Annotated in this window: 36 protein-coding genes and 1 pseudogene (1 of these 37 running past the window's edge); 20 read left to right on the forward strand and 17 right to left on the reverse strand. The window is 38.6% G+C overall.

Features of this window, described 5'->3' with window-relative positions:
- The 7 genes from ACFIM6_RS01815 to nth all read right to left on the reverse strand — a co-directional run.
- On the reverse strand, positions 1-136 hold the 5' end (the start) of the coding sequence (locus tag ACFIM6_RS01815; RefSeq protein ID WP_375611407.1) for a manganese/iron ABC transporter ATP-binding protein. It extends 695 nt beyond the left edge of the window; the window shows 136 of its 831 coding nt (coding positions 1-136); the start codon lies at positions 134-136; the stop codon falls past the left edge of the window.
- The gene (locus ACFIM6_RS01820; RefSeq protein WP_375611408.1) at positions 133-1041 is read right to left on the reverse strand and encodes a metal ABC transporter substrate-binding protein; all 909 of its coding nucleotides are present in this window, start codon (positions 1039-1041) and stop codon (positions 133-135) included. The genes ACFIM6_RS01815 and ACFIM6_RS01820 overlap by 4 nt, the downstream gene beginning before the upstream one ends.
- Before the next feature lie 290 nt (positions 1042-1331).
- Positions 1332-3746: a phenylalanine--tRNA ligase subunit beta gene (gene pheT, locus ACFIM6_RS01825; protein WP_375611409.1), complete on the reverse strand. Its 2415-nt coding sequence runs from the start codon at positions 3744-3746 to the stop codon at positions 1332-1334.
- 32 nt (positions 3747-3778) lie between these two features.
- The gene (gene pheS, locus ACFIM6_RS01830) at positions 3779-4861 is read right to left on the reverse strand and encodes a phenylalanine--tRNA ligase subunit alpha (protein WP_375611410.1); all 1083 of its coding nucleotides are present in this window, start codon (positions 4859-4861) and stop codon (positions 3779-3781) included.
- Positions 4862-4955: 94 nt separating this feature from the next.
- Positions 4956-5357, reverse strand: coding sequence for a 50S ribosomal protein L20 (gene rplT, locus ACFIM6_RS01835; RefSeq protein WP_012754515.1), 402 nt, complete (start codon positions 5355-5357; stop codon positions 4956-4958).
- Between the two features lie 33 nt (positions 5358-5390).
- Positions 5391-5594, reverse strand: a complete 204-nt coding sequence (gene rpmI, locus ACFIM6_RS01840) for a 50S ribosomal protein L35 (RefSeq protein WP_183193590.1) — start codon at positions 5592-5594, stop codon at positions 5391-5393.
- Positions 5595-5749: 155 nt separating this feature from the next.
- Positions 5750-6490 carry an endonuclease III gene (gene nth, locus ACFIM6_RS01845; RefSeq protein WP_375611411.1) on the reverse strand — a complete coding sequence of 247 codons (741 nt, stop codon included), beginning with the start codon at positions 6488-6490 and terminating at the stop codon, positions 5750-5752.
- A gap of 120 nt (positions 6491-6610) precedes the next feature.
- Here nth and ACFIM6_RS01850 point away from each other — a divergent pair, with 120 nt between their 5' ends.
- The 4 genes from ACFIM6_RS01850 to ilvD all read left to right on the forward strand — a co-directional run bounded on the left by ACFIM6_RS01850 (position 6611) and on the right by ilvD (position 10110).
- Positions 6611-7042 (forward strand): Hsp20 family protein, encoded by a 432-nt coding sequence (locus ACFIM6_RS01850; protein ID WP_375611412.1) that lies wholly within the window; start codon positions 6611-6613, stop codon positions 7040-7042.
- A gap of 26 nt (positions 7043-7068) precedes the next feature.
- On the forward strand, positions 7069-7320 hold the full coding sequence (locus ACFIM6_RS01855) for a DUF1150 domain-containing protein (RefSeq protein WP_012754519.1): 252 nt from the start codon (positions 7069-7071) through the stop codon (positions 7318-7320).
- A 600-nt stretch (positions 7321-7920) separates the two neighbouring features.
- Complete coding sequence (locus ACFIM6_RS01860) at positions 7921-8100, forward strand: hypothetical protein (protein ID WP_375611413.1); 180 nt, start codon at positions 7921-7923, stop codon at positions 8098-8100.
- A gap of 171 nt (positions 8101-8271) precedes the next feature.
- Complete coding sequence (ilvD, locus tag ACFIM6_RS01865) at positions 8272-10110, forward strand: dihydroxy-acid dehydratase (protein WP_375611414.1); 1839 nt, start codon at positions 8272-8274, stop codon at positions 10108-10110.
- A gap of 1031 nt (positions 10111-11141) precedes the next feature.
- On the opposite strand, the gene mutS is transcribed toward ilvD, so the two are convergent.
- Entirely contained in the window at positions 11142-13886 is a 2745-nt protein-coding gene (mutS, locus tag ACFIM6_RS01870; RefSeq protein ID WP_375611415.1) for a DNA mismatch repair protein MutS, read from the reverse strand.
- Positions 13887-14081: 195 nt separating this feature from the next.
- Between mutS and ACFIM6_RS01875 the strand changes: the two genes are divergently transcribed.
- The gene (locus tag ACFIM6_RS01875) at positions 14082-16382 is read left to right on the forward strand and encodes an NADP-dependent malic enzyme (RefSeq protein ID WP_375611416.1); all 2301 of its coding nucleotides are present in this window, start codon (positions 14082-14084) and stop codon (positions 16380-16382) included.
- A 67-nt stretch (positions 16383-16449) separates the two neighbouring features.
- Here ACFIM6_RS01875 and secB read toward each other — a convergent pair whose 3' ends face one another.
- Together secB and ACFIM6_RS01885 are read right to left on the reverse strand one after the other, a co-directional pair.
- Positions 16450-16926: a protein-export chaperone SecB gene (secB, locus tag ACFIM6_RS01880; protein WP_375611417.1), complete on the reverse strand. Its 477-nt coding sequence runs from the start codon at positions 16924-16926 to the stop codon at positions 16450-16452.
- A gap of 142 nt (positions 16927-17068) precedes the next feature.
- Positions 17069-17563, reverse strand: a complete 495-nt coding sequence (locus ACFIM6_RS01885; RefSeq protein WP_375611418.1) for an FxsA family protein — start codon at positions 17561-17563, stop codon at positions 17069-17071.
- Positions 17564-17737: 174 nt separating this feature from the next.
- Between ACFIM6_RS01885 and ACFIM6_RS01890 the strand changes: the two genes are divergently transcribed.
- Both ACFIM6_RS01890 and ACFIM6_RS01895 read left to right on the forward strand, forming a co-directional pair.
- Positions 17738-18430, forward strand: a complete 693-nt coding sequence (locus ACFIM6_RS01890; protein WP_375611419.1) for a Tim44/TimA family putative adaptor protein — start codon at positions 17738-17740, stop codon at positions 18428-18430.
- A 52-nt stretch (positions 18431-18482) separates the two neighbouring features.
- On the forward strand, positions 18483-19073 hold the full coding sequence (locus ACFIM6_RS01895) for a Smr/MutS family protein (RefSeq protein ID WP_375611420.1): 591 nt from the start codon (positions 18483-18485) through the stop codon (positions 19071-19073).
- A 135-nt stretch (positions 19074-19208) separates the two neighbouring features.
- On the opposite strand, the pseudogene ACFIM6_RS01900 reads toward ACFIM6_RS01895, so the two are convergent.
- Both ACFIM6_RS01900 and ACFIM6_RS01905 read right to left on the reverse strand, forming a co-directional pair.
- Positions 19209-19457 (reverse strand): annotated as a pseudogene (locus ACFIM6_RS01900) (Arm DNA-binding domain-containing protein); the annotation flags it as partial.
- Positions 19458-19985: 528 nt separating this feature from the next.
- Positions 19986-20525, reverse strand: coding sequence for a GcrA family cell cycle regulator (locus tag ACFIM6_RS01905; protein ID WP_375611421.1), 540 nt, complete (start codon positions 20523-20525; stop codon positions 19986-19988).
- Between the two features lie 490 nt (positions 20526-21015).
- Between ACFIM6_RS01905 and ACFIM6_RS01910 the strand changes: the two genes are divergently transcribed.
- Genes ACFIM6_RS01910 through ACFIM6_RS01920 form a run of 3 tightly spaced genes read left to right on the forward strand, consistent with a single transcriptional unit; the run spans position 21016 to position 24200 of the window.
- Entirely contained in the window at positions 21016-22230 is a 1215-nt protein-coding gene (locus ACFIM6_RS01910) for an aspartate aminotransferase family protein (RefSeq protein WP_375611468.1), read from the forward strand.
- Positions 22227-23162 (forward strand): ornithine carbamoyltransferase, encoded by a 936-nt coding sequence (argF, locus tag ACFIM6_RS01915; RefSeq protein WP_375611422.1) that lies wholly within the window; start codon positions 22227-22229, stop codon positions 23160-23162. The genes ACFIM6_RS01910 and argF overlap by 4 nt, the downstream gene beginning before the upstream one ends.
- A 36-nt stretch (positions 23163-23198) precedes the next feature.
- The gene (locus ACFIM6_RS01920; protein WP_375611423.1) at positions 23199-24200 is read left to right on the forward strand and encodes an Hsp33 family molecular chaperone; all 1002 of its coding nucleotides are present in this window, start codon (positions 23199-23201) and stop codon (positions 24198-24200) included.
- 841 nt (positions 24201-25041) lie between these two features.
- On the opposite strand, the gene ACFIM6_RS01925 is transcribed toward ACFIM6_RS01920, so the two are convergent.
- From ACFIM6_RS01925 to ccmA, 5 genes are read right to left on the reverse strand one after another with little or no spacing between them, the layout of a single operon-like run.
- The gene (locus tag ACFIM6_RS01925; protein WP_375611424.1) at positions 25042-25635 is read right to left on the reverse strand and encodes a DsbE family thiol:disulfide interchange protein; all 594 of its coding nucleotides are present in this window, start codon (positions 25633-25635) and stop codon (positions 25042-25044) included.
- A complete protein-coding gene (locus ACFIM6_RS01930; protein ID WP_375611425.1) occupies positions 25610-25861 on the reverse strand; it encodes a hypothetical protein in 252 nt (83 codons plus the stop codon). The genes ACFIM6_RS01925 and ACFIM6_RS01930 overlap by 26 nt, the downstream gene beginning before the upstream one ends.
- Positions 25849-26628, reverse strand: coding sequence for a heme ABC transporter permease (locus ACFIM6_RS01935; RefSeq protein ID WP_375611426.1), 780 nt, complete (start codon positions 26626-26628; stop codon positions 25849-25851). Before ACFIM6_RS01935 ends, ACFIM6_RS01930 begins: the two co-directional genes overlap by 13 nt.
- A 46-nt stretch (positions 26629-26674) precedes the next feature.
- Positions 26675-27340: a heme exporter protein CcmB gene (ccmB, locus tag ACFIM6_RS01940; protein ID WP_375611427.1), complete on the reverse strand. Its 666-nt coding sequence runs from the start codon at positions 27338-27340 to the stop codon at positions 26675-26677.
- Positions 27341-27351: 11 nt separating this feature from the next.
- A complete protein-coding gene (gene ccmA, locus ACFIM6_RS01945) occupies positions 27352-27963 on the reverse strand; it encodes a heme ABC exporter ATP-binding protein CcmA (RefSeq protein ID WP_375611428.1) in 612 nt (203 codons plus the stop codon).
- Positions 27964-28258: 295 nt separating this feature from the next.
- Between ccmA and acnA the strand changes: the two genes are divergently transcribed.
- From acnA to cyoD, 10 genes are all read left to right on the forward strand, one after another.
- Positions 28259-30946, forward strand: a complete 2688-nt coding sequence (acnA, locus tag ACFIM6_RS01950; RefSeq protein ID WP_375611429.1) for an aconitate hydratase AcnA — start codon at positions 28259-28261, stop codon at positions 30944-30946.
- 237 nt (positions 30947-31183) lie between these two features.
- Complete coding sequence (gene rpsT, locus ACFIM6_RS01955) at positions 31184-31450, forward strand: 30S ribosomal protein S20 (protein WP_273790272.1); 267 nt, start codon at positions 31184-31186, stop codon at positions 31448-31450.
- Positions 31451-32151: 701 nt separating this feature from the next.
- Positions 32152-33723 carry a chromosomal replication initiator protein DnaA gene (gene dnaA, locus ACFIM6_RS01960; RefSeq protein WP_375611430.1) on the forward strand — a complete coding sequence of 524 codons (1572 nt, stop codon included), beginning with the start codon at positions 32152-32154 and terminating at the stop codon, positions 33721-33723.
- 186 nt (positions 33724-33909) lie between these two features.
- Entirely contained in the window at positions 33910-35031 is a 1122-nt protein-coding gene (gene dnaN, locus ACFIM6_RS01965) for a DNA polymerase III subunit beta (protein ID WP_375606188.1), read from the forward strand.
- 20 nt (positions 35032-35051) lie between these two features.
- Positions 35052-36185: a DNA replication/repair protein RecF gene (recF, locus tag ACFIM6_RS01970; RefSeq protein WP_375611469.1), complete on the forward strand. Its 1134-nt coding sequence runs from the start codon at positions 35052-35054 to the stop codon at positions 36183-36185.
- A gap of 54 nt (positions 36186-36239) precedes the next feature.
- A complete protein-coding gene (gene aroQ, locus ACFIM6_RS01975) occupies positions 36240-36692 on the forward strand; it encodes a type II 3-dehydroquinate dehydratase (protein WP_375611431.1) in 453 nt (150 codons plus the stop codon).
- A 130-nt stretch (positions 36693-36822) separates the two neighbouring features.
- Positions 36823-37794, forward strand: a complete 972-nt coding sequence (gene cyoA, locus ACFIM6_RS01980) for a ubiquinol oxidase subunit II (protein ID WP_375611432.1) — start codon at positions 36823-36825, stop codon at positions 37792-37794.
- 76 nt (positions 37795-37870) lie between these two features.
- Positions 37871-39889 carry a cytochrome o ubiquinol oxidase subunit I gene (cyoB, locus tag ACFIM6_RS01985; protein WP_375611433.1) on the forward strand — a complete coding sequence of 673 codons (2019 nt, stop codon included), beginning with the start codon at positions 37871-37873 and terminating at the stop codon, positions 39887-39889.
- On the forward strand, positions 39886-40554 hold the full coding sequence (locus ACFIM6_RS01990; RefSeq protein ID WP_375611434.1) for a cytochrome (ubi)quinol oxidase subunit III: 669 nt from the start codon (positions 39886-39888) through the stop codon (positions 40552-40554). The genes cyoB and ACFIM6_RS01990 overlap by 4 nt, the downstream gene beginning before the upstream one ends.
- A partial coding sequence (gene cyoD, locus ACFIM6_RS01995) for a cytochrome o ubiquinol oxidase subunit IV (protein WP_375611435.1) occupies positions 40554-41334 on the forward strand: 781 nt, incomplete at its 3' end. The genes ACFIM6_RS01990 and cyoD, both read left to right, overlap by 1 nt.

Raw genomic sequence — 41334 nt, forward strand, 5'->3', positions numbered from 1 at the left:
ACTTACCGGATCCATTAACACCAACCAATGCCGTAATAGAACCCTTTGGACTTTCAAAATTCACTTCGCGTAAAGCTGTATGTCCATTACGATATGTTACCGTTACTCCTTGGGCAAAAATTCCACATTCCGTCATTGGTTTTTTACTCCCTCTACTAAAGCATTGCTAATACGCCCACTCGTGACACGTAATAAATCAATATAAGTGGGTACCTCACCATTTTTCTCACTTAAAGAATCAACATAAAGAACACCACCGTATTTAGCTCCTGTTTCTCTGGCAACCTGCTTAGCAGGCGCAGGGGAAATAGTGCTTTCAGAAAAAACTGCATGAATATTGTATTTGCGAACCATATCAATAACATGCTTGACCTGCTGTGGTGTTCCTTGTTGGTCAGCATTGATGGGCCATAAATAAAGTTCTTTTAGATCAAAATCACGCGCCAAATAGCTAAAAGCCCCCTCACTAGTCACAAGCCAACGTTTATCTTGCGGTACAGCTTCTAATTCAGCCCTAATTGGATCAATCGTTGCACGAATTTTCTGTTTATAAATTTCAGCATTCTGTTTATAAATTTCAGCATGTTCAGGATCATATTTTACAAAAGCATCGCGAATATTATCAACGTAAATCAAAGCAGAGGTCGGTGACATCCACGCATGAGGATTGGGTTTACCGCTAAAGGGGCCCTCACCAATTTTAATGGGTACAATACCTTTTGAAACAACAACACTTGGAACATCCTTGATATTTTGAAAAAACTTTTCAAACCAAAGCTCTAACTCTAAACCATTCCACAATACAAGGTTAGCTCCCTGAGCACGCATAAGATCGCGTGGGGTGGGTTGGTATTCATGAATTTCCGCACCTGGTTTTGTAATGGATTCAACATCAGCGGCATCACCTGCTACATTGCGTGCCATATCAGCAATGATAGTGAATGTCGTAACAGCTTTAAATTTACCAGCACACAAAGCAAAATTGGGTGTAAAAAAAATAACACTTCCAAAAACTATGGTGAAAAACGTTCTTACGTTCATTGATTCTCTCTTTCCTTTATATGCCTTCTTTTTATTGCAAATAATTTGCATTATCATTTAGCAATAGCAGTTATCTTTTACATTTGCAATGAAGGATTAAGAGAAAAAATAACTTTTCAAGATGTTTAAAAACAGTTTTTTCATATTGAAAAAACTGATGATTTAAGCAGCTTGTTTTGGTAATAAGATCCCCTTTCAAGAAGCTCTATAGCTCTTGAGTGCTAAACAAAAAGGGAGTACTCAAACAAGCTCCCACTTCATGTAAAATATCTCATAAAAAATGAGAATACTCAGTAGCGCAAATATGCACCTGTCATTTTGGTAACATTATCCACGATTTTTGAGGCAAGCTTTTCTAAATCTTCATCTGTTAGAGTCCGTTCTATGGGCTGAATAGTTACTTCAATTGCGACAGATTTTTTATCTTCACCAAAGCTTAAATCTTCAAAAATATCAAAAACCTGCACTGAATGAATAAGTTTTTTATCAGCTCCACCTGCCGCACGAATAATAAGAGAAGAGGCAACAGTTTTATCCGCTATAAAGGCAAAATCACGCCGCACCATTTGAAAAGGTGAGAGTTTCAAAGGAGGACGGCTTTTGGTCGTTTTTTTCTTTGATTCTGGAATTCGATCTAGAAAAATTTCAAAGCCGCATAAAGGGCCACTGACATCTAACTTTTCTAATGTAGCAGGATGAAAAACACCAAAAAAACCAAGAATAATCTTTGATCCAAGTTTTATGACACCTGAACGACCAGGATGATACCAATCCGGTGCTCCAACTTCAATCTGCACTTTCCCAACATCCATATCGCATGCTTCTAAAATAGCTAAAGCATCTGCTTTGGCATCAAAAACATCAACGACGGTTGCATTTCCATTCCAAAAACGCCCAGCCCCTTTAAATTGCTCTGTTCCGCGACGAATTCCACTAACAACACGGTGTTGTTTATCAGGGGTGTCGCCCTCATAAATACTTGAAACTTCAAACAAAGCAAGATCGGAAAAACCACGATCAGCATTTCTTTGTGCCGCCATAATCAAGCCAGGTAAAAGGGAAGGACGCATCATTGACATATCAGCAGCAATAGGATTAACTAATTTAAGCTCTTCTTGACCTCCTCCAAAAGCAAGAGCTTGATTTTCAGAAATAAAAGACCATGTCACCGCTTCTTTCATACCACGTTGCACTAGAGCCAAACGTGTAGCACGTGAACGAATTTGTGCGCATGTTAAAATTTGATCTTTTCCTTCTGCAAAGTTTTCCAAAGGAATAGGTTTAATTTTATCTAACCCATAAATTCTCATAACCTCTTCCACCAAATCGGCTTTACCCATAATATCAGGGCGCCATGATGGTACTTTTACCGTAACGACTTCTCCTTTTCCTTCAACAAAAAATCCAAGTTTTGTTAAAATAGAGATGACTTTTTCAGGTTCTATTTCCAAATTTGTTAAACGTTTAATTTCAGAAAAAGGAAAAGCGATCTGTTTGATTTCTTGTTGCTGATAGCCAACGATCTTCTTTTTAGATACTTCACCACCACAAAGACGTAAGACCAATTCTGTTGCAATCTCAAGTCCTGTTTCTATAAAAGCCGGGTCAACACCTCGTTCAAATCGATAACGTGCATCACTAATAAGACCTAATGCTCTTCCTGTTTGTGCAATGCTTCGCGCATCCCAAAGCGCCGATTCAATAATAATGCGATGTGTTGTTTCATCACAACTCGTTCTTTCACCGCCCATGATACCGGCAATCGAAACAACCCCCTCGTCATCTGCAATGACACAATTCTTAGGGCCCAGATGATAGATTTTTCCGTTCAGTGCTTGAAGCTGCTCTCCTTCACGCGCGCAACGTACACACAAATTACCTTTAATTTTATCTGCATCAAAAACATGGAGCGGACGACCAAGGTCAAAACTGATGTAATTGGTCATATCAACAAGCGCATTAATCGGTCTCAGACCAATTGCATTCAAACGCTGTTGCATCCACTGTGGTGATGCACCATTTTGAACATTGCGCACTTCACGCCAAGCAAAACCTAAACATAATGATGAATCTTGCGAAAAATCTAATGAAACATCGAGAGGTGTTTCAAAGGAAGGATCAAATTTTGACAAGGATAATTCTTTTAATTTTCCCATTCCAGCGGCAGCAAGATCACGTGCAATACCACGAACACCTGTGCAATCGGAACGATTAGGGGTCAAACCAATATCAATAACCGGATCATCTAAACCAGCATAAGCTGCAAATGAACCTCCAATAGGTGCATCTTCTGGAAGTTCAATAATCCCATCATGCTCATTTGATAATTCAAGCTCCGCTTGTGAACACATCATCCCAAAACTTTCAACACCTCGGATTTTTCCTACAGATAATGTTACATCAAGTCCTAGAATATAAGTGCCTGGTAGTGCCAGCACACCAACAAGACCTGCGCGTGCATTTGGTGCTCCACAGACAACTTGAACAGGTGTGGAAGTCCCTGTATCGACTGATAAAATTTGAAGTTTATCTGCATCAGGATGCTTTATTGCTGTTAAAACTTTTGCAATCACAAAACCTTTTAAAGAAGACCGATCATCAACGTAATCAACCTCAAGACCTATAGCGGTTAATTTTTCACAAATTTCATTCAAAGATGCATTTGTTTCTAAGTGATCTTTTAACCAGGACAATGTAAACTTCATTTTAAAACCTCACATGAAAGCGATGACTAAGATCACACATTTCTATTAGGAAAAAAAGCAGGCATATCAAAGCAACGAAAGCCATAATGGTCTAACCAACGCAGGTCAGCATCAAAAAAAGCCCGCAAATCAGGCATACCGTATTTCAACATGGCAATACGATCAATGCCCATGCCCCATGCAAAACCTTGATATTCATCTGGATCTAAACCAACATTTTTCAACACCTGGGGATGCACCATTCCGCATCCTAAAATTTCCAACCAATCCTGCCCTTCTCCGAACTTTACTTCTGAACCAGAACGATCACATTGAATATCTACCTCCATAGATGGTTCGGTAAAAGGGAAAAAAGAGGGACGAAAACGCATTTTTACAGAGGGAACTTCAAAAAATGCTTTACAAAAAGTTTCATGCAGCCACATCATATGTGCAATGGTGGAGGTTTTATCAATGACAAGACCCTCGACCTGATGGAACATGGGAGAATGTGTTGCATCCGAATCCATGCGGTAAGTTTTTCCAGGAATAATGATTCGTATCGGTGCTTTTTGTTTTTCTAGTGTGCGAATTTGTACGGGTGATGTATGGGTTCGCAATAATTTTCGTTCTCCCATTTTATCAACATCAAAAAAGAAGGTATCATGCATTTCACGCGCTGGATGCCCTTCAGGAAAATTCAATGCTGTAAAATTATAATAATCTGTTTCAATATCAGGTCCCTCTGCAAGAGAAAAACCCAACTTTGTATAAATGGCAATAATTTCCTCAATCACTTGTGAAATAGGATGAATGCGTCCCCGTTCTATAGGTGAAGAGCGAACAGGCAAGGTAACATCAACTGTTTCACGAGAAAGACGGACATCCATTGCCTGTCTTTTCAGAAGATCACGCTTTTGTGCCCATAATTCTAAAATGCGATTTTTTAATCCATTAAGAACTGGTCCAACTTTATGGCGCTCGCCAGCATCCATTTTTCCTAATTCTTTTAATTTTTCAGAGATACTACCTTTTTTACCCAATGCTGCAATACGCACTTCTTCAAGTGCTTGTTCATCACCTGCTGCCTCTAAGGCTAAACAAATTTCTTGTTCCAGACGCTCAATATCATTCATATTTTTGCCTATTTTTTAATAAAGAAAAACCCGCACTCGCAATAGCCAGCACGGGACCTCGAATAAATGAATGCTTTAAGAGAACACGACTGGCTTATTTGACAGCGCCTTCGAAAGCATTAGGTGTCGTATCTTTTAAATATTCTAAAGCTTTTTTTGCCGAAGCAACTAAAGCAGAAAATGCTTCTGCCTCATGGATTGCTATATCTGAAAGAACCTTACGATCAACCTCAATACCGGCTTTTGATAAGCCATCAATAAAACGTCCATAAGTTAAACCTTCTGCGCGAACAGCCGCATTAATTCTCTGAATCCACAAAGCACGGAAAGTACGTTTCCTATTTTTGCGGTCACGATAAGCGTATTGCTTTGAACGATCAACCGCTGCTTTAGCTGCACGAATGGTATTTTTACGACGACCGTAAAAACCTTCAGCCTGTTTAAGAACTTTTTTGTGCTTAGCGTGTGCTGTCACACCTCTTTTCACACGAGCCATATTATAATCTCCTCAAAATCAAAAGCGTAAGGTTTAAATACCATTCGGCAAATAATGCTGAATGACTTTTTTAGCATCTTGTTCACACAAAACCATTGTTCCACGTGCATCGCGAATAAATTTATTCGAACGCTTAATCATGCCGTGGCGCTTACCGGCAGCTGCTACTTTAATTTTGCCTGACGCAGTGATTTTAAACCGCTTTTTAGCGGATGATTTGGTCTTCATCTTGGGCATTTTGCTACTCCGTACATTAATTTATTCAATCAAACATTTTATTCACTCAAGCGGACCAACGCTTGAACAAGCATTCAAACAGCCACGGCATGCCCTGCCGGGCGGCTCTTAAAGACGTTTTCATAAGCTAGTATACACAAAATAGCAAGACCGTATTACAAAAAAATCGGCGCTCCATTGCCGTGAAGCTCAACCAAAGGTGCTGGAATTGCATTTGTTTTGATGGCTGCTTTACATAAATCGGCAATAATGCATTGCGTACATTGTGGTTTACGTGCTTGACAAATATAGCGACCATGTAAAATCAGCCAATGATGCGCATGGCGAATATAATGAACCGGTATAATCTTTAATAATTTTTTCTCAACAATTTCTGGTGTTTTTCCAGGCGCCAAACCAAGACGATTGCTTAAGCGAAAAATATGTGTATCTACTGCCAATGTAGGCTGACCAAAAGCAACATTCAAGACCACATTAGCCGTTTTGCGCCCCACTCCAGGAAGGGCCATGAGTGCTTCACGCGTATCGGGTACTTGACCGCCATAATAATCAATTAAACAGTTGCAAAGCGCATAAACATTACGTGCTTTTGCACGCCAAAGGCCAATTGAACGGATATGATTTGCTATTTCTTCTTCCCCTAATGCAACCATTTTTTCCGGTTGATCAGCAAGGCAAAATAATTCTTTTGTCGCTTTATTAACGCTTACATCTGTCGCTTGAGCCGAAAGCACAACGGCAACTAAAAGTGTAAAAGTATTTATGTAGTTAAGATCACTCTTAGGTGTTGGGCGTTGCACAGAAAAACGGCGAAATATTTCCGCAATTTCATCTTTATTATACAATATACTAGATAAATTTCGCACCTTTGATAATTTTATGTTACTTTGAGGCATTGAACTCTCTTAAATCTTCTCTCTTGAAGTTATCATTCACGCTCGCCATATGAGAGGAGTGCAGCGAACACTTTTATAGAGTTTGGTCCAGTAAAGCCGTTTTAAAGAGGATACTCATGAATGACACATGTGACGCCTTTCTCCAATCCTTTTCTTTTAGGGTTTGAAACCGTAGAAAAAATATTGCAACGTATCGGTAAAGCTGATGAGGCTTACCCAGCCTATAATATTGAACGTTTGCATAAAAGTGATGATGCAAATCATATCCGGATAACTTTGGCTGTTGCTGGATTTAAGATTAACCATCTTAATATTTTACTCGATGATAATCAATTGGTTATTCATGGTAAACAAACAGACAACCAAAATCATCAATATTTATATCGCGGTATAGCTGCGCGACAATTCCAGCGAACCTTTATTCTCGCGGAAGGGATGCATGTTACAAATGCAGAGTTGAAAAATGGTCTTTTATCGATTAATCTACATCAACCGAAATTAAAAAAAGAAATAAAACAGATTCCAATTGAAGTCAGTAGTAGTGAGTCATAAAAGTTAAGGCGTAAAGGAACAGTGAAATGGGAGAACACAAACAAAACTTGTCGTTTCAGAACACATCCTACTCTGATGCGGGACAGATTGCCTATTTAAAAAAGGTTTGTACAGATGATCTGGCTAAAAACTTTCCAGATCTTCCCCCTATGACTCCAGGCATTACCATATGGGCTCTCTTTGGTGAAACAGGTTATCCTATCATTTTATCCGATGAGCGTTCTATCGCCCTTGCTGGAGCCAATGAGCATGAACTACAAATTGTAACTCTGCACTAGATTACCTTACGAGAAAAAGCTGTACTCTTTATAAATTCTATCTGTTTTTTCGTAAAGGGTGTAATGTGAGTTATAATGAGATTAAGTATTGATTTATATTCATAATTAATTTTTTACAACTGGAATGAGAGTCCCAAATATCATAAGGTTCTCTCATTTGAGATCTTCTTATATTGAAACAATTAAAGTCACTTGCTTGATGTCATAAGCAGGGAGAGCCATGTGGATAAAAACACTTGAAGAAAGGAATAAAAATATCTCTTTTTAATTGTCTCAATTACCAAGGACGTTCACGATATGGGGATAAAAAAATGTATGATGGTGTCAGTTTTCTTCTTCATAAGTGTGAAGATGTCCCTTATAGATTTATATTATTCACGGGGGCTGTTATACCATTCATAGGCGCTATCGTGAAATGGGCTCGAGTGCAATGAGTATAAAGGCTATACAAGTGTATTTTGTTTGGTGTGTTTTGTTCTTCCTGAGGGGAGTAGCTCTATTGAAGAGTGTAAAAACAAAAGCATGAGATAATGCGTCATTATTATTTAAAAGATATTTTTATGAATGCGTTTGAAAGGTGTAAAGCTGAATTATAAGGAGATGATAGATTTTTATCACGATTTCTTTATATTTTTTCCAATTCCAGAAATTACGCAAACAGATAGATGCAATATACTAACCAAATCTGGCATACAAAAATCTGGAACAGTTCGTGTCATACTGAAGCGTTTTGATATTTGTCTCAAACGTGGACTCGCACAGGGATTAGATGTTGATTAACAGGTAATAAAAAACAAAGGCTTTATGAAAAAGTTTATGCAGAGCTTTTAATTTTGTGCTTCAAATGCCGCAGTACAAGGTATTTTTCTCTTTTGAATATTAAAGCTCTTGTTTTTATAATGAAGTTACAGCACAACAAGCAAAATGGAATTATTTGAGGGGAAAAAAATAATGCCTTCTTACCGTTCAAGGATATCGACCCACGGGCGTAATATGGCAGGAGCCCGCGGACTTTGGCGTGCAACAGGGATGAAAGATACTGATTTTGGTAAACCCATTATTGCGATTGCGAATTCTTTTACACAATTTGTACCAGGGCATGTCCATTTAAAAGATCTTGGGCAATTAGTCGCACAACAGATAGCAGTTGCCGGTGGTGTTGCGAAAGAATTTAATACCATTGCTGTAGATGATGGAATTGCGATGGGGCACGATGGAATGCTCTATTCGTTGCCCTCACGTGAAATCATTGCTGATTCTGTAGAGTATATGGTTAATGCACATTGTGCAGATGCACTTGTTTGTATTTCTAATTGTGACAAAATTACGCCTGGTATGTTAATGGCTGCTTTACGGTTGAATATTCCGACAATCTTTGTTTCAGGTGGTCCTATGGAAGCAGGTAAGATTAAATGGAAGGATCAAGATCTAACGGTTGATTTGGTCGATGCCATGGTTGCAGCAGCTTCAGAACAAAATTCAGAAGAAGAAGTTGCTGAAATGGAGCGTGCTGCTTGTCCTACATGTGGTTCTTGTTCAGGAATGTTTACGGCCAATTCTATGAATTGCTTAACGGAAGCATTGGGGCTTTCTCTTCCCGGAAATGGATCAATGTTAGCAACACATGCAGATCGACGAATGCTTTTTGAAGAAGCTGGAAAACAGATTGTTGCATTGGTTAAACGTTATTATGAAGAAGATGATGAAACAGTTTTGCCGCGCTCTATTGCTTCACGCAAGGCTTTTGAAAATGCAATGACCGTTGATATTGCCATGGGGGGATCAACCAATACAGTACTGCATCTTTTAGCTGCAGCGCAAGAAGGTGAGGTGGATTTTACCATGACGGATATTGATCATCTTTCACGTTGTGTTCCTGTTTTATGTAAGGTTGCTCCTGCTGTTGCAAATGTACATATGGAAGATGTTCATCGCGCTGGTGGTATTATGGGGCTTTTAGGTGAACTGGATGCGGCAGGACTCATTGATACATCAACTTATACGGTTCACGCAAAAACAATGAAAGAAGCTCTTTACCGCTGGGATGTAAAGCAAACTAATGAGCCAACAGTTCATGCATTTTATCGTGCCGCTCCAGGTGGTATTCCAACACAGACAGCTTTTAGTCAATCTTGTCGCTATGAGACCCTTGACCTTGATCGTGAAAAAGGTGTGATTCGCGATAGGGAACACGCATATTCACAAGATGGGGGATTGGCAGTTCTTTATGGAAATCTTGCAAAAGATGGCTGCATTGTAAAAACAGCAGGCGTTGATCAATCAATTTTAACTTTTAAAGGTCCGGCAAGAATTTTTGAAAGCCAAGATTCAGCTGTTTCAGCTATATTAACTGATAAGATTAAAACAGGTGAAATTGTTTTAATCCGTTATGAAGGCCCACGTGGTGGACCTGGAATGCAAGAAATGCTTTATCCAACGAGTTATCTCAAATCTAAAGGATTAGGCAAGGTTTGTGCACTTGTTACAGATGGACGTTTTTCAGGGGGAAGTTCAGGGCTCTCAATAGGACATATTTCACCAGAAGCTGCTGAAGGAGGAGAAATTGCGTTGGTGGAAGAGGGGGATATCATAGAAATTGATATTCCAAATCGTAGAATTCATATGTTGGTGGATGACGTTGAGATGAAGCAGCGCCGTTCTAAGATGGAAGCAAAAGGAAAAGGCGCTTGGCAACCGATTGAGAAGCGTCAGCGTAAAGTTTCAAAGGCTCTCAAAGCCTATGCAGCGATGACCACATCTGCTGCAAAGGGTGCAGTACGTAATATTTGATGAGTTGAATAGAGATAGTGCTCTGATTTTTTGCATCTTTTGCACGATATTCTAAGCTAATTATTTTATGAGTTTATGAACTTATCAGAATATTTCGAGTCATGATGAGTATGATTAAAAAGCTATCAATACAACTAAAAACTGCGGTAGATTGCTTATTTTAGCAGCTATGTAAGACAGATACAGTATAATTACTTTTCATATCATATTCCAATCTTATATGAGATTATGATTTCTTATTACTCATAATTTATGAAAGATATTTATTGTACTGGTGGCATTATCTTGTTGTACCGTAAAAACACTGTCATTTAGAGCTGTGATATACGGCATCTTCCTTAAATATTAAGTGTGTTTTTAGTGTGTGGTGAATATTCTTAGACTTGTTTGTAAAGCTTTGAGTTTAAGAGAAGCACATGATTAGGAAGTCAAGGAAAATCCGTTAGAAGCTGGACTATTTGCAGACTTGATTCGAATGAAAATTCTTATCCATTAAGGTGTGGGAAGGAGTTGAAGGATGTTTATGAAAATAAAGTACAGCTGTGATATATCTGATTATATGTTTCATATGAAAACAGTAAAAGAGCTCTTTATAACTTAAAATGTGAAGAAAATACGAGACCCATTATCCATGAATTTATTATACAAAATGGGATGGTATTCCAACACTGACAGTTTTAAACTAAAAATATTGCTATGATAACAATAATATTGATCGTGAAAAAGCACAATTCATTAAATATGGCGTATTTGCAAGGTGGAGGAGATTTCATGACAATCTTTACAAAAAACGACTATCTTGTAAAAATAGCCGATCTTGACCAATTTTTTGTATAAGAGCCAATATTAATCTAAGGGAATATGAAATATAATGCATAGGGTTTTGCCTATAGGCAATTACACTTATCAAAATATATTATGTAGAAAAGCGATGGGAATACGATAAATAACTGTTTATGCTGTGGTATATCAAAAATGGTTACGTTATCTCCTATTAAGAAGGTTTTTTAATAAAAAATAACATCTGTTTTCTATAAAGGGTTACTCTTTTCAAGCTGTTTGAGGTGGTAAATTGCTTCTAAAGCTTGTTTAGGAGAGAGTTCATCGGGATGGATATTTTTTAAAGCTTCGTGAAGAACACAATGTTTGTTTCTTTCTTCATTGACGGGAGATGTTGCTTTAAGAGAAAAGAGAGGTAAATCATCAATGAGTTTATGTCCTTTTCCAGCCATTTCGCCTTGTTCTAATTGATGGAGTACATCTGTTGCTCGTGTAATAACGGCTGGGGGAAGTCCAGCAAGCTTTGCGACTTGTACACCATAGGAACGGTCAGCGGCTCCTGGTGTGACCTCATGAAGAAAAACTACATCACCATCCCAATTTTTGACTTTCATGGTTACATTATGCAGTCTGTCAAGTTTTTCGGTAAGTGCAGTCATTTCATGAAAATGGGTAGCAAGAATAGCACGACAATGGTTAACTTCATGGAGATATTCAACAGCAGCCCAAGCAATAGAAAGTCCATCAAAGGTTGATGTTCCACGTCCTATTTCATCAAGAATAACAAGGGAATGGTGGCTAGCATGATTGAGAATCGTTGCTGTTTCAACCATTTCCATCATAAAGGTTGAGCGCCCTCGTGCAAGATCATCGGAAGCCCCAACGCGACTAAATAGGCGATCAACGACACCAATATGTGCTGAAGTTGCTGGAACGAAGGACCCCATTTGCGCCATAATAGCAATAAGAGCATTTTGCCGCAAAAAAGTTGATTTTCCTCCCATATTAGGCCCTGTCAACAGCCAGATTGCTGCATATTGCTGATTTTCTTGCACAGAGAGATCACAATTATTGGCAATAAAAGGTTCTGCTGCTTGTTTGCGGAGTGCTTGCTCGACGACAGGATGGCGTCCTGCTGTAATGCGAAAGGTAAGTGAAAGATCAATTTTAGGGCGGCAATATCCTTGTTCTTCAGCAAGATATGCTAAAGCGACAGAGACATCTAAAATAGCAAGTGCTTCAGAGGCTTTACGAATAAAATCAACTTGTTCGGTAATTTCATGAACGAGAATATCAAAAATCTCTAGTTCAAGTGTCAATGCGTGATTGGCAGCATGGGCAATACGGCTTTCAAGGTCAGCAAGCTCTGTTGTCGTAAAACGCATAGCGTTTGCCATTGTTTGCCGATGAATAAAACTTGCTTTAGCTTCTGGATTATTTGTAAGAGCAGATGCTTGTGTACTGGTTACTTCAATGAAATAACCTAGAATATTATTATGCTTTATTTTAAGCGTCTTAATATCTGTTTTTTGGGCATATTGCGCTTGAAGTTCAGCAATGACACGGCGAGATTCATCACGTAAAGCACGCATTTCATCGAGCTCTTTATGATAATTGGAACGAATAAAACCACCATCACGTTTAAGGAGTGGGAGATCATCAGCTAATGCTTGTTCTAAATGAAAGTATAACGCTGTGGGTAAGTTTGAGAACACCTGTTGTACATCACTTATTTCTTGAGGCAGAAGCTCATTATCAAGAAGTTGATGCAATTCACGAATGATTTCAAAGCCACGCTGGATTGTCGCCATATCACGGGGACCTCCTCGTCCAAGAGCCAAACGTGAAACGGCGCGGGGCATATCTGGTCCCCCCTTTAAAATAAGCTTTATCGCTTCTGCAAGAGAAGGATTACGTAGAAAAAAATCGATAGAATCCAAACGCGTATCAATAGCTGAAGGAGTGGTGAGGGGAGCAATAAGGCGGTCAATAAGAAGGCGTGATCCTCCTCCTGTTACAGTGCGATCAATAGCTTTTAATAAACTTCCATCCCGTTGACCTGATGTCGTTCGAATAAGTTCAAGGCTTAGTCTGGTTGCAGCATCAATAAAAAGAGTTGCACTTTCATTTTGGCGCTCAGGCTGCATGAGGGGAGGGCGATGCGTGATTTGTGTTTTTTCGATATAACGAATAGCAGCTACAATTGCAGAGAGTTCACAGCGTGAATAATCGGCAACGCCTTCAAGAGTTGAGAGTTTAAAATAATTGCAAATATCGCGTTCAGCGGTGAGTGCATCAAAGAGACAAGCAGGTTGAGGTGAAACGATACGATCAAGAACACTAAAAAGTGACTTGTGAGATTTATCATGAAAAAATGAATCAGAAACAATGATTTCTTGTGGATCCACACGCATAATATCTGCTAAAAGTTTTTCTTGGCGGCTCTCTGTTACACGAAATATGCCTGTTGAGATATCAATCCAAGAAAGAGCAAATTCCTCTCCATCGCTAGTTTTTATACGGGAAAGTGTCATCAAATAATTTGCGCGTGTTGGATCAAGGAGTTTTTCTTCTGTTATTGTTCCAGGTGTTACAAGACGAACAACATCACGCCGAACAACAGATTTTGAGCCACGTTTTTTTGCTTCAGCAGGATCTTCTATTTGTTCACAAACAGCAACTCGGTAACCACAAGCAATCAGTTTTTGTAAATAATCATCTGCAGCATGAACGGGAACACCACACATAGGAATATCTTGTCCTAAATGTTTTCCGCGTGCTGTGAGTGTGATTCCTAAAGCCTGAGCAGCTTCAATCGCATCATTAAAAAATAATTCATAAAAATCCCCCATTCGGTAAAAGAGAAGGGAATCATGATGGACGGCTTTGATTTCTATGTACTGCTCCATCATAGGTGTAAGACGTTCTTGAGAGGAAGCAGATGGGGAGGCAGGCTGTGGAATTAAATTATTTTTATGATTGTTTTTTTTATCCATTTGTACGAGGCCTGTTTCCTTTAAGTGAAGTTTTTACTCTTTTTTGTTTACTTCAATATCTATTTATCTCTAAATTGCAACGCATCATCAGATTTGCTAAGGCAAGAATAGCGATTTCTAATATATGAATCAAATTTAATGACTATACGCATTATCAAGCAAAATTTACACTGTTTTTGGAGAAAATAAAGTGAGATGAAAAAGAGCGAGCAGGATCAGAAAATGTCTCAAACTGTTTACAGTGCGAGCGAAAGAGAAGCTCTAGATTTTCATAGTCGTGGTCGACCAGGAAAGCTTGAGATTATTGCAACAAAGTCTATGGCAACACAGCATGATTTAGCACTTGCTTATTCACCAGGTGTTGCCGTTCCAGTTAAGGCAATTGCTCAAAATCCAGCGCTAGCTTATGATTATACAGCAAAAGGTAATCTTGTTGCTGTTATTTCAAATGGAACCGCTATTTTAGGGTTAGGCAATTTAGGTGCACTTGCCTCTAAGCCGGTCATGGAAGGCAAAGCAGTGCTGTTTAAGCGTTTTGCGGATATTGATTCCATTGATTTAGAAATTGATATAAATGATACGGAAAGTTTTATCAATTTGGTGCGTCATTTAGAACCTTCTTTTGGTGGAATCAATCTTGAAGACATTAAGGCACCTGAGTGCTTTATGATTGAAAGCCGCCTACGCGAGGTGATGAATATTCCTGTTTTTCACGATGATCAACATGGTACAGCGATTATTGTTGCTGCGGGTGTTCTCAATGCTTTGACTTTAACAGGGCGCGATATGCAAAATACGCGGTTAGTCTGTAATGGTGCTGGTTCTGCTGGGATTGCTTGTATTGAACTGATTAAAGCAATGGGCTTTCGTTCTGAAAATATCATATTATGTGATACAAAGGGTGTGGTCTATGAAGGTCGTAAAGAGGGAATGAATCAGTGGAAATCTGCGCATGCTATTCAAACGGATAAACGTACGCTTATGGAAGCAATGGAAGGAGCAGATATATTTTTCGGGGTTTCTGCTAAAGGTGCTCTTACCCCTGAAATGGTAAAATCCATGGCGCCGCAGCCGATCATTTTTGCTATGGCCAATCCCGATCCAGAAATTACACCGGAAGAGGTTATGCAAGTGCGTCATGATGCTATTGTTGCAACAGGGCGTTCCGATTATCCAAATCAGATTAATAATGTTCTCTGTTTTCCTTATATATTTCGTGGTGCGCTTGATGTGCGTGCAACAGTTATTAATGAAGACATGAAGATTGCTGCGGCAAGGGCTCTTGCCGATTTAGCGCATGAGGAAGTACCTGACAGCGTTGCAGAAGCTTATCGTGGAAAGCGATTAAAATTTGGTCCTAATTATATCATTCCCGTTCCTTTTGATCCGCGTTTGTTCACAGTTGTTTCAATAGCGGTAGCAAAAGCAGCAATGGAAAGCGGTGTTGCACAAAAGAACATAGATGATTTAGAGGCCTATGAGCGTGATTTAAATGCGAGGCGTGATCCTACTTCTTCGATAATGCGTGGGGTTTATAACCACGTTCGTCAAGCGCCAAAACAAATTGTTTTTGCAGAAGGTGAAGAAGAACAAGTTATGCGGGCAGCCGTTTCTTATGTTCATCAAAAATTAGGACAAGCGATTTTGGTTGGTCGGGAAGAGCAAATAAGAGAAGCAGCTGTTATCGCTGGAATTGATTTGGAGCGTGAAGGTATTTCTATTATAAATGCCAAGCTTTCTTGCCGTACAGATGCTTATGCGAATTATCTTTATAAAAAGATGCAGCGTCAAGGCTGGCTGTTGCGTGACTGTCATCGTCGTATCAATAATGATCGCAATTATTTTGCTGCGTGTATGGTGGCACTAGGAGATGCTGATGCAATGGTTACAGGGGTGACACGCAATTATGAAACAGCGTTGATCGATATACGTCGGGCAATTGATGAAAAACCAAAAGAACGATTGATTGGTATTTCAATGGCCATTTGCCGTGGCCGAACTGTGTTTATTGCCGATACAGCTGTTTATGAAAATCCTAATGCTGAAGAATTTGCTGATATAGCGGAACAAACAGCTTCGTTTGTACGTGGATTTGGGTATCAACCACGGGTAGCATTTTTAGCATTTTCTACGTTTGGCTACATGAAAGGGCAGACGACGCAGCAAATTCAGGATGCAATTAATATTTTGCACGAACGCAAGGTTGATTTTGAGTTTGATGGAGAAATAAGCGCTGATGTGGCGCTCAATTCCAAATTGATGCAGCAATATCCATTTATGGGATTAACGGAGCCTGCTAACATTTTGGTTATGCCTGGATATCACGCATCTTCCATTGCAAGCAAAATGTTACAAGAACTCGGTGAAGCAACTATCATTGGTCCTATTTTAATTGGATTGGAAAAATCTGTCCAAATTGTACCGTTTAGTGGGAGCGATACAGATGTTGTCAATATTGCAATGCTTGCGGCTTATCATGCCGCAAAAGTCGTCTAAAGGAAAAAAGCCCCTAATATACCAATAATATATCAAGGGGCTTTTTGATAGCAAAAAAATAAATTTTTTAAGAGGGCTGTATTTGATTGTCTTTTTGCTCTTCAGAAAGACGCTTTTGGAAGAGTGCTGCAAAATCAATAGGATCAATCCACAAAGGTGGAAAACCACCACTTTGAGTAGCATCAGATATAATTTGGCGAGCAAATGGAAATAAAAGACGGGGACATTCAATAAAGACCAGTGGCATAACATGTTCTTGTGGAATGTTTTTAAGGTGGAAAACACCACCGTAAATAAGTTCTACATGAAATAAGGTTTCAGTTTCATCATTGGCTTTGACGGAGAGAGACAAAACGACATCATAATTGTCATCACCAATTGGGTTAGCATTGACGTTAATATTGATATCAATTTGTGGTGATTTTTCACGTGCACGTAATGAACGAGGAGCACCAGGGTTTTCGAATGATAAATCTTTTAAATATTGAGTTAATACAGCAAAAACCGGCTCTCCACCACTGTTATTCATTTCATCTTCGGCCATACGACAAACCTCTTCCATTATAATATGTATATTTATTTTAGATCTAAAGACCAGATTGGTTATCACGCCTTGCAAAAGGTTGCAAGAAATGCGCTCTTTATCTTGAATATTTTTTTAGTTTGTTACAGATTTTTTAGGTATTTCAATGGTTATCATCATTTTTGCGCCATGGAGATTCTGTCGTATCATGAATTGTGTAATCTTCTGCTTTTAGATCAATTATTTTTTCAGAGTCATTTTTTCTTTTAGTATTGGGATTCATTTTGTTTTTTAATGATGCAAAGAAATGCCAAGCAACAGAGCGAATTGGTTTAATAAGAAGTAATATTCCCAAGAGGTCAGTTACAAAGCCGGGAAGAATAAGTAAAATTGCACTAAACATGATGAAAGCATCATTAATAATATTATTCTCTAATGTGCGTCCTTGGATAAGTTCATTTTGTATATTTTTTAAGAGGCTAATCCCTTGAATTCGCAATAAAACAACCCCAACTATGGTTGTGAGAATAAGCAAGCTCAAGGTTGCCAAAATACCAATTTCTTGACCAACAAAGATAAAACCAGCAATCTCGATTAAAAGAATGCAAAGAAAGATAACAACAAAAAAACGAGGATTTATAGAATAAAGTTTTATCACATGAAAGTTTCCTTCTAGATGAGTAGGGGGAGAAATTCTTAAGAGAACTCCGTTTAAATACAAAATCTATAAAAATATTTGAATGATAAGATTCCTTATTTTACATATTTATTGATAAATGGTATTGACTGCAATGTTTATTAGAGACTTAAGCTTTGGAGATTGACAGCGCCTATGGAATTTGACGTTATACTTGTCATAGCTCTTGTTGTTATGGTTGTTATTTTTGTGCAACTCCGTAATGTATTAGGGAAACGAATTGGGTTTGAAAAGCCACCCTTTGATCCTTATTCACGACGTTCTAAAAAACAAGTTGAAGCAGAAACGGCTGATAATATTGTTTCGTTCCCTCATCAGAAAAATTCACAAAAAGACGACTTTAGTGAAATTGATAAAATTTCACCGGAGGGGAGTGTTTTGAATAAAAATTTGCGGGAATTTCATAGAATTGATCCTCATTTTTCTCCTCAACTTTTTATAAAAGGTGCACAAATTGCGTATGAAATGATTGTAACAGCTTTTGCCAAAGGTGATCGCAATCAACTTAAAAGCTTGCTTTGTCAGGATGTTTTTGAGAGCTTTTGTATAGCTATTGAGCAACGAGAAAAAAATAAAGAAAGAATAGAATTCACTTTTGTTGGAATTAATAAGGCCGAATTTGTTGCGGCGGCAATACAAGAAAAAGATGAACTTTTAACGATACGTATTGTCAGTGAGATGATTTCTGTTACTTATAATGAACAGGGCGAGCGTATAGACGGTGATCCTGATGCTATTGTAGAAATCAGGGATATTTGGACTTTTGTTCGCAATAGTTTATCGTCAGATCCCAACTGGAAGCTTTTTGCTACAGAAAATGAAAATTAAAATACTTTTTGTTTTTCTTCCATAAGCATTCAATGATTTATGAGAAATTAAAATGTCCTCAAGTAAATGGAGACAAAAAAGAGATTTATTGGCTTCACAAGATCGTCTTTTATGGGAGATGGTTTGTCGTACGATAACACCGCTTCACGGTAAGATGCTCTCTTCTGCTTCAGAAACTATTGCAAATATTAATGATAAAAAACAGCCTGTAACTCAAATCTCCTCATTGTCTCAGGAAAATCAACAACCCTCGACAATTATTAAAAGAGAAAAGAGGTCAGTTACACAAGCACAAAAGATTCATTTTTTTGATCATGTTGCATATCGTAAAATTTCCCAAGGTCGTTGTCCTCTTGAGGCGCGTCTTGATCTCCATGGTTATATGCAGGAAGAAGCTTATTTTTTCTTAAAAAAATTTCTACAGTCCTCTCAGCAGAGAGGATTGCGTTATGTCCTTGTGATTACAGGAAAAGGACGATCCGTTGGGAGCGATGGAGCTTTGTATAGATTTGTTCCGTATTGGTTATCAACACCAGCTTTTCGATATTATGTCCACGCGTTTGAGCAAGCAGCGCGTCAGCATGGCGGAGAAGGTGCGCTTTATGTTTGGTTGCGCCGTTTTGTGTCGGGAGAAGGAAAGTGATGTTATTGTGGTCGCTCTAGATTTTATATTTATTTATACTTATAATTTATTGTTTTTGTATATTTCGTAAGAGCCTTGAATACAATATTCCCTTCTTTATAATTTTTTATAAAAAATTATAAAGATATTATTTTACATTCTACGTATTGCTTCACGCTTTTGTTTATCGCATTCTTTAACGGGGCACATCCCTCACGCAAAACAGAATGACATTGAATTGCATGTATTCACAGGCTTGTTTTAAAGAAATATCTCTCAACGCTCCCAAGCCTATTTTGCGACGGCATCCGTGAAGAGTATAATGATAAATCCATGAAGCACCCCCTATCTTTATACTTAATAAAAGGGCAATCTGGCATCATCATACACTTTGCCATCTCCCAATGTTGCAACAACCCTTTAAGTCCTTGGCACTTGAAAGCATTTATAAGAGGCATGCTTTTCTTTAAGTGTTTTTAACTCTCCACAGTTCTCATCTCGCTCGTGACGCCCAAACAAAAGATTTTGATTGATTCAATATAAGAGGACTTAAAATGAGAGAGATATAAATGGATCTCATTCAGGTTGCAAAGCGATAAATTATTTTTATAAACCACAGCATTACTCTATTAAATACACGAAGCATAAAAACATGAGAAATTGAGAAACTAGCTTATTCAAAAGATGTCGCTATGGATAGTGTTAAAAGCAGTACAACTAAATTAAAGAAAATTGTGAAAATAAACAGGAATATAACTTTACAACACACAGCTGCGCAATAGCACCAAAAGATACAGTTTCGTTGAATAGTTTCATGAAGAAATTTTTTCATTCATTAAAAGCTCCATTAAATTTCTTTCTCATAATAATTCGATAATTAAAATTTAATAGCGAAGCGCAGAAGGCGTAGAATACGAGATTCAATTGAGGATATTACACTCTTATCCGACGTCTTTCAGATATTGGTTGAAATGCTAGCTTAGCATGAAAGGCACAATAGGGGCTATTTTCATCAGAATCTGCACCACAAAAATGAAAATCTGCTGATAATGGATCGCCAACCGGCCATCTACATGTATTTTCACTCAATTGTAGAAGATTAAGTTGACGTGATATAGGCACAACTACATTGGATTTTGTGGACATATCAACTTCTTTTACATCTTCCACTACAAATTCTGTCTTTAAAGCGGTTTCTTCAATACTTACAGATGATGTGTTTATTGGCGATACCGTGGATGTGTTGCGACGCACACGTGGAGATGATGGGCTGCTACTTCCCACGGGAGTTTTTTGCGCACGCGTGGTGCTTCCTTGTACTGTCTTACCACGTCCTGGTAACTTTAATCGATGTACTTTGCCGATGACTGCATTTCTGCTGACCCCACCCAATTGAGCAGCAATTTGACTTGCACTTAACCCTTCACTCCAAAGCTTTTTAAGAAGCTCAACGCGTTCACATGTCCAACCCATACCAGCACTCCATTCCGATTACGTCACTAAGATGCTCTCCCCCGTTGCATCTTCAAATGTTTAAATAATGTTTTCATTACGCTGAATGAAAGAACTTTACACTCTACGTGAGCATAAAAAAATCATCCAACCTGTGGATTTACAAATCAAAACACATCATCTTGCTTATTATATTGTAAATTACAATATGCACTCACTCTATGACAAGAGTCTTTACCTCTTAAAGAGTTTATTTAGAATGTTTTCCCCAACTTGCAAATCAATCATAGGTTAAACTTTCACTTTTGTTTAAGGCTTTTTCCCAAAATGCTTATTTGTAGAACCTTCATTGACTTTTTTTCAATTGGTGTAATGATCTATTCTATAGGTGTAATCACTAATCGTAATGAAATGTTGAAAGCACCGTAACGAAATATACCATGCTGTTTTATTTGTAGTGTTGCTTTGTATATATATATATTGAAAAGACTAAAATATAAAGGGAATTATGATGGATGCCGTCTCTATACAACCACTTTATGAATGCTTCGCAAGACGAAATTTGCATTTTGAACAAGGGCATGGTGTATGGCTTATTTCCGATAAAGGAGAACATTATCTTGATTTCACATCTGGTATTGCTGTTAACGCATTAGGGTATTCACATCCAAAATTGGTTGATACGCTCAAAATACAAGCTGAAAAACTTTGGCATATTTCTAATATTTTTCAATCTCCTGAACAGGCATCTTTTGCCACGCGGCTTTGTGCAAATAGTTTTGCGGATAAGGTTTTTTTCTGCAATTCAGGTACTGAAGCATTGGAGTGCGCATTCAAAACGGCACGCCATTATTACTATGCTGCTGGTCATTCAGAACGCATTGAAATAATTACTTTTGAAGGGGCATTTCATGGACGTACACTTGCTGCACTTGCTGCGACTGGGCATGAAAAATATCTTGAAGGCTTTGGACCTAAAGCTGGTGGATTTATTCAAGTACCTTTTTGTGATGAAGTCGCTTTGCGTAACGCTATTAATAAAAATACCGCCGCTATTCTTATTGAACCTATTCAAGGAGAAGGAGGAATACGAACGGTCCCTCATGAATATTTAAGATTTTTGCGCAAAATATGCGATGATAATGGTCTGTTATTGATTTTAGATGAAGTCCAAACGGGTATAGGACGAACAGGAAAGCTTTTTGCTTATGAATGGAGTGATATCACGCCTGATATTCTTACCCTCGCAAAAGGATTAGGAGGGGGATTTCCATTAGGTGCTTGCCTTGCAACGGATAAAGTTGCAAAAAGCATGACACTTGGGACACATGGCTCAACCTTTGGAGGAAATCTTCTTGGAATGGCTGTAGGAAATAGTGTTCTTGATGTTTTGTTAGAGCCAAGTTTTCTTAACCATGTTCAGCGTATGGGGGATAAACTAAAAAGTGGACTTTTGCACATTCTCAATATCTATCCTGATATTATCTGCGCAGTTCAGGGGATGGGGCTTATGTTGGGTATTCAGTGTATTGTACCTTCAAATCTTGTCGTTAATGCTTTGGAAAATGAATATCTCTTAAGCGTTGCAGCCAACAACAACGTTGTGCGCTTATTGCCTCCTCTTATCATTAGGGAAGAAGAAATAGATGAAAGTTTACATCGTATTGAAAAAGCAATAGCGTATCTTTCACAAGTAAACAAAGAAAGACAAATATCACACACATGACAAATGCTCTTCGTCATTTCACGGACTTATCCATTTTAACGCCAGCAATAGCACGTGCATTGATCGATTATGCAAAGATCCTTAAAGCATCTTTTAAAGCAGGAAAAGGTTCAAAACCTTTTATAGGTAAAACACTTGCGATGATTTTTGAAAAACCATCCACACGAACCCGTATTTCATTCGATATCAGTATGCGCCAGCTTGGCGGAGATACAATCATGCTCACGGGTTCAGAGATGCAACTTGGTCATAGTGAAACCATAGCTGATACGGCGCGCGTTTTATCCCGTTTTGTGGATATCGTGATATTGCGAACAACGAAACACCAACGTATGCTCGAATTGGCACAATATGCACAAATTCCTGTCATTAATGCCCTTACAGATGATACACATCCTTGCCAAATTCTAGCAGATATCTTAACCTATGAGGAGCATCGGGGGCCAATTGCTAGCAAAATATTTGCGTGGATGGGGGATGGTAATAATGTGCTTCATTCCTTAATTGAAGCTGCAGCTCTTTTTGGTTTTCATTTGCGTATTGCCACACCAAAGGGCAGTGAACCACAGGAACAATTTGTACATTGGGCACGTGAGCGGGGAGCACATCTTATGCTAACCCATGATCCCCAAAAAGCGGCTCAAGATGCTGATTGTATTATGACCGATACATGGGTCTCCATGGGACAAGAATTTCGTGCTCGCAGTCATTCTATTTTTCAGCCTTATCAAGTCAATGAATCTCTCATGAAATTAGCAAAATCTGATGCTCTTTTTATGCATTGTCTTCCTGCTCATCGTGGTGAAGAAGTGGTTGATTCTGTGATTGATGGACCGCACTCCGTTGTTTTCGATGAGGCTGAAAATCGTCTTCATGCTCAAAAAGCAATTCTTTCTTGGTGTTTACAAGATGCGTTTTTCTCTCCACAATAGCCTCCCTACAACAAATTATATAAAAAAGGCAAAGCTATGAGTGAACAAGCTAAAGATGAAGCCTCTCTCAACAACAACTTCTTGCATGAAGATGATAGTGTTATTCCCTTTCAAGTTGAAGAACTTGATATCCGTGGACGTGCCGTACAACTTGGGGAAACTTTAAATTCTATTCTTAACAGACATCAATACCCTGAACCGGTTTCTTATCTTCTAGCAGAAGCTTTACTTTTAACGGTTCTGTTTGGAACTTCTCTAAAACTTACGGGAAAATTTATTTTACAAACTCATTCCGATGGACCAGTTAATATGTTGGTGTGCGATTTTTTGCCTCCTTCAAGTTTACGTGGATACGCTCGTTTTGATAAAGAACAGCTTAAACAAGCCATAGACAATGGTCAAACCTCTTCAGAAACACTTTTAGGAAAAGGCACTTTAGCTTTCACAATTGATCAAGGTCCCCATATGCAACCCTATCAAGGGATAGTTGCATTAGATGGATCAAATTTACAAGAAGCTTCTCGTATTTATTTTGATCAATCAGAACAAATTCCTACCGATATCCGTCTGGCTGTTGCTATATTAATTAATCGTGACCAACAAGGAAAACAGCAGAAAAGCTGGCGAGCTGGAGGTATTTTGATCCAACTTTTACCCCAAGAATCGTCTCATCATAAAATAGATGCCCCTCATCAAAAGCGAGAAGAAACGAAAACTCATACCCAATTGGATAACCAATGGCAGGAAGCTAAAATACTCATGGCAACGATTGAAAGTTCAGAATTAACAGATCCCCAAGTCGGTAGTAAACAGCTCTTGTTCCGTCTTTTTCATGAACAAGGTATTAGAGTTTTTAACCCTTTTTCTCTTGTCGATCAATGTTCTTGTTCACACGAAAAAATTAAAGGAATCCTAGAAGGCTTTTCTATTGATGAACGCAATAAAATGGTTAAAAATAAATATATTTCAGTCACATGTGAATTTTGCTCAAAAACATATTGTTTTACACCGCAAGAATTTTTAGAAGAAAAAACATAATCAAATATTTTTCATAAAAAATGATGATTGCAACAAAAGCCTATTTTATTTGCGTCATAAAAGTTTACGCATAAGCTCATATGAACTTCTAGAATATTTCTTGTCTTAGAGTTTTTTTAGTGTATACGAGTGATCGTTCTGTTGAGATCGGTAATTACGTCATAGAGTGCTTAAAAAAGAGTTCTCTGTAAAATATATTTTCTCCTCTCGAAAAAGCTTCTTTTGTACTTTTTACATCTCAAAAGTTTATTTCTTACAATGAATTCTTTTATAATTTTCATTGATAAATTGAGTATGTACTCATAACTTATCTTCTCTGTTAAATGAGACTTTTTGATTGTAGTCATATTTTCTTACTCGAATTTATCTTATTAAGACTCAATAAAGCTTATTAGTTATAATCATAAGGGAAATTATCGAGAGAATAAGAATGTATAGATTCAATATAGACTTTATGGAGTCTATTACGAACAGATAAGTGTAATGGGAATAAATATAACAATGACGCTGCAAAAGAGCAGATTTATTATTTTATAAAGATGAGAATAGTGGTGAAGTCCCCTCATAACAATGTGTATTTCAGATAAAAAAGCGGAGAAAAAATACTATATGATTTTGAAAACAATAGTTGGTTGCTGTCACTAAGCTAACGATGGTTCTATAGCAATATTGTTTTGTCCAAATAATCAAAAATAAAGCTCCCAAACAGATATTTCTTTACACATGTTTTTGAATCAACAATGGTAATGCTCTTGTAAAATTTTTCTAAGAAGAATGATGGTCCGTATAAATAAAATAGCATACATAGCATGATAAAACGTTATGTTTTTACAAACCTGCATTATTTTTCTTCTGTCATAATCGCTTGTTCAATTTTTGGTAGAATTTTTTTTTGATAAATTTGCCATGTTAAGGGACCAACATGTTTGGCAATAATGATGCTCTCTTTATTCAAGAGAAAGGTTTCTGGAGGTCCATATATTCCCCAATCAATGGCTGTATATCCTGAAACATCAAAGCCAATAAATTTAAAAGGATTACCAAAACTGTTTAAAAAGCGCAGGGCGTTTGTTTTATTGTCTTTGTAATTAATACCAATCAGATCAAAACGTTTATCTTGTGCAATTTGCATAAGAATAGGATGCTCTTCGCGACAGGGCAAACACCAAGAACCCCAAAAATTGACCAATGTGACACGTCCTTTAAACTGTTTTGAATTGAGATAACTTTCTTTATCAAGAAGAGGAAGATAAATATTGGGAGCAGGTTTTTCAGCTAATGCGTTTGGGAGAAGAGAAGAATCTTGAAGGTGTTTTTTATCCATAAAGTTGAAAAAAAACATCATGAGAAGAAGAAAAAGCACAAATGGTCCAAAAAAAACAAGCAGAACAGGCAAAGATATATTTTTTTTAAGTTTTGGAGGGATGTTTTTCATTATACTTTTCTTTTTGTGACAGCTCTTTTTTGTTTAGCTGTTGGAGAATTTTTTTTTGGTAGAGGGCTGTGCAAAGAATATATCCAATAAGACATAAGAGGGATATTGCAGAAAGCACATAGCTTAAAACAACAATTTGCTCGTGTTTAAGGGTGCTCAGGAAAAAATCAATTTTCTGAGATAGATTTCCTAAAAGTCCGCCGTGGATGCCATTTAGGTCGAGCATGATGAAGCGTCCTGTTGTTGTGCACGACGGGATTTTTTAATCTGAAGTATTCGGATATAATGACGATTGATTTCATTTCGCATAGCCATCAAATAAAGAGCAATAAACATAAAGATGAAACAAAAGAGCATTGTTATAAGGGGCCATAACATAGCATTGTCGATTGTTGATCCTCCAGCACGTAACAATGATGCTGGTTGATGCAATGTATTCCACCAATTAACGGAAAATTTAATAACAGGGATATTAACAAATCCAACAAGTGTAAGAATTGCAGTAGCACGAGCGGCTTTTACTTGGTTGTCAAAAGCACGCCCAAGCAGGATAATGGAGAGATAGATAAAAAGCAGAATTAAAACTGATGTTAATCGTGCATCCCAGACCCACCATGTTCCCCATGTAGGTCGCCCCCAAAGCGCTCCTGTCATGAGAGCCAAGGCGGTAAAAATTGCCCCAATAGGCGCTCCACATTTAAGTGCTACATCAGCAAGATGATATTTCCAAATCAGATTTCCTAAAGCCGCTGCACTCATCGTTACATAGCAGAATGTAGACAACCACGCAAAGGGTACATGAAGGTACATAATCTTAACAGTAATGCCTTGTTGATAGTCATCAGGGGAATGCATCACTAGAATAAGCCCTAAGATAAGGAAACACAATGTTATGCCGGCCAACCAAGGTAAGACGACTCTGCTTATTTTCATGAAAAGGGTGAAACTTGCAGGGAGTAACCTGATTTTATATGTACGAGATAGTTTATTCATAAAATTCATAATAGGCAGAGTTTTGCTATGCGGCAATCATCTTTTATTATTCTGATAAAAGTTTAAGCGTTATCGCAGCAACAAAAGAGCTAAAGAGACTCAAAAGAAGTGAAAAAGCGCTGAGAAGAGCTAGAGAAGTGAGAAAAGAGGTATTTGGGTTTATTGGGGCTGTAGCAGCGGAAACACCAAAAATCATAATTGGAATGATCCACGGCAAGATAATGATAAAAATAAGCAAAGTACTGTGCAACAATGAGGTTGCGAGTGCAGCGCCTATAGCACCAATAAAAATAATAGCTGGTGTTCCGCATAAAAGGGTAAGTATTGTTGTAAAAGTTATTACTACATCTAAATGGAGCATGAGGGCTAAAATAGGTGTGGCAAAAATAAGAGGAAGCATTGTTCCTACCCAATGGGCAAGACATTTTGTAAAGACAATTAGTGTAAAACTTTGTCTTTTTCCTGAAAGGATAAATTGGTCGAGATTACCATCATCGCGATCGATTTGGAAAAGTTTGTTCAGATTGAGGAGTCCTGCAAGAAGGGCTCCAAACCACAATATACCTGGTCCTATTTGTGCAAGAGTTTTGGGATCTGGTCCAATGGCAAAGGGGGTTATGACAACAACAGCGATAAAAAACAATAATCCTGTTAGTGAAGTGGCTTGTAGCGCTAATAATAGTTTAAGATCACGCCAGAACAGTGCTTTCATTTTATTCTCTCCTAGAGAGGTAAAAATTTTTCCAGAGCGATTTTATGGTTTTCTGGAATGCCTATGGAATTATGAGTTGCAGCGATAATCATACCACCTTGATTGAGATGACGCTGGAAAATACGAGCGAGGAGTTTTTGAGCATGGTTATCAAGCCCAGATATTGGTTCATCTAAAATCCAAAGAGGACGATAGGAGAGCAAAAGGCGAGCAATAGCTACGCGTCTTTGTTGTCCAGTTGACAGAGCGTTAAAGGGTAAATGTTCAAGGTTAGAAAGACCAATATCGGCAAGAGCTTCATGCGCAAAACGTAAATGTTGACCGTAAAAATCTGCCCAAAATTGCAAATTATCAATGACAGATAAGAGAGGTTTCATAGCATTTTGAGGACCAAGATAATGACAAGCAGTTGCAACAGGGTATATTTGATCATGGTCTTTAAGTATTATATGACCTTCAGCAGCCTCAAGAAGACCGACAATGATTCGGAGTAATGTAGACTTTCCGATACCATTAGGACCGGTGATTGTCATAAGTTGCTGTGAAAATAAACAAAAAGAAAGACCTTGAAACAGAATTTCCTCGTTTCTGTAAGCGGCTAAATCTTTGCCTGATAACACCATGTGATTGCCTATTTTGTTTTTATTTTCATATTCTTTATTGCATTATAGAATAAAAAACACATTTTTTATGCAATTGTACCTAGAATAGTTCTAGAAATAGTTCTATAAGGGATACCTTACATCAATATCTGGTGTAAAATGGTTTCTGGCGCTGATTTCCGCATTATGCCTAGAGGGTGGAGGGGGAAATGGATGGCGGAGGTAATTGCGTCTGCGCTCAAGCTGCGACCTTGACTCGTAGTTTGTGTTGTTCATTCCTGGAAATTGGGTGGTTATAGTATGAGGGTGGACAGTCATGACTCAAATTGATAGCTTTAATTGTCGTAGAGTATTAAATGTTGGTGGCAAAGAATATACTTATTATAGCTTGATTGAAGCGGAGAAGAACGGACTTGAAGGTGTTTCTCGTTTACCGTTTTCGATGAAAGTTATTCTCGAAAATTTATTGCGATTCGAAGATGGTCGCACAGTTAAAAAAGAGGATATCTTCAACGTTGCTAAGTGGTTAAACGACAAAGGGAGCGCTGGGGCAGAAATTGCTTACCGTCCTGCACGTGTTCTTATGCAGGATTTTACAGGTGTTCCAGCAGTTGTTGATCTTTCTGCAATGCGTGATGCTATGGTTAAACTTGGCGGTAACGCTGAAAAAATTAATCCTCTCATTCCCGTTGATCTCATCATTGATCACTCAGTTATTGTTGATGCTTTTGGCAATTCCATGGCTTTTAAGGAAAACGTTGAGCATGAATATGAACGCAATGGTGAACGCTATCGTTTCCTTAAATGGGGGCAACAAGCCTTTCAAAATTTTCGCGTTGTTCCTCCAGGAACAGGGATTTGTCATCAGGTTAACTTAGAATATTTAGCACAATGTGTATGGATGAAGAATGAAGAGGGCTGTGAGACGATTTATCCTGACACCTGTGTGGGAACTGATTCGCATACGACTATGGTAAATGGTTTAGGGGTTTTAGGTTGGGGTGTTGGTGGTATTGAAGCAGAAGCAGCAATGTTAGGCCAACCTGTTTCTATGTTGTTACCTGAAGTGATTGGTTTTCGTCTAACAGGTAAACTTAAGGAAGGTGTAACAGCCACCGATCTCGTATTAACGGTGACCCAAATGCTACGTCGGAAGGGTGTTGTCGGTAAATTTGTTGAGTTTTTTGGTCCTGGTTTGGAGCATATGACGCTTGCTGATCGGGCAACGATTGGAAATATGGCACCTGAATATGGAGCAACGTGTGGTTTTTTCCCAATTGATAAGGAGACAGTGCGTTATCTCAATATGACAGGGCGTGATGAAAGTCGGATTGCCTTAGTGGAGGCTTACACCAAAGCACAAGGGATGTGGCATGATGAAATGGTGGCTCATCCCATTTTTAGTGATACAATTGAATTAGATATGGGAACCGTTGTCCCTTCTATGGCTGGTCCTAAACGTCCTGAAGGACGTATTGCATTGGAAAATGTTGGGCAGGGTTTTGAGAAGGCATTGGTCGAAGACTATAAGAAGACTTCTGGACAAGATAAGCGTTATCAGGTTGAGGGTGAAGAATATACGCTTGGTCACGGTGATGTGGTGATCGCTGCGATTACGTCGTGTACGAATACATCGAATCCAAGTGTTCTTATTGCAGCGGGCCTTTTGGCACGAAATGCTGTGGCAAAGGGTCTCAAGAGCAAACCATGGGTAAAAACTTCTCTTGCACCTGGTTCACAAGTCGTTGAAGCTTACCTTCAAAATTCGGGTCTGCAAAAAGATTTAGATGCATTAGGATTTAACTTAGTAGGATTTGGGTGCACAACATGTATTGGGAATTCTGGTCCTTTGCATCCAGCTATTTCCAAAACGATTAATGACAATGGTATAATTGCATCTGCAGTTCTTTCAGGAAATCGTAATTTTGAAGGGCGTGTTTCCCCTGATGTGCAAGCGAATTATTTAGCGTCACCACCGTTAGTTGTTGCACATGCGCTCATCGGGACGGTGTGTAAAGATTTAACTAAGGAGCCTCTTGGTGAAGATACAAATGGCCACCCCATTTATTTGAGAGATATTTGGCCAACTTCTCAAGAAATACAGGAATTTATCGAAAAAAATGTCACGCGTAAGGTTTTTGCCGAAAAGTATGCAGATGTTTTTAAGGGAGATGAAAATTGGCAAAAAGTTCAGATTCCTACGGGTTCTACCTATTCTTGGGATGAGCAATCCACCTATGTACGCAATCCACCTTATTTCGATGATATGCAGAAAACACCTGATATCTTACCAGATATTAGAGATGCACGGATTTTAGGTTTATTTGGTGATAAAATCACAACGGATCATATTTCTCCTGCTGGTTCTATTAAAGCAGCTTCTCCTGCCGGAAAATATTTAATGAATCATGGTGTTAAAGTGGCTGATTTTAATCAGTATGGAACGCGTCGTGGGAATCATGAAGTTATGGTACGTGGGACCTTTGCCAATATTCGCATTCGTAATTTCATGTTAGGGGAAAATGGTCGAGAAGGAGGTTATACGGTTCATTATCCGTCAGCGGTAGAACAAACCATTTACGATGCAGCAATGGCGTATAAACAAGAAGGTATTCCACTCGTTGTTTTTGCAGGTATTGAATATGGTAATGGATCATCCCGCGATTGGGCTGCCAAGGGGACCAATCTTCTTGGTGTCAAAGCAGTGATTGTGCAGTCTTTTGAAAGGATTCATCGCTCTAATCTTGTTGGTATGGGCGTTGTCCCTTTTGTCTTTGAGGAGGGGCTAAGTTGGAAATCTTTAGGCTTAAAGGGAGATGAACAGGTGACAATTGAAGGGATTCATAACTTGAAACCTCGTCAAAAGACTGTAGCGAAAATTACTTTTTCTGATGGTACGGTAAAAACTGTTCCATTATTATGCCGTGTTGATACTGAAGATGAGCTAGATTATTTGCATCATGGTGGAATTTTGCAATATGTCTTGCGTAAGTTAGCCGTTTAAATTCTTTTGTTTGTTAAGGAATATCTATTATTAAGCTATAAAGTTGCGGATCAAAGAGTTTGGCTTCGTTTTTTTATGGCTATCTTTGAAAATCTAATTGACGTTAGCTTTAGGATTGCGCTATAACCCACACGGTTATAGGCAGCTTTATAGTTTTGCTTGAGTTGGATTTATTTATATTGGTAGAGTTGTTATTGAGACTCATTTTACCAAGGTGTTGAAAGAGAGATTATATTTATGGCGAATACACCTTCTGCTCGAAAAGCGGTGCGCAAGGTTGCGGCGCGCACACAGGTTAATAAGGCCCGCCGTTCACGCGTTCGTACTTTTATACGTAAGTTTGATGACGCTTTAGCGGGTGGCGATAAGGCATCTGCAGAGATTGCTTTTAAGAATTTTGAGCCTGAAATTATGCGTGCAGTTTCTAAAGGGGTTTTTCATAAAAATGCTGCTGCGAGGAAAGTATCACGTTTAGCTAAACGTTTGAAGGCTCTCAGCGTTTAAGCTTTTCTCCTTTAATTGAGAACAAAGCCAGTATCCATGAGGATGCTGGCTTTTTGTTTATTATTTCAAAAAGTTTCTATTAAAAATAAGAATCGATAATGATTCTCCACTTGAAAAAGGAGAGAAAGTTTATAAGGGGAGGTATGGTTATCCACAAGCTTTGTGGATTTGTACAGAGTCTTTTTTGTCAAGCATTTTATTTTTTTTTTTAAATCTGAAGAGATTCTTTAATTATTGGTAAATTTAGAGAAAAAAAATGAATTGAATCAATATTTTTTTCAGTCCTCATTAATATAAGCATTTTTTTTGGGTTTTTTGATTTTATTTTGACCTCTTGCATTTTACCTCTGCTGTTTTGTATGGTTCTTATGAAGACTAAGAAGCATGAAGGGGTCACATCAGCGCATTATTCTGTATTTTGTTGAATACAAGATGTTTTGATTTAGGCTTTTCGAAATTTTTGTGTTGGAGAGGTTTTCTGACGGTTTTTTAGTTTTCTTAATGGATATGTTTACCATTTTAGAAGGGTGGGTCATATCATGAGTGCAAGTAAATCTTATTGGTCATCTTTGTTAGTAGGGTTGTGATGAGGCTATCCTAGGGGAGGGTGAGTAATCTTATTTGGGGTAGGGCGTTTTGCCTTCGCTAGATTTATTTTAGTTGTTTGGCAGGACAAAATTTTATTTTTATCAGGATGGAAGATGGTGGATAAATTGAACTCTAAAGCTAGTTCCTTTAAAAGGGTTTCGGTAAATATCCTGTCGGCAGAGAACATAATAAAGAATAGGATGACGGAAAGTGATGAGAACGTTTGTAGAAATGCTTCTATAGGGCATTCTATTGTTTCAGAGGAGGAAAGTGCGGCGGCTTTTATACGTGTTATGGCGCAATTAAAGGTGCAGGTTGGTGTTGAGGCTTATACCAGTTGGTTTGGACGTGTGAAGCTTGCTGAATATAGTCATACTCTTGTAAAGCTTTCTGTTCCTACTGCTTTTTTACGTTCATGGATTAATAATCACTATGGTTCTCTTTTGACTCATTTATGGAAACAAGAGAATTCAGCAATTCTTCGTGTTGAAGTTATTGTTCGTGGTATGGAACGCGTTTCAAGAGATGTCGTTTGTAAAAGAAGTGTTCCTCCTGTTGTGCTAGAGGAGCAGGCGACTTCATCTTTTGTTGAAAGTTGCGCAGAGCATTCAGTTAAGAATTCTCAAACGGGAGTTTTTGGATCTCCACTTGATTCTCGCTATACTTTTGAAAGTTTTGTTGAGGGGGCTTCTAATCGTGTTGCTTTAGCAGCTGCGCGTTCCATTGCAGAGGGGCATAAAAGTGCCTTACGTTTTAATCCTCTTTTTATTCACGCATCTGTTGGTTTAGGAAAAACACATTTGCTTCAAGCGATTGCTGCTTCTGCATTGAAGCGTTTAACGTCTGCGCGCGTTATTTATTTAACTGCTGAATATTTTATGTGGCGTTTTGCAACAGCTATTCGTGATAATGATGCTCTTTCTTTTAAAGAACAGCTTCGTGATATCGACCTTTTGATTATTGATGATATGCAGTTTTTGCAGGGTAAGTCGATACAACATGAGTTTTGCCATTTGCTTAATATGTTACTTGATAGTGCAAAACAGGTTGTTGTCGCTGCAGATCGTCCACCAGCAGAATTAGAATCGCTTGATCTTCGCGTTCGCTCTCGTCTTCAGGGAGGGGTAGCTCTTGAAATTGAAGCGCCAGATTATGAAATGCGTTTGCAAATGTTGCGCCAGCGGTTGAAGGTGGCACAACAAGATGATGGCATGGTATCAATTTCTGATGATATCTTGGAATATATTGCGAAAACGGTTTTAGGGTCGGGGCGTGATATTGAAGGTGCGTTTAATCAGCTCTTGTTTCGTCAATCTTTTGAGTCTGATTTATCTTTAGAGCGGATTGATGAATTATTAGGTCATTTGACACGTCCTGGTGAACCTAAGCGTATTCGGATTGAAGAAATTCAGCGTACGGTAGCACGCCATTATAATGTTTCTAAACAGGACTTGTTATCTAATCGTCGAACACGTACGGTTGTGAAGCCACGGCAAGTTGCAATGTATTTAGCAAAAGTATTAACTCCTCGCTCATTACCAGAAATTGGGCGCCGTTTTGGTGGGCGTGATCATACAACAGTTTTACACGCTGTGCGTAAAATTGAAGATTTGGTTTGTGGTGATCAGACCTTGGCTAAGGAACTTGAGTTGCTTAAGCGGTTGATTGGAGAACAGGCTGTATAGTGTTTATCGTTTCTTTCTTTGGAGAGACTTTAAAGAATTTAATGAAAAGATTTATTTTTTCTTATGCAGGAGTGACTTGCCATTTTAAGAGAGGTTTAATAAACTCTAGCATGCGATTCTCTAAAGGGATCTATTCTTTAGTTCTAAGGAATTCTTATAGTTTTTAGTAAATCATACGGGGCTTTTATGCGTATTACAGTTGATCGCAGTCAATTTCTCAAGTCTCTTGGTCGGGTTCACCGTGTGGTAGAGCGCCGTAATACTGTTCCTATTTTATCGAATGTGTTGATTGATGCAGAAAATGGCCGTGTACAGTTAAAAGCAACAGACCTTGATTTAGAGGTTATGGAATCTTTTGCAGTTAATGTTAAACAAGCTGGAGCAACAACTGTTCCGGCACATTTGCTCTATGATATCATTCGAAAACTTCCTGATAGCAATGAAGTTGTATTATCCCTCGATGAGAATCAAGCAGGTACAATGTCCGTTGTTTCGGGTTGTGCACATTTTCAGCTTCAATGTCTTCCGAAGGCAGACTTTCCAGAGTCGCTTCCTGGGCAATTTGGTTATCGTTTTTCTTTATCGGCATCAGGCTTAAAACATTTACTTGATTGTACACAATTTGCCATTTCTACTGAAGAAACCCGTTATTATCTTAATGGTATTTATTTCCATATTATTAATGATGGTGTTTTGAAATTGCGTTTGGTTGCAACTGATGGTCATCGTTTGGCACAAGTTGAGATGGAAGCTCCTTCGGGAGTTGAGGGAATGCCTGGTGTTATTGTTCCCCGTAAAGCTGTAGGAGAATTGCAAAAACTTCTTTCAGAAGAAAATGATAGCGATGTATGTATAGAGCTTTCGGAGACAAAAATTCGTTTTTCTATAGGCTCTGTGATTTTTACATCAAAATTAATTGATGGAACATTTCCAGATTATCAACGTGTTATCCCTCTTGGAAATGATAAAGAATTAATTGTTAATAGGCAGGACTTTTCTTCTGCAGTTGATCGTGTTTCAACGATTTCAAGTGATCGGGGGCGTGCAGTTAAATTAACGATTGAGCATGGACAGTTAAGGCTTGTTGTTAATAGCCCAGATTCGGGCAGTGCAGAAGATCAATTATCAGTAACTTATGCATCTGAACCGCTTGAGATAGGATTTAATTCACGTTATCTTTTGGATATTGCTGGGCAGCTTTCAAGTGATGAGATGGTTTTTATGTTGGCTGAGGCTGGAGCACCAGCTCTGATTCGTGATAATGATGATGCGGATGTGCTCTATGTACTGATGCCTATTCGCGTTTAGGGGCCGTTGTTTTGCAATGCATGGCCAGTCATGTGCACAAAGTGGCAGTGAGGCAGCTGAAGCTTTTACGTTATCGCAATTATTCTTTTTTCAATATTCATTTTTCTGGTCAGCATGTGGTTTTTACTGGCCATAATGGTGCTGGTAAGACGAATCTTTTAGAGGCGTTATCTTTTCTTTCTCCTGGTCGTGGTTTGCGGCGTGCTGTTTATTCTGACGTTAGTTTTGTAGATGGTGGTGGTGGAGGATTTGTTGTATTTGCGCGTCTTGAATGCGCTCTTTATGGTGAAGTAAAGATTGGTACAGCTTTTGAGGTTAGCGATAACAGTCGAAAGGTCCATATTAATGGTGTGAATGAGTCGAGTGATTGCCTAACAGATTATTGTCATATTAGTGTCCTAACACCGTCTATGGATGGTCTTTTTACAGGTCCTTCACTTGAGCGCCGTAGTTTTTTGGACCGTATGGTTTTGGCGATTGATCCCTTGCATAGGCGCCGCATAGCCGATTATGATAGAGCTATGCGCGCACGTAATCGTTTGTTTTTAGATGGAAATGAAGATTGTGCTTGGTTTGATGCTTTAGAAAAGCAAATGGCAGAATTGGCGACAGCTATTTCTGCGGCGCGTGTTGATGTTATTCGTCTTTTAAATGACATGTTTACACAAATGCCCTCACAGATACCTTTTCCACGAGCTTTTTTGCAAATTGATGGTTTTTTAGAAACAGCTCTTAGTGAAATATCAGCAACTGAAGTTGAAGAACAATTTTGTGATCGATTGCGGCATAATCGCGCAATGGATCGTGCTGCTGGTCGGACGTTAGAAGGACCACATCGTGCAGATTTGCAGGTTTTTTATGCTGATAAAAATAGAGCAGCAACATCTTGTTCAACAGGTGAACAAAAAGCGCTGCTAACAGGTTTAGTTTTGTGTCATGCACGTCTAACAGGTATGATGTCGGAAAGATCTCCTATTCTTCTTCTTGATGAAATGGCTGCCCATCTTGATTCGCATCGACGTGCTGCTCTATTTGATATTCTTGATGATTTAGCTGTACAAACATTTATGACAGGAACAGATCGTCTTTTATTTGATGACTTAAAAGGACGCGCAGAATTCTTTGAGATTAAGGATGGAGCTTTATTGCCGTAAAAACATGCTAAATATTTTTTTAATAAGTGATAGGTCTGAAAGAAAAGGCTTGCTATGTCAGAGATAATAACGATTTTAAATGGTCCTAATTTAAATTTTCTAGGTCAACGTGAGCCAGAAATTTATGGAACTGAAACTCTAGAAGATATTGAAAAAAGATGCAGAGAATGGGCAAAAAAAAATGATATTATAATAAATTTTTATCAAAGTAACTATGAAGGGCAATTAGTGGCATGGATACAAGAAGCAATAGAGGCAAGTTCTGGATTGATCATTAACCCAGCGGCTTACAGTCATACATCTGTTGCACTTCTTGATGCCCTAAAAATGTTTTCAGGGCCGAAAGTAGAAGTTCATTTATCTCATATTTATCAGCGTGAAGCTTTTCGTCACCATTCTTATACATCTGCAGGTGTAGACGCTATTATAACTGGGTGTGGAGGTGATGGATATCGGTTTGCACTTGAGTATATTGCAAAACAATTAAGCAAAACAATTAAATTGTGATAGGTAAAGAGTAAGCGTTTAATAAGAGTAATATAGGCATTTTATTCTCTTGATAATTATTTTCAAATCTGTACAATGTGAGGTATATATTTATGACAGTTTTTAGTGCGTATGACGGGGGTAAATAGAGATGAAAAGCTTTGTTAGACAATTAGAAATGCTTGTGATTTTAGGGGGAGCACTGCTTTTGTCTGGTTGTAAAATTGATGTTATGCAGCCATCAGGTTATGTTGCACGTCAACAGCTCATTTTGATCGTTGTTTGTGTGGTGGTGATGCTTTGTATTGTTATCCCAGTTATGGTGAGTGTGGTATTTTTAGCTATAAAATATCGTGCATCGAATATGAAAGCGGACTATTCTCCTGATTGGGCACATTCAAATAAAATTGAAGCATTGATGTGGGGTATTCCAGTTGTAATTGTAATGGTTTTAGGTTCATTAACAGCTTATTATACCTATAAGCTTGAACCTACAAATCCTCTTCCAGTGGAAGTTGTAGGTGAAGGAAAGCCATTACAGATTGATGCTGTTGCTCTTGATTGGAAATGGCTTTTTATTTATCCTGAATACGGTGTTGCATCGATTAATGAGATTTATGCGCCTGAAGGACGTCAAGTTTTATTGCAATTGACGTCAGAGAATTCTGTCAATGCTTTTTGGGTTCCCAAATTGGGTACAGTTCTTTACGCTATGCCGCAGATGAATGCTAAGTTGCATTTGGTCGCTGAAGAGCAAGGAGTATTCAAAGGAGCCTCAGCAAATTATAGTGGTGATGGTTTTTCGGGTATGCGGTTTAAGTGGCATTCTGTGTCTTTGCAGGATTTTGAGGATTGGATTGTAAAAGCTCGGGCTAATGGTCGAGTACTTGATCGTTCATCTTATCGTCAACTTTCTATTGCGCCTCGTATGGGTGATATTGCTGCGAAGGAAAAAGATGCTGAAGTTCGTTATTTTGCACCTGTTGAGAAGCGGCTTTACTATCGTGTTGTGAATCGATGTGTCGATGAAAAGACGGTATGTAATGAAGATTTAATGAAACGTGCTGCTGCTCAGACGCTATGGGGTGCACTATGTTCAGTATTTGATCCTGATGTTATTTAACAGAGTCAATAAAGTAAAGAGCCCTTTTAACAAAGGTTTCTTTTAAACTTGAATTTCATTTGAAATGGGTTGAGAAATGTTTGGAAGACTTACAGATCCTACGGCAGGTGCTTTTCATGCGCTTGCACATGAACCGATCGTTTTGTATACATGTATTGCGATTGTTTTGGTTGGTTTAATTGCTGTTATTGCTCTAACAGTACTTGGGTGGTGGGGGATTCTATGGCGAAATTGGATTACAACGGTTGACCATAAACGCATAGGTATTATGTACATCGTTCTTGGAATTATTATGCTTGTTCGCGGTTTTGCGGACGCACTTATGATGCGAACGCATCAAGCTTTAGCTCTTGGGAGTGAAACAGCAGGTTATTTGCCCCCTGAGCATTTTGATCAAATTTTTTCGGCGCATGGTACGATCATGATTTTTTTCATGGCCACGCCTATTTTATTTGGTCTTTTTAATTATCTTATACCACTTCAAATTGGTGCACGTGATGTTGCTTTTCCCTTTGCAAATAATCTAGGTTTTTGGATTACGGCTGCAGGGGCGATATTGATTAACATATCCCTAGGTGTTGGGAATTTTGGTCGTGGTGGTTGGTTGATGTATCCACCTTTTACAGAATTGCAAACGAGTCCAGATACAGGGGTAGATTATTATTTATGGTCACTTCAGCTTTCTGGTATTGCAACAACAATGGGATCAGTGAATTTTATTGCAACGATGATTAAAATGCGTGCTCCTGGAATGACAATGATGAGAATGCCTATTTTTTGTTGGAGTGCTTTTGTCAGCAATGTTCTTATTGTAGTCATTTATCCTGTTTTGGCTGTAGCATTTGCACTCTTGGCATGTGATCGTTATTTGAACATGAATTTCTTTACCAATGTTGGTGGCGGAAATCCGATGGTATGGATTAACTATGTTTGGGTTTTTGGTCATCCTGAGGTTTATGTTTTGGTTGTTCCTGCTTTTGGAATTGTTTCTGAAGTTGTATCAACTTTTTCTTCAAAACGCCTCTTTGGTTATACTTCAATGATATGGGCCATGTTGGTTATTTTGATTCTTTCGCTTCTTGTTTGGGGCCATCATTTCTTCACAATGGGTGGGGGTGAAGCTGTAAATACCTTCTTTAGTATTGCTACGATGATTATTGCAGTTCCAACCGGTGTAAAAGTTTTTAATTGGCTGCTTACGATGTATAGAGGTCGGATTCGCTTTGAGCCTCCTATGCTTTGGTGCATGGGTATGATCTTTACATTTGTTGGTGGTGGATTAACAGGTGTTTTATTATCTATTGTTCCTGCTGATTGGCAGTTTCATAATTCGCTCTTTTTGATAGCACATTTCCATCATACAATTATTGGAGGTGTGGTTTTTGCGTACTTAGCAGGGATTGCATTTTGGTTTCCAAAAGTTTTTGGTTATAAACCAAATCGCATACTAGGTATTACATCTTTTTGGTGTTGGTTTATTGGTTTTTACCTTGCCTTTTTCCCCGTTTATGCGCTTGGTTTAATGGGGGCGACGCGTCGTTTGCAGCATTACATGGAACCTAGTTGGCAGCCGATGTTTATTATTGCTGCATTGGGTGCTTGTATTATCTTACTTGGTATCCTTTGTTTTGTGCTACAGGTTGTTTTGGCGATTTGGTACGGTATTAAGCATAAAGGGCACTTACCGGTAACATTAAATGATTCTTGGGGTGATGCACGTACACTTGAATGGTTTACCTCTTCACCGCCTCCTTCTTATAATTTTGCCCTCCTTCCAAAGATACAGTCTGATGATGCTTATTGGAATATGAAGAAAAGTGGTTATCAACGGCCGACAAGTGGATTTACAAAAATTCATATGCCATCGAATACATCGGCTGGAATTATTGCTGGCTTCTTCTCATTAGTTGTTGGTTTTGCGCTTGTTTGGCATATTTGGTGGCTTGTTGCGGTTGGACTGGTTGGTTTTATTGCAACGCTTGTGTGTCATTCATTAACAGGTGATCATCATGGTTACTATATTCCAGCTGAAGAAGTGCAAAAAACTGAAGATGCCTTTACGGCTGTTCTTAAAGAACAAGGAGTGACAGTATGAGTGCTGTAACAATGAATAACGCGAGTACTATAGATGAACTTCACCACGATAGTAGCTCGGTAATGACGTTTGGTTTTTGGGTCTATATTCTTTCAGACTTAATCCTGTTTTCGACACTGTTTTCAAGTTTTGCTGTATTTTCTGCTTCTTATGGTGGTGGTAAAGCGGGCAGTGAGTTTATAGATTTAAAGTTTGTTTTGGTTGAGACTGCTTTCTTGTTGTTTTCATCCGTCACTTATGGCTTTGCAATGGTACAAGCACATAAAAATAACATCAGTGGTGTGCGTTTATGGATGGCTGTTACCTTTGTATTGGGGTGTTGCTTCATTGGTATGGAACTTTACGAATTTCATGAACTTTTGAGTGAGGTTTTTTATTTCGATCCAAATGCTTATGCGGGTATTGATCCTGCAACAGGTTTACAGCTTTTTGGACGGGAAATTCTCTCTGCTTATTGGTCAGCATTTTTTGCTTTGGTTGGCACCCATGGACTTCACGTAAGTGTTGGCCTTCTTTGGATGGTTGTGATGTTTTTTCATCTTCGTCGTAATGGCTTGGATCAGAACAATAAAACACGTTTAGCATGTCTTTCCATTTTTTGGCATTTACTTGATATTGTATGGATTGGTGTTTTCACCATGGTTTATCTATTAGGAGCGTTGTGATGAGCGTGCAAAATGAAACACATGGTCCCAGTACTGGTTCCTATTTGGTTGGTTTTATTCTGGCTGTATTTTTCACTTTGGGTTCTTTTATTCCTGTGATGTATGGAATGATGGAAAGTTGGGCAGTTAGTACAAAGGTTGCGTATCTTATTGGGATGGCGATTATTCAGATTATAGTACAAATTGTTTTCTTTTTGCACTTGAATTCTGGTCCAGACGCCAAGTGGAATTTAAGCGCGTTGTGGTTTGCTGCTATTTGCGTTTTTGTTATTATTGGGGGAACTTGGTGGGCTATTTCTCATTTGAATTATAATATGATGGGTGGTTCAGGACGTGTTATTGAACCGGAAATATCAAGTAGAGATGATTCTTCAGTGTCTGAGCAGTTATCAAACAAAGATATATCCGTAAGAAAACAGCCAGAAAAGATACAGGGCTCAGAGGTTTCGATGGAGCAAGGTGCAAGTACGCAAACTCCTGTAGATCAAGCACCTGGTTCAGAAATGCCTATGGGGCAGGGTCTAAGTACGCAAACTCCTGTAGATCAAGCACCTGGTTCAGAAATGCCTATGGGGCAGGGTCTAAGTACGCAAACTCCTGTAGATCAAGCACCTGGTTCAGAAATGCCTATGGGGCAGGGTCTAAGTACGCAAACTCCTGTAGATCAAGCACCTGGTTCAGAAATGCCTATGGGGCAGGGTCTAAGTACGCAAACTCCTGTAGATCAAGCACCTGGTTCAGAAATGCCTATGGGGCAGGGTCTAAGTACGCAAACTCCTG

The organism is Bartonella sp. AA9NXGY (genome assembly GCF_042196845.1).
GTDB lineage: Bacteria > Pseudomonadota > Alphaproteobacteria > Rhizobiales > Rhizobiaceae > Bartonella.

What these genes read in the sequence shown, in the direction of transcription:
- ACFIM6_RS01820 (WP_375611408.1), bottom strand. Translation starts at nt 1,041, where the DNA reads ATGAACGTAAGAACGTTTTTCACCATAGTTTTTGGAAGTGTTATTTTT.
- pheT (WP_375611409.1), bottom strand. Translation starts at nt 3,746, where the DNA reads ATGAAGTTTACATTGTCCTGGTTAAAAGATCACTTAGAAACAAATGCA.
- pheS (WP_375611410.1), bottom strand. Translation starts at nt 4,861, where the DNA reads ATGAATGATATTGAGCGTCTGGAACAAGAAATTTGTTTAGCCTTAGAG.
- rplT (WP_012754515.1), bottom strand. Translation starts at nt 5,357, where the DNA reads ATGGCTCGTGTGAAAAGAGGTGTGACAGCACACGCTAAGCACAAAAAA.
- rpmI (WP_183193590.1), bottom strand. Translation starts at nt 5,594, where the DNA reads ATGCCCAAGATGAAGACCAAATCATCCGCTAAAAAGCGGTTTAAAATC.
- nth (WP_375611411.1), bottom strand. Translation starts at nt 6,490, where the DNA reads ATGCCTCAAAGTAACATAAAATTATCAAAGGTGCGAAATTTATCTAGT.
- ACFIM6_RS01850 (WP_375611412.1), top strand. Translation starts at nt 6,611, where the DNA reads ATGACACATGTGACGCCTTTCTCCAATCCTTTTCTTTTAGGGTTTGAA.
- ACFIM6_RS01855 (WP_012754519.1), top strand. Translation starts at nt 7,069, where the DNA reads ATGGGAGAACACAAACAAAACTTGTCGTTTCAGAACACATCCTACTCT.
- ACFIM6_RS01860 (WP_375611413.1), top strand. Translation starts at nt 7,921, where the DNA reads ATGATAGATTTTTATCACGATTTCTTTATATTTTTTCCAATTCCAGAA.
- ilvD (WP_375611414.1), top strand. Translation starts at nt 8,272, where the DNA reads ATGCCTTCTTACCGTTCAAGGATATCGACCCACGGGCGTAATATGGCA.
- mutS (WP_375611415.1), bottom strand. Translation starts at nt 13,886, where the DNA reads ATGGATAAAAAAAACAATCATAAAAATAATTTAATTCCACAGCCTGCC.
- ACFIM6_RS01875 (WP_375611416.1), top strand. Translation starts at nt 14,082, where the DNA reads ATGAAAAAGAGCGAGCAGGATCAGAAAATGTCTCAAACTGTTTACAGT.
- secB (WP_375611417.1), bottom strand. Translation starts at nt 16,926, where the DNA reads ATGGCCGAAGATGAAATGAATAACAGTGGTGGAGAGCCGGTTTTTGCT.
- ACFIM6_RS01890 (WP_375611419.1), top strand. Translation starts at nt 17,738, where the DNA reads ATGGAATTTGACGTTATACTTGTCATAGCTCTTGTTGTTATGGTTGTT.
- ACFIM6_RS01895 (WP_375611420.1), top strand. Translation starts at nt 18,483, where the DNA reads ATGTCCTCAAGTAAATGGAGACAAAAAAGAGATTTATTGGCTTCACAA.
- ACFIM6_RS01905 (WP_375611421.1), bottom strand. Translation starts at nt 20,525, where the DNA reads ATGGGTTGGACATGTGAACGCGTTGAGCTTCTTAAAAAGCTTTGGAGT.
- ACFIM6_RS01910 (WP_375611468.1), top strand. Translation starts at nt 21,016, where the DNA reads ATGGATGCCGTCTCTATACAACCACTTTATGAATGCTTCGCAAGACGA.
- argF (WP_375611422.1), top strand. Translation starts at nt 22,227, where the DNA reads ATGACAAATGCTCTTCGTCATTTCACGGACTTATCCATTTTAACGCCA.
- ACFIM6_RS01920 (WP_375611423.1), top strand. Translation starts at nt 23,199, where the DNA reads ATGAGTGAACAAGCTAAAGATGAAGCCTCTCTCAACAACAACTTCTTG.
- ACFIM6_RS01925 (WP_375611424.1), bottom strand. Translation starts at nt 25,635, where the DNA reads ATGAAAAACATCCCTCCAAAACTTAAAAAAAATATATCTTTGCCTGTT.
- ACFIM6_RS01930 (WP_375611425.1), bottom strand. Translation starts at nt 25,861, where the DNA reads ATGCTCGACCTAAATGGCATCCACGGCGGACTTTTAGGAAATCTATCT.
- ACFIM6_RS01935 (WP_375611426.1), bottom strand. Translation starts at nt 26,628, where the DNA reads ATGAATAAACTATCTCGTACATATAAAATCAGGTTACTCCCTGCAAGT.
- ccmB (WP_375611427.1), bottom strand. Translation starts at nt 27,340, where the DNA reads ATGAAAGCACTGTTCTGGCGTGATCTTAAACTATTATTAGCGCTACAA.
- ccmA (WP_375611428.1), bottom strand. Translation starts at nt 27,963, where the DNA reads ATGGTGTTATCAGGCAAAGATTTAGCCGCTTACAGAAACGAGGAAATT.
- acnA (WP_375611429.1), top strand. Translation starts at nt 28,259, where the DNA reads ATGACTCAAATTGATAGCTTTAATTGTCGTAGAGTATTAAATGTTGGT.
- rpsT (WP_273790272.1), top strand. Translation starts at nt 31,184, where the DNA reads ATGGCGAATACACCTTCTGCTCGAAAAGCGGTGCGCAAGGTTGCGGCG.
- dnaA (WP_375611430.1), top strand. Translation starts at nt 32,152, where the DNA reads ATGGTGGATAAATTGAACTCTAAAGCTAGTTCCTTTAAAAGGGTTTCG.
- dnaN (WP_375606188.1), top strand. Translation starts at nt 33,910, where the DNA reads ATGCGTATTACAGTTGATCGCAGTCAATTTCTCAAGTCTCTTGGTCGG.
- recF (WP_375611469.1), top strand. Translation starts at nt 35,052, where the DNA reads ATGGCCAGTCATGTGCACAAAGTGGCAGTGAGGCAGCTGAAGCTTTTA.
- aroQ (WP_375611431.1), top strand. Translation starts at nt 36,240, where the DNA reads ATGTCAGAGATAATAACGATTTTAAATGGTCCTAATTTAAATTTTCTA.
- cyoA (WP_375611432.1), top strand. Translation starts at nt 36,823, where the DNA reads ATGAAAAGCTTTGTTAGACAATTAGAAATGCTTGTGATTTTAGGGGGA.
- cyoB (WP_375611433.1), top strand. Translation starts at nt 37,871, where the DNA reads ATGTTTGGAAGACTTACAGATCCTACGGCAGGTGCTTTTCATGCGCTT.
- ACFIM6_RS01990 (WP_375611434.1), top strand. Translation starts at nt 39,886, where the DNA reads ATGAGTGCTGTAACAATGAATAACGCGAGTACTATAGATGAACTTCAC.